This is a genomic window from Variovorax sp. 770b2, from assembly GCF_900115685.1.
Classification (GTDB): Bacteria; Pseudomonadota; Gammaproteobacteria; order Burkholderiales; family Burkholderiaceae_C; genus Variovorax.
The window spans coordinates 340,151-395,498 of record NZ_FOXJ01000001.1 but is presented as its reverse complement, the minus strand read 5'-3'; the positions used below and the strand labels follow the sequence as shown (position 1 = coordinate 395,498).

Here is a 55,348-nt window from a genome sequence, read left to right as displayed (position 1 = left end):
AGATGGTGAACACGTTGACGGCCTCGCCCACCGATTCGCCCAGCGAGATGTGCTTCTCGACCACCATGCCGTCGAAGGGCGCGCGCAGCTCGTAGCGGCCGAGCGCGGCGGAGCCCGGCGTGGCGCCCAGCGCCAGCAGCTTCTGGTTGGCATTGGCCACGGCGATCTGCGCCTCCTGCATGGCCTGCTGGGCCTGCAGGTAGTCCTGCTGGGGCGAGATCTTTTCTTCCCACAGCTTCTTCTCGCGCTCGTAGGTGGTGCGCGCCAGTTCGAGCCGCCGCTGCGCCGATTGCAGCGCGCTGCGCTGCTCCGAGAGCCCCGGGCTGGAGAGCACCGCGAGCACCTGCCCGCGCTTGACCTCCTGGCCCAGGTTGGCCGACACGCTGTCGACCACGCCCGCCACGCGCGGCACCACGTGGGCCGTGCGGTCTTCGTTGAACTTGATCTCGCCGGGCAACTGCAGCGAGGTCTTGATGCGTGCGGGGCCGGCGCTTTCGATGGCCATGCCGGCGGCCTTGACCTGCTCGTCGGTGAAGGCGATCTTTTCTTCGTCTTCCTTGTGCGCCTTCGATTCGGCCTTCGCCTTCGCTTCTCCGGGAGCGCCCTTCTCCCCGGCTTCCTTGGCTTCCTTGGACTCCTCTTCGTGGTGCTCCTTGTCGCCATGGCCCTTGGCCTCTTCATGACCGTGGTCATGGCCATGGTCCTTGCCTTCGGCCTTTCCTTCTTCGTGGTGCTCGCCGTCGGCATGCCCTTCGGCTTCCGAATGGCCGGCCGCCTCGGGCTTGGCCGGCGCGGTGCGCAGGATGAGTGCGCCCGCCGCGAGGCCCACGACCAGCACGGCCACGATGGCCGTCCACTGCTTCTTGCCGATGCGCTCGACGAAGGTCTTGCGTTCTTCTTGCGTGTTCATGATCTGTGGAGTCCTTGTCAGCGCACGACGGGCGTCGCGTGCAGGGTTTCTTCGCCATCGGTGCCGAGCAGGCGGTCGAGCTCGCCGGCCGCGCGGTGCGCATCGGCCAGCGCGACGAGGTAGTGGTTCCGCACCTGGAACAGCGTGCGCTGCGCATCGAGCGCTTCGAGAAAACTGAACTTGCCCAACTCGAAGCCCTTGGTCGCGGCCTTGTAGGCGGTCTCGGCGCCGGGGAGTGCATCGCGCTGCAGCGTCTCTGCGGTGGCGCGCGCCGAGCGCAGGCGCTCGGTGGCCTGCGCCACGTCGGCGCCCAGTTGCAGCTCGGCGGCGGCGAGGTCGTCGCGTGCTTTCTCCTCGCGGCTCAATGCCTCGGCGAGGTTGCCGCGGTTGGTGTCGAAGATCGGCAGCGGCACCGAGAAGCCGACGACGACCTGGTTGCGGCGGCTGCTCGCGCTTTCGGTGTCGGTGGACGCCGGCACGCGCTTGGCGCCGAGCGAGACGGTGATGTCGGGGATGCGCTTGGCCTGCTCCAGGCTGGAGAGCGCCTCGCGCCGCTCGACCTCGAGCCGCGCCTGCCGCAGCACGGGCGCCGCGAAGAGCCGGCCTTCCACGTCCTGCGCCGAGGCGAGCGTGGGCAACTGATCAACCGCGCCCTCCACCTGCGTGAAGCGCGGTGCCGGGTTGCCCCACAGCGCGGCGAGTTGCTGGCGAGCCGAGCGCAGCGTGCCCTCGGCCTGCAGCAGTTCGACGCGCACGCCCGCCTCGGCCACGCGCGCGCGGGTTTCCTCCAGCGGCGAGACCTTGCCGGCCGTGACGCGGTTCACGGCCGCCTTCGTCGCGACCTGCGCGAGGCCGACGGAATCCTGCGCGAGCCGCAGGCGCTCCTGTGCGGTCAGCACCTCGAAGAACAGCGTGACGGCCGAAGCCCGCAGTTCCGAGCGGCGTGCGACGAGCGCCGACGCGGCCTGGTCGCGCGCACGCTCTGCCGCCGTCACGCGGGCCGCGCGCTTGCCGCCCAGCTCGATGGGCTGGCTCAACTGCAGCGTGGTGGTGCGGTTGTCGCGGCGCAGGTCTTCCAGCTGCGCGCCGAGCACCGGGTTGGGCCAGGCGCCGGCCTGCACGACGGCGCCCTCGGTGGCCTCCTGCTCCCGCGACGCAGCGGACAGGCTGGGGTTGGACTGCAGCACCATCGCGACGGCGCCGCGAAGGGTCAGCGGGCCTGCGGGCTCCAGCGTCCTGGCGGCCGGTCGGGATGAGGATGACAGAGGGCTGGCAGCCGCCTGCGACTGCGGGGGCTGCTGCTGTGAATAGGCCGGGGGCACCGCCAAGGCCAATACGGCCAGCGGCACGAAGAGCGTGCGCATCGAATTCTCCTGGGTTGCAAAACAACGGACGGACGAATTCGGCGAGAGCTCAGCTGATGAAAAGGATCAGTGGTGGGTGGTGTTCTCTCGCCGAATCAGAGGGCGAGAGACCGTGCGGGGCGCACGGGGACTTCGGAGACATGAGAAACGAAACGCTCTTCCGATCGGGCGTGCAGCACCTGGGGCAACTGCGGTGCATCGGCCGCATCGCCGACCGCCACGTTCACATGCTGCGCGCAACCGCAGTGGCTCACGATGCAGTGGCCGACCGCGCCGTTGGGCTGCGTGGTGGAGTTCTTCTTGGCGCCGTCGCCGGTGTGCGTGCGATCGGTGCCGCGGGCATCCTCCTCGTGATGGCCCCAGTGCCCGGGCTGCGTATCGCGCTCGTGCTCGCAATACGCCGCCGACGCCGCCCAGCTGAGCTGGAACGGAAGCAGGAGCAGCAGAAAGATGAGGAGCCAGCGACGCATGGGCCAAAAAGTATATCGACGGGGGTGAAGTCCACATCCCGCAAAGGCCCTGCGGTTCGAGGGCCCGGCGCAATGTATGACGCGAGGCTGGGGCTTTGTCTGTCAATAGGATTACTAAATCGTAACCAGTGTTTTGAGAGGTATTGGGTACGATCCGACGATGCGAATTCTTGTCATCGAAGACGAGCCCAAACTGGGCGATTACCTGAAAAAAGGGCTGGAGGAAAACGGATATGTGGTCGACATAGCCCGCGACGGCATCGAAGGCCGTTACCTCGCCACCGAGGGAGACTACGCGCTGGTACTGCTCGACGTGATGCTGCCCGGCATCGACGGATTCGCCGTGCTGCAGGCCATACGCCGCACGAAGAACGTGCCCGTGCTGGTGCTCACCGCGCGCGACAAGGTCGAGGACCGCGTGCAGGGCCTGCAGCAGGGCGCGGACGACTACCTGGTCAAGCCCTTCTCTTTCTCCGAGCTGCTGGCGCGCGTGCAGGCGCTGCTGCGGCGTGGCAAGGCGCAAGACTCCACGGTGCTGCGCCTGGCCGACCTGGAGCTGGACATGGCCAGCCGCAAGGTGTTTCGCAACCGTGCGCGGCTGGACCTCACGGCCAAGGAGTTCACGCTGCTCGTGGTGCTGCTGCGCCGGCGCGGCCAGATCCTTTCCCGCACCACGCTCGCCGAGCAGGTGTGGGACATGAACTTCGACAGCGACACCAACGTGGTGGAAGTGGCCATCCGGCGCCTGCGCAGCAAGATCGACGATCCGTTCGAGGTGAAGCTGCTGCACACCGTGCGCGGCATGGGCTACGTGCTGGAAGACCGTTCCTGGGCATGAACCCGCCCCCAGGCTTGCCCGCTTCGTGGGGCCGCCCACGCCCTTGCGGAGGGCGATGCCCGCGGCACGGCAAAGCCGGTTCCGCGGCATTTTCGCGATGAGTCCGCCGAACTCGATCCAGCGCCGGCTCTCGCTCTGGTTCGCCGCGCAGACACTGTTCGGGCTCAGCGTGATCTGCCTGGCCATCTACCTCGTGACGGCCTGGAACTTCGGCCAGAAGCAGGAGGACGAACTCGCCCAGAAGGCGGTGCTGGTGCAGCACCTGCTCAAGGAGGCCGAGAAAGGCGGCGACCTCGTCTTCCTCAGGCACAAGCTGGACGACTTCTTCTCGATGCAGGACGACGTGAGCCTGTCGATCTCGCATGCGGGCCAGCCGCTGTTTCAGTCGCGGCCCACGGCGGGCGGGCGCTGGATGCGGCGCGATCTCACGGTGCCCTGGCAGCAAGGCGGACCCGCAACCCAGTTGCAGGTGCAGCTGGGCGTGAACGTGGCGCAGGAAGCGCGGCTGCTCGAGCGGCTCGCATGGACGCTGCTCGGTGCCGTGGTGCTGGGCACCGCGCTGGTGTCGCTCACGGGCATGTGGCTGGTGCGGCGCGGCCTGCGTCCGCTGAAGGCGCTGGCCGAACGGACCGCGGCCATGGCGCCCGACAAGGCCAACCAGCCGATCGATGCGCTGGCCTTCGCCGAAGAGCTGCGCCCGTGGATCACGCAGTTCAACGCACTGCTGCTGCGGGTGCAGCGCGCCTATGTGCAGCTCGAATCCTTCAACGCCGACGTGGCGCACGAGCTGCGCACGCCGCTCGCGAACCTGATCGGCTCTACCGAACTCGCGCTCACGCGGCAACGCTCGAACGAAGAGCTGCAGGGCGTGCTGACATCCAATCTCGAGGAGATCGGCCGCCTCTCGGGCATCGTCACCGACATGCTGTTTCTCTCGAAGGCCGACCGCGGCACCCCCACGCGCTCGCGTGCCGTCGTGAGCCTGGCGGCGCAGGCGCGCGACGTGATCGACTTCTACGATGCGATGCTCGACGAGGCGGGGCTGAAGGCCGAGGTCACCGGCGATGCGATGGCCGACGTGGACGCTTCGCTCGTTCGCCGCGCGCTCTCCAACCTGCTGGGCAACGCGATCCGCTTTGCCGCGCCGGCTTCGGCCATCGGGATCGAACTGAGGGAGGAGCGCGACGAGTTCATCCTCTCGGTCGTGAACCGCGGGGCGCCGATCGATCAGGCCGCGCTCCCTCGCCTCTTCGAGCGCTTCTACCGCGCCGCGCAGGCGCGCGACGGATCGACGCGGCACCACGGGCTGGGGCTTGCCATCGTCGAGGCCATCGCGCGCATGCACGGCGGGCGCGTGTTCGCGTCGAGCGAGGGCGGTGCAACGCGCATCGGCTTCACCGTGCGCCGCAACGGCTGAAGCAGCGCCTCGCGTTCAGGGCTTGGCGTGCACCTGGGCTTCGGCCGGTGCCGCCGCGTCGGTGGCGGGCTTCGTCTTGCGGCCGACGCACAGCGTCATCAGCGGCCCGGTCATCGCGGTGGTGGCGAGCGCCATCACCAGCAACATCGTGAAGAGCTCGGGGCCGATCAGGCCCACGTCGAAGCCGATCTTGATGACGATCAGCTCCATCAGCCCGCGCGCATTCATCAGCGAGCCGGTGGCCATGCTGTCGCGCCAGCTGTAGCCGGCCATGCGCGCACCGGCCGCGCCGCCGGCGATCTTGCCGACGGTGGCCACGCCGATGATCAGCAGCATCGCGCCCAGGCTCGTGCCGGTGAAGGCGCTGGCGGTGGTGCCCAGCCCGGCGAGCGCAAAGAAGAGCGGCATCAGCACCACGATGGAGAGGGGCTCGATGCGCTCGCTGAGAGAGCGCAGCAGGCGGTCGTCGCGCGGCAGGCAGGCGCCGAACAGGAAGGCGCCGAACACCGCATGCAGGTGCAGCCATTCGGTGAGCAGCGCGGTAAGCAGCAGGCCGATCATCAGCGAGGCCATCACCGTGGTCGAGGGCTCGCCGTCGGGCGCCTTCACGCGCAGCAGCCAGGCGAAGGCCGGCTTCAGGCCGAAGAACAGGAAGGCCAGCATCACCACCACGCCGACCGTGATCTTGACCAGGCCCGCATAGCCCTCGCCCGCGCCCACCAGGGCCACCACGAAGGCCAGCAGGATCCAGGCGAACACGTCGACCACGGCCGCGGCGCTGAGCGACAGCTGGCCGAAGGAGGTGCGCGTCATGCCGCGGTCCTTCAGGATGCGCGCCATGACGGGAAAGGCGGTGATGGACAGCGCCGCCGCCATGAAGAGCGCAAACGGCCAGAACGCCACGCCGGCCGGCGCGAGCGTGGGGTACAGCGTCGGCGAGATCGCCAGGCCCAGCGCCAGCGGCACGATCACGCTGAGCACGCCCACGGCGCCCGCCGCCTTGAGCTGGGAGCGCATGTTCTGCGAGGACCGCAGTTCCAGCCCGACGACGAACATGAACAGCACCAGGCCCACGGTCGAGAGCGAAGACAGGCCTTGCAGCAGATCCTTGGCGAACAGCTGCGCATGCAGCGAGGGAAAGAGCGCGCCCATCACCGCCGGCCCGAGCATCAGGCCCGCGGCCATTTCGCCCACCACGCTGGGCTGGCCCAGGTAGCGAAGCACCCAGCCGCAGACGCGCGCGGTGGTGAGGATGACGACGAGTTGCAGCAGCAGGGTGGTGACGGACATCGGAGATCGGGGCGCGAAAGCCAGGGGGAGCGTGGCCGCCGATGTTAGTGCCGCACGGGGCCCGGTTCAATCCGGCAGTCGGGCCGCCAGGATGCGCGCGAGGCACTCGGCCAGCTCCTGCAGCCCCAGCGGCTTGTGCAGCACCTCCGCCACGCCCGCATCGCGCGCGCGCTGTTCCAGCGCCACGTTGACGTTGCCGCTCACCAGCGCCACCGGCAGCGCCGGGCGCCTGGACCGCAGCAGCCGCGCCAGCTCGCTGCCAGGCATGCCGGGCAGCATCTCGTCGGTGAGCACCGCGTCGAAGCGCCGCGGATCGGCCTCGAACGCGGCCAGCGCACGCTCGCTGGTGCCGAAGCCCACCGGCTCGTAGCCCAGGCTGGCGAGCAGTTCCTCGGCCAGCTCGCGCAGCGGCTGCTCGTCGTCCACGATCATCACGACCTCGCCGTTGCCGCGCGGGCAGCCGGGCACGGTGTCCAGCGGCGCCTGTTCCGGCTCGCCTTGCGCCGCCTGCCCTTGCAGCACCGGGAGCCACACCGACACGACCGTGGGCTGGCCCTCCCCGGTCGCCACGTCGATCGCGCCGCCGATGTCGGCCACGATGCCATGCACCACCGAAAGGCCGAGCCCCGTGCCCTCGCCCACCTTCTTGGTGGTGAAGAAGGGGTCGAACATGCGCTGCAGCACCTCGGGCGGAATGCCGGGACCGGTGTCGCCCACGTCCAGGCGAACGTAGGAACCGGGCGCGATGTCGCCGTGCAGCAGCGCGCGCTTCTCGCCGATGTCCACGCGGTCGAGCCTGAGGCTCACCACGCCCACCACGCCCACCTCGCCCACCCCGCTCACATTGCTCACATCGCTCATGGCCTGCACGGCGTTCGTGCAGAGGTTCATCACCACCTGGTAGAGCTGCGTGCCGTCGCCCACCACGGCCGCGCTGCCGGACCGCAGCCGCGCGTCCACGCGCAGGCCCGGCGGCAGCGTGGGCACGAGCATCGAGATCACCTCTTCGACCAGCGCCTGCATGTTGACCGGCACGCGCTCGGCGATGCCGCTGCGGCTGAAATCGAGGATGCGCCGCACCAGGAGGCGCGCGCGGGCGCCGGCCTGCATCACGCGGTCGATGTGCCGGCGCATCGCGCTGCCGGCCTCGGCCTGCTGCTGCGCCATTTCGCCGAAGCCGAGGATGGCGCCCAGGATGTTGTTGAAGTCGTGCGCGATGCCGCCCGAGAGCGTGCCCAGCGCTTCGAGCCGTTGCGTCTGCTGCAGGCGCGCCTCGAGGCGGGCCTTGTCGGCCTCGGCGAGCTTGCGGTCGCTCACGTCGGTGGCGGCGCCGAAAAGGCGCAGCGCCGCGCCGGCCTCGTCGCGCACGCAGCGGCCGCGCGCGTGGATCCAGCGCCAGTCGCCGCCGGCGTGGCGCACGCGGTATTCGAGCTCGACCGCGTGCGTGCGTCCGGCCAGGTGGTCGTCGATGGCGGCCCTGGCGTGCGGGGCGTCGTCGGGGTGCAGGTGCACATGGCGCAGCACGTCGGCCGAGGTGCCCAGCGGCACCGACGCATCGACGCCGTGCAGCGCGCGCCACTTGTCGGAGACGAACACCGAGTCCTCCGCGAAGTTCCATTCGGCATGGCCTTCGTTCGCGGCCTCCATGGCCATGGCGTAGCGTTCTTCGCTCTGGCGCAGCGCCAGCTCGCCGCGCTCCTGCCGACGCAACTGGCGCAAGAGGCCGACGATGGTGAGCACCACCAGCAGGATCAGCAGCACCGTGCGGATGCCCGAGCTCCACATCTCGTCGTACCAGGGCCGCAGCGCCTCTTCCTCGTCGCGCATGATGGCCAGGATCAGCGGCCGTTTGCCCACGCCCACCGCGGCGACCAGCTTGGGCCGGCCGTCCATCGGGTTGATCGCGCGCGCCACCTTGCCGCCTTCTTTCAACGCAGCGAGCTCGGGAAAACTGAGCTTCTTCTCGGGGTCGGTGGGGCCCGGCTGGCGCACCACCAGCGTGCCGTCGCTCAGCGTGAGCAGCAGCGAGCTGCCCTTGCCCAGCTGGATGGCCGAGTACATGCCCTCCAGGTGCTGCAGCGTGACGATGGCGGTGACCACCCCTGCGAACGCGCCATTCGGCCCGTCGATGCGGCGCGACACCACCAGCCCCGGCATGCCTTCCGTGCGGGTGGTCATCGGTTCGCTGATGAAGAGCCCCGTGTCGCGCGAATCGCGCTGCGCGGTGAAGTACGGCCGGTCGGACACATCGGACAGCGGCCCGCCCGTGTCGCGCGAGCGGTGGCGCTGCATGCCATGGGTATCGACGATGGTGAGCACGCTCACCTGCGGCACGCCGACCGTGCGGGACGCGAGCCCGGGCGATACCTCGCCGGGGCCGAAGTCGCCGCTCTCGGCCGCATACCAATTCGCGGTGTCGCGCAGCACCACGTCCACCGCCTGCATGCTGCGCAGCGACTGCTCGGCCAGCGCCTTGGCGAGGTTGCCGAGCTCGCGCTCGTTGGCCAGCATGATCTGCTGGTGCAGCCGCCAGCCGTCGTAGCCCGCCGAGCCGATGCACGCGGCAATGAGCAGCACGCCGGCGGCAACGATGCGGCGGCGCAGGCGGTCGGCGGATTTCATGGAAGTCAGTGCGCCGCGCCGATGGTGTCGGCCACCGCTTCGAGCAGCTCGCCCCGCGCGCAGGGCTTGGCCACGAGGCGGCGCAGGCCGAGGGCGCGCGCGGGGTTCGAATCGCTGCGCAGGCTGCGGCCCAGGCGGGTCGACAGGCCGATCAGTGCCGCATGCGGATAGCTGGCCCGCACCGCGCGCACGGTGTCGGCGCCCCGCTCGTGGAAGTCGGGCACGTCGACGATCACCAGGTCGACGCCCGCCGCCTGCGAAGCGTCCCAGGTGGCCCGCAAGCTGCCCTGCGCGGGCAAGGCCTGCACGGCGTAGCCCTCGCCCAGCAGCCATTCGCAAATCAGTGTTCGCATGGCGCTATCTTCCTCGATCACTGCGACGGTCAACATGGTCTGTCCAACAAGGCTCTGTTCATTGCAGGCGGCACCGGTTGCCGCCAGGACTTCATTGGCGCTCCTGCGCGTGCCGCCATCATGTCGGCGGCAGCTTGGGAATTTCATCTGTAATCCGGCCGTACCCCGCACGCAGCGAAGTTGCATTACCCTCGCCTCCATGAGCGCCAGCCACCACATCCTTGTCGTCGACGACGACCCGGCCATCCGCGAACTGATGGCCGAATACCTCACCGAGAACGAGTTGCGCGTGACCACCGCGGTCTCGGGCGCCGAGATGAAGAAGGCGCTTGCGGAGTCGGTGATCGACCTGGTGGTGCTGGACCTGCGCCTGGGCGGCGAAGACGGCATGCACCTGGCGCGCCACCTGCGCGAGACCAGCGCCATCCCCGTCATCATCGTGACCGGCAAGCGCGACGAGGCCGACCGCGTGATGGGCCTGGAGATCGCGGCCGACGACTACATCACCAAGCCTTTCAGCAACCGCGAACTGCTCGCCCGCATCCGCGCGGTGCTGCGGCGCTACCAGGTGCAGCGCGACGCCACCGCGGCGGCGCCGGCCAAGGGCGGCACCGAGCGCCGGGCCTATCGCTTCGCGGGCTGGGAACTCAACGTGCTGGTGCGCCGCCTCACCTCGCCGGACGGCCGGCGGGTGGAGCTGAGCAATGGCGAATTCAACCTGCTGCTGGCGCTGTGCGAAGCGCCGCAGCGCGTGCTCTCGCGCGACCAGCTGCTCGAACTCTCGCGCCTGCACGGCGCCGAGGTGTACGACCGGTCGATCGACGTGCAGATCCTGCGCCTCAGGCGAAAGATCGAGGTCGATGCCTCGACGCCGCAGTTCATCCGCACCGAGCGTGGTGCGGGCTATGTGTTCGACACGCAGGTCGATGCGCTGAACTGAAGCCGAGGCTTCGGAGTTCAGAGGCCTTGCACCTGCACCGGCTTGCCGGGCTGGCCCGCGACCTGCGGTGCGATCACGAGGTAGCGGCGCGAGGCATCGGCGCTCGATTGCACGATCTGGCGGATCGGGCCGATCGCGTTCACGATGGCCGAGCCCGCCGGGTTGGTCATGAAGTTGGCCAGCGGTTGCAGCGCGCCGCCGCCATCGGGCTGCTCGGCGAGCGCCAGCACATAGGGAGACTTCGGCTCGAGCCCCGTCGCGGAGGCCTGCAGCACCTGCGTCAATCCCTGGTCGAACAGCGTCACGCTGGTGGGCGCACCCGCCTTGTCGCCCTGCACGGCCATGAGCGTGAGATGCGCGGCCTGCCCCGCCACGCCGAGCGGCTGCAGCCCCTGCAGGCCATCGCCTTCCGGCACCGCGTTCGGCACGTAGGCAATCGCCTGCGGCGCCTGCCCGATGGGAACTTCGCCCACGACCTTGTTCGTTGCGGTGTCGATGGCGGCGAGCGCATCGGCGTTCTCCAGCCCCACGTACATACGCGAACCGTCGCCCGAAGGCCACACGCCGTGCGGCAGCTTGCCGACCGGGATGGTCGCGACCTGCGAGAAATCGTCGGTGCGGAACACCTTCACCTGGTTGAGCCCGCCGATGGTCACGTAGGCGAAGGTGCCTTTCTTCGTGGCGGCGAAGTTGACGTGGTTGGTGATGGGCCCGGTGTCGAACGACTTGATGACCGCGAACGGCGGCTTCGCATCGAACACCATCGTGCGGCCCACGTCCTTGAGGGTGAACCACACCTGCTTGCCATCGGGCGTGGCGGCGATGTTGGGGCAGAAGGGGCTCTCCTGCTTCACGCGGCCGACGACCTGCTTGGTCGCGGTGTCGATCACCACGGTCTCGGGGTTGAACGACGAGCACACGTAGCCGTACTTGCCATCGGGCGAGAAGATCTGCATGCCGGGTCCGCCGGGCGTGACGATGCGGGTCTTCTCCTCGAAGGTGTTCGCATCGATCACCGAGACGTAGTTCTCGCCGCGCACCGTGACCCACACCTCCTTGCCGTCGGGCGTGAAGAAGGCCTCGTGCGGCGAGCGGCCGACGTAGGTGGTGTGCTTCACGGCATTGGTCGCGGTGTCGATGAAGGTCACCGAGTTCGAGCCGATCGACACGATGGCCAGCGTGCGGTGGTCGGGCGAGAAGCCCATGCCATGCACCAGCACCTGGCCCTTGTAGAGCGGGCTGAAGTTGCCGGGCGACGGATCGCCCAGGCGGATCACGCCCAACAGCTTGTTGTCGACCGGATCGGTGACGGAGACGGTGTTGGAGAACTGCTCGGCGGCATAGAGCCGGTCGCGGTGGCTCACCGGAATGTCGGCGGCCGCGGCGGCGCCGGGGGCCTGGCCTGCCTGCGCGAACGACGTGGCGAAGGCGAGCGATGCGCAGAGCAGCACGGCGGCATGGCGAAGAGGGGTCATGGGTGTCTCAGTGGTCCATGTGCATGCCGGGCATCGTGTGCTGATGCGGCATGGATGTTGTGGTGTGGGTGGCGGAAAGCCCCTGGGTCGGCGCTGCGGCGGAGGGCGGCAGCGGCTGGCCGAGCGCCAGGTGCATCGCCGCGATCTCCTGCTGCTGCTCGACGATGATTTCCTGCGCGATGCGGCGCAGCTGCTCGTTGCGGCCGTAGCGCAACTCGGCCTGCGCCATCTCGATGGCGCCCTGGTGGTGCGGGATCATCATCGCGGCGAAATCGCGGTCGATGTCGCCCGAGGGCTTGATCTCCATCGCGGCCATCATGCGGCTCATGGCCGCGTCGTTCTCGGCGGCAAAGGCGGCGGCGAGCGAGTCGGCCGCCGCAGGCAGCACGCCCGCGGCAGCGACCAGCGCTGCGCCCACTACAGCCGCCAGCGCGATGCCGCGCTGCCGGCGTGGTGACGTGGCGCTCACTGGCCTGCGTTCTGTGGCGTGGCCATCGCGACGGCGCTGTTCGTCGCCACCGCGTTGCCGCCGTGCGCGAGGAAGAACGAGCCGCTGTCTTCGCCATAGAGCGCGTCGAAGTGACCGCTCTTCTCGGCCGCGGCCAGCTCGGCCTTGACCTCGGCGCGCGGCTCGGTCGACTTGAAGTTGCGCGAGAGATACGCCGAGCCGCTGTCGCTGGCGACCAGCACGCCGAGCGTGCCGTCGGCCTTGGCCTGTGCCAGTTCGGCCTTCACTTCGGAGCGCGGTTCGCTGGCCTGGAAGTGGCGCGACAGGTAGGCCGAGCCGCTGTCCTCACCCGTCAGTGCAGCCAGTTGGCCGCTGGCCTGGGCCGCCTTCAGTTGCGCGACGACTTCGGCGCGGGTCAGGCTCTGGGCCGAGGCTGTGCCGGCGGCGGTGAGCATCACGGTGGCGGCAAGGGCAGCCATGGCGGCATTGAGTTTCTTCATGATCGTTTCCTTCTTGCGCATCTGAAAAAGTAGAAGGGGTGTGCCGGCAGATACGCGTCCGGCGAGCCCCAAGCCAACACTGGGTGATCCAGGCACCGGGGGCGGTGCCGGGATCGGTGTTGATTCGGGCTCTACTTTGCGAAGCGCGCGTTGCGCACGAATTGCGCGCGCGGCGCGGCCGATTCAGATGAAGCGGGAACGATTGCAGATGAAATACAGGGCCGTCTTCTCCGTTTTTCTTTGGGTCTTTCGGGTTATTCGAACCAGCGGTTGGCCCACTGGTTGAGCGGCGTCAGCCGCTTGACCAGTTCGCCGCCCGCCTGGGTGAGCACGTAGCCCGTGCCCGAGAGTTCGACGACGCCCGCCGCGCGCAGCTCCTTGAGGCGGTCGTTCAGCACCGAGGGGGACATGTCCTCCGTGCTCGTGCGCAACGCCCTGAAGCTCTGCGGCAGGCCGTCGCGCAGCTCCCACAGGATGCGCAGCGTGCCCTTGCGGCCCAGTTGCTCCAGGAGCCGCATGATGGGCCGCCGCGCCACGGCGGGCGCGGGCTGCGAGGCCGATGCTTCCTCGTCGTCCATGTCGTGCTTTCGGTGATCGAACAGGCGCCTATTGTGCTACGCATTTCGTAGCGATAGACTGCGCCAGATCGCTACGTTTTTCGTAGCGATTTCGATGCATTCCACAAAGGATTCCGACCATGACGACCGTTGCCCGGCAAAGCATTCGCGCTCCTCGCATTCCACCGCTCCAAGCGCCCTTCCCCGAACCGATCGCAGACCTGCTGGCGCGGATGAATCCGCCCGGCAGGCCCGAGATCCTCGCGCTCTTCCGCGTGCTGGCCATCCACCCTGACCTGGCCGAGCGAACGCTGGGGCTGGGCCGGTATCTGCTGGGCCGCAAGGCGGCCGTCAGCCTGCGCGAGCGCGAGGTGGTGATCACGCGCGCGTGTGCCCGCTGCGGCGCCGAGTACGAATGGGGCGTGCACGTTGCGGCCTTCGCCGATGCGGCGGGGTTCGACGCGGTCGAGCGGCGCGTGATGGCGTCCGTGGCCGAAGACGTGGACCTGCTCGCGCCGCGCGATCGGCTGTTGGTGTTGATGGTCGACCAGTTGCACGACCGCAGCGACATCGACGACGAACTCTGGCAATCGCTCAGCGAACACTGGAGTCACGCGCAACTCATCGAGCTGATGATGCTCGCGGGGTGGTACCACGCGGTGAGCTACGTGTGCAATGCGGCGCGTGTGCCGCTGGAGACGTGGGCGGCGCGCTGGTGAGCCTCAGCGCTTTTCCGCCCGCATCAACCGCAGCCCGTTCGCCACCACCAGCAGGCTCGCGCCCATATCGGCAAATACCGCCATCCACATCGTCGCGCTGCCGAACACCGCGAGCACGAAGAAAACGCCCTTGATGCCCAGCGCCAGCGTGATGTTCTGCCACAGCACCGCATGCGCGCGGCGCGAGAGGCGGATGGTCTCGGGGATGCGGCGCAGGTCGTCGTTCATGATGACCACGTCGGCTGCTTCCATGGCCGTGTCGGTGCCCGCGCCGCCCATGGCGAAGCCGATGTCGGCCTGTGCGAGCGCCGGTGCGTCGTTGATGCCGTCGCCGGTCATCGCAACGGCGCCGTAGCGCGTCTGCATCGCCTTGATGGCGCCGAGCTTTTCCTCGGGCAGCAGGTTGCCTCGCACGTCCTGGATGCCGGCGTGGGCGCCGATGGTCCTGGCCGTGGCGGCGTTGTCGCCGGTGAGCATGACGGGCACGACGCCCAGGGCGCGCAGCTCGGCCACCGCCGCCTGCGACGATTCCTTGATCGTGTCGGCCACGGCGAACAACGCGAGCACCGCCTGGCTCGATGCGAGCAGGGTCACCGTGCGGCCGGCTTCTTCATGGCGCTCGAGCTCGGCTTCCAGGGCCGGGGTGCACAGGCCCTTCTCCTCGATGAGGCGATGGTTGCCGAGCATGTAGGTCTGGCCCGCGAGCGTGGCCTGCACGCCGCGGCCCGGCAGCGCGGTGAAGTCGCCGACCTCTTCGCGATTTCCCTTCAAGCCCGCGGCGATGGCCTTGGACACCGGATGGTCCGAGCGTCCCGCGATGCTCGCGGCAATCGCGAACACCGCCGCTTCGTTGCCCGATGCATCGAGCAGCGTCGACTCGACCAGCTTGGGCTTGCCTTCGGTGATGGTGCCCGTCTTGTCCAGCGCCACGGCCTTGAGCTTGCGTGCCTCTTCGAGGTACGTGCCGCCCTTGATGAGGATGCCGCGCCGCGCGGCCGATGCGAGCGCGCTCACCACGGTGACGGGCGTCGAGATCACCAGCGCGCACGGGCACGCGATGACCAGCAACACGAGCGCCTTGTAGAGGGCCTGCAGCCACGTCCAGTCCATGAAGAGCGGCGTGAACAGCGCGATCGCCAGCGCCAGCACGAAGACCGTGGGCGTGTAGATGGCGGCGAATTTATCGACGAAGCGCTGCGTGGGCGCGCGCGTGCCCTGCGCTTCTTCGACCGCGTGAATGATGCGCGCGAGCGTGGTGTTGGCGGCCACGGCAGTGACGCGAAACTCCAATGCGGCAGTCTGGTTGATGGTGCCCGCGAAGACCGGGTCGCCCACCGTCTTGTCGACCGGAATGCTCTCGCCCGTGACCGGCGCCTGGTCGATGGCGCTGAGGCCGTCGGTCACCACGCCGTCCAGTGGCACGCGCTCGCCGGGGCGGATGCGCGCGATGGCGTCCAGCGGCACCGCATCGGCCCTCACGGTCTGCCAGCTGCCATCGGGCTGCTTGACTTCGGCCTGCTCGGGCGCGAGCGCGAGCAGGCTCTGGATCGCGTTGCGCGCGCGGTCCACGGCACGGGCTTCGATCAGTTCGGCAATCGCATAGAGCGCCATCACCATCGCGGCCTCGGGCCACTGGCCGATGACGAAGGCGCCCGTCACGGCGACGGCCATCAACGCATTGATGTTGAGGCGGCCGCGCACCAGCGCGCCGAAGCCCTTCTTGTAGGTGTCCAGGCCGGCCAGGCCGATGGCTGCGAGCGCGAGCACCATCTCTGCGGCCATGAAGCCCTTGCCGTCGAGGGCGAGGAAAGAGATCGACTCGGCCGCGATGGCCAGCACCAGCGCGGCGACCAGGCGCGCGAGGCCGGTGCTCATTCCCGCGATGCGTGCCGGCGCGGCAGGGACGGCTGCATCGCCGAGGGGCTCGGGCTTGAAGCCGGCCTTGCGGATCGCATCGAGCGCATGGGGCAAGGCAAGCGCGTCGGCCGTGATGGCCATCGTGCGTTCACCGAGGCGAAAGCGAAGGCCCGTGACGCCTTCGACCGGCTCGAGCGCCCGGCGGATCTCGGATTCCTCGACCGCGCAATCCATCGTGGGAATGCGAAAGAGCAAGGCGCCTTTGGGGATGTCGGCGGTGTCCACGGGGGGAGACGAACCGCAGACCGGGCTGCCGCAGCAGGCCGCCTCGGCGTGGGCATGGGCATGGGCATGTCCATGCGGGTGATCGTGACCATGATCGTGGTCATGATCGTGGTCATGAGGGAGGGCCGGCGTCACCGGCTTCAGCGCGTTCTGGTTCGTCATGAACGCAATTGGAAACCCTGAAGCAGGTGTAGAGTCAAACGCAAATCCCTTCACTTCCATTTGCCGCATCATGAAAATCGGTGAACTGGCCAAGGCCGCGAACACCCCGGTCGAAACCATCAGGTATTACGAGCGCGAGCAACTGCTGCCCGAGCCCGCGCGCACCGATGGCAACTACCGCATCTACGACGACGAGCATGCCCAGCGCCTGGGCTTCATCCGGCGGTGCCGCTCGCTGGACATGACGCTCGGCGAGATCCGCAGCCTGCTGAAATTCCGCGACGCGCCGCAGGACGATTGCGGCGAGGTCAACCAGCTGCTGGACGACCACATCGGCCACGTGGCCGCGCGAATCTCCGAACTCAAGACGCTTGAAAAACAGTTGAAGGCGCTGCGCCTGCAGTGCTGCGGGCCCGAGTCGGCGAACGCCTGCGGCATCCTGCAGGAGCTGGACGCGGCCACGCTCGCGTCCGAGACCTTCGGGCAGCATGCAGGCCACGTGCACGGCTCGTTGCACGGCACGTCCGCCAAGCGCGCCGCCTGAGGTTTTCCGGCCCATGATCTCTCCCGACCTGCTCAGGCGCATGTGCGATGCCCGCCAACGGCTCCAGTTCGAACTGGAGCCGCCGGCCAAGGTGGCGGGCCTGGCGAAAGAAGCGGGCCTCTCGACTTCGCACTTCATCACCCAGTTCAGCGCGCTCTTCGGCGAGACGCCCTTGCAATGCCGCACGCGTGCAAGGCTGGAGCGCGCGCGTGCGATGCTGCTGGCCACCGACGAGCCGGCCACGCAGATCGGCCTGGCGCTGGGCTTCGCCGACCTGGGGAGTTTCTCGCGGCTGTTCACCCGGCACTTCGGCGTGCCGCCCCGGGCCTACAGGCGCAGTGCCCAGCCGTGCGCCGCGCCGGCGGGGTGCATCGCGCTCATGAACCTTGCCCATGCGGGCGACCGCAATTTCGGCGAAGTCGCGAGCGGGCATGTTGGGCAGGATGGCGGCTTTCCACCTCACTGAACCCCTTCATCATCATGCGCATCAACCTCACCAGCATCTTCGTGGACGACCAGGACAAGGCCCTGGCCTTCTACACGCAAGTCCTCGGCTTCGTGAAGAGCCTGGAGATCCCGGCCGGGGAGTACCGATGGCTCACGGTGAAGTCGCCCGAAGGCGGCGACACGGAGCTGTCGCTGGAGCCCAACGCCAACCCCGCCGCCCGCGCGTACCAGCAGGCATTGATGAGCCAGGGCATCCCGGCGACAGCGTTCCAGAGCGACGACCTGGAGGCCGACGCCAAGCGCCTGCGCGGGCACGGCGTGCGCTTCACGATGGACCCCACCGACCAGGGGCCGATCAAGCTGGCGATCTTCGCGGACACCTGCGGCAACCTGATCCAGATCTACCAGCCGCTGGCCAATTGACCAGCCCTTGGGGGATTACTTCCCGATGAGCTGCGTGAGCTTCTCCGCCTCGAAGCATTCGTCGCGCGCCGCATCGCCGGGCACGCAGTCCCCGTTGCCCGGACGCGCCGACAGCTTCTCGATCGCCTGCCACAGCAGCGCGATCTGGTGCTCCTGGCTCGATGCGTTGTCGATCAGTCCGCGCATGGCCTGGCTCAGCGGATCGTCTTCCTGCGTGATGCCGTAGGCCGAGAACTTCTGCGGCGCGGACACATCGGCGCTTTCGCCGGCCTTGGAGGGGATGATGCGCGCGGGAATGCCCACCGCCGTCGCCCCGGCCGGCACCGGCTTGATGACCACTGCGTTGCTGCCGATCTTGGCGCCATCACCCACGAGGAAGCCGCCCAGCACCTTGGCCCCCGCGCTCACCACCACGTCGCGCCCGAGCGTCGGATGCCGCTTGGTGCCCTTGTAGAGCGAGGTGCCGCCCAGCGTCACGCCCTGGTAGATGGTGCAGCCGTCGCCGATCTCGGCCGTCTCGCCGACCACCACGCCCATGGCATGGTCGAAGAACACGCGCTCGCCGATCTTGGCGGCCGGATGGATCTCGATGCCGGTCATCCACCGCGCCCAGTGCGCGATGAAGCGGGCGGGCCACTTGAAGCCGTGCGTCCAACAGGCATGCGCCCAGCGATGCAGCACCACGGCGTGGAAGCCCGGGTAGACCGTCATCACTTCCCAGGCGCTGCGCGCGGCCGGGTCGCGTTCGAGGATGCACCGGATGTCGGCGCGCAGTCGAGAGAACATCGCTGCCTTTGTTGTCGTTATATCGATAGTGGGCGGGCAGTCTAAAGCCCGGTGTCTTCGCGTACTTTCGATGGGGTTTTAGCTCGTGGAGCCGCCCCTGGGGCCCTTGGCCGCATCGGTCATGGCCTTGGCGATGCCGCGCAGGATGTGGATCTCCTCGGGCGTGGGCTGGGCCCGGTTGAACAGCTGCTGCAGCCGCGGCATCAGCTTCTTGGGCGCGGCCGGGTCCAGGAAACCGATGTCCGCCAGCGAGCGCTCCCAGTGGTCGAGCATGCCCGCCACAGCCTTCGCATCGGCCGCCTCTGCGGGCGCCGTGGCGTCGCGCACCTCGTAGCCGCCGATGGCCAGCCGCCATTCGTAGGCCACCACCTGGATCGCCGCGCCCAGGTTCAGCGAGCCGAATTTCGGGTCGGTCGGAATGCTCAGCGCCACGTTGCAGCGGTAGACGTCTTCATTGCGCATGCCGAAACGCTCGGAGCCGAACAGGAAGGCGACGTGCTGGTCGCCCTGCTTTCCCAGCGGCTCCAGGTGCTCGCGCGGCGTGCGGGTGGGCGGGCCGAAGTCGCGCGGGATCATCGCGGTGGCGCACAGATGGGTCACCCCGTCGAGCGCCTCGTCCAGCGTTTCGACGATGCGGGCATTCGTCAGCACGTCCAGGGCGCCGCTCGCGCGCTGGATGGTTTCTTCCCGCCGCAGCACGTTGGCCCAGCGCGGCGCCACCAGCACGAGGTCGTCGAAACCCATGGTCTTCATGGCGCGGGCGGCGGCGCCCACATTGCCGGCGTGGCTGGTCTGGATCAGGATGAAACGGGTGCGCATGGCGGGGTTTGGAGACACTAACGGGCGGAGCCGGTAAAATGCCCGATTCTCGCCGCCCGCATCGCCGGGTCGCAGGGTCGCCAGGAGATCGCATCTCGGGGACCCCTCCCACCGTTCTTCTCACAATCCAGAATGTCGTCCCCCAACCTGCATCCCATGCTCAATGTGGCCGTCAAGGCCGCACGCGCCGCCGGCGCCATCATCAACCGCGCCGCGCTGGACGTCGAGTCCGTGCGCATCTCGCAAAAGCAGGTCAACGACTTCGTCACCGAAGTCGATCACGCCAGCGAGAAGGTCATCATCGAAACGCTGCTTGGCGCATACCCGGGGCACGGCATCCTGGCCGAAGAATCGGGCACCGAATACGGTGCGAAGGATTCCGACTACGTCTGGATCATCGATCCACTCGACGGCACCACCAATTTCATCCACGGCTTCCCGGTCTACTGCGTGTCCATCGCGCTCGCGGTGCGCGGCAAGATCGAGCAGGCGGTCATCTACGACCCGAGCCGCAACGACCTCTTCACCGCCACCAAGGGCCGCGGCGCCTACATGAACGACCGGCGCATCCGCGTCTCCAAGCGCACCAAGCTGAGCGAGTGCCTGGTGTCCACGGGCTTTCCGTTCCGCACCGGCGACAACTTCAAGCAGTACCTGGCCATCATGGCGGACATGATGCCCCGCATGGCGGGCCTGCGCCGCCCCGGCGCCGCGGCGCTCGACCTGGCCTACGTGGCCGCGGGCTTCACCGACGGCTTCTTCGAGACGGGCTTGAACCCCTGGGACGTGGCCGCGGGTTCTCTCCTGGTCACCGAGGCCGGCGGCCTCATTGGCAACTTCACCGGCGAGCCCGACTTCCTGGAGCAGCGCGAGTGCCTGGCCGGTGCGCCGCGCATCTACGGCCAGCTCGTGCCGCTGCTCGCGAAGTATTCGAAGTTCGCCAACGTGGACGACAAGCTGCGCGCCAGCGACCGCGTGCGCGCCGTGTCGGCCTCGACCAAGACGAATGCCGACGACGCCTCGGTCGACCTGTACGCCCGCAGCACCGTCGCCGATTTCGCCGACGAAGCCGCCGAGGGTGAAGCACCCGCCGTGGCAGCCAAGCCCGTGCAGCGCAAGCTCACGCGCATCCGCCGCGACGCCCCTGCAGCGCCTGGCACGGGCAGCCCCTCCGAGGGCGACGCTTCCGCCAAGTGATGACGGGGCCCAGCGCAGCCGTCCGGGTCCGAGCCGCGTTGCGCATTGCGCTCAGCCACTACGTGGCGAGCGGCCTGACGGTCGCGCTCGGCCTCCTGTTCATCTCGGGCGGCATCCACTTCTGGCTCGGCACCATCGCCGCGTCGGCCGCGGCCACGGGCGTGATCGTCACCGCGCCGCCCGACCTGCCCGGCCCGCGCCGCGGCAAGTTCTTCCAGATGCTGCCGGCGCCGCTCATCGGCCTGCCGCTGTTCTTCGCGGTGCAGATGCTGCACACCGCGCCGATCCGCCTGGGGCTCCTCCTGGTGCCCGCCACCTTCATGGCCTTTCTGGCCATGGCCTGGGGCAAGCGCGGCATTCCCATCGCCATCGCGGTGATGTTCTCGATGATCTTCTCGATGGCCACGCCCGCGCCGGTGGACCTGTCCGAGGCCATCCAGCGCACCTGGCACTTCGGTCTGGGCGCGGGCCTGTACGTGATCTGGGCCACGCTCGCCAACCTCGCGCTCAACGGGCGCTTTCGCACCCAGTCGGTGGCCGATGTGCTGTATTCGCTGGCCGCGCTGATGCGCACCGAGGCCGGCCAGTTCACCCCGCAGGACGAAACGCGCGACATCCGCGACACCCCCGCGCCGGTGCTGGGCCAGTTGCTGCGGGAGCAAGCCGCGCTCGCCGACCAGCTGCAGGCCACGCGCGACATCGTGCTCGAATCGCCCCGCACGCCGCGCCGCCAGCGCCTGGCCGCCATGCTGGTGATCGTGCTGGAGATGCGCGACCAGCTGCTGGCCAGCGAACTGGACCTGGACGCGCTGCGCGCCCACCCCGCGCACGCCGACGCGCTGATCGAGATGCGCCGCGTGCTCGAAGAGCTGTCCGACGAAACCGTCGCCCTCGCCGACGCGCTCATGATGCGCCGCCACCCCGAGGCCGTGACCGACCGCCGCCCGCGCCTGGCGGCCATCCACGTCTCGGCGGACGACGAGCACCATCACGGTCACCACGGCCACCCCGGCCCGACCGCCGCGATGCTCGCGCGCGGCCTTGCGAGCCGCATCGGCCACATCAACGACGAGGTGCTGCGCCTGTCGGCCGTGGCGCGCGGCGATGCCGAGCCCGACCTGGCCGTGGTGCGCGCCAACTGGCAGCTCTTCGTGAGCCCGACCGACTGGTCGTGGCGCCCCTTCTTCACGCTGTGGCGCTGGGACCAGCCGCCGCTGCGCCACGCGATCCGCGCGGCGCTCGCCATCGCGGCCGGCTACGGCATCGCGGTGTCGATGCCCTGGGGCTCGCACGACTACTGGATCCTCCTGACCATCGTGGTGGTGCTGCGCGGCAGCCTCTCGCAAACGCTGGAGCGGCGCAACGCCCGCGTGGCGGGCACGCTGCTGGGCTGCGTGCTCGCGGTGGGGCTGCTCTCGGCGCACCCTTCGGCGCTGTGGCTGCTGGTCATCGTGACCGTCGCGCAGGCCATTGCCCACAGCTTCGCGGTGCGGCGCTACCTCATCACCGCGGTGGCGGCCACCGTGCTGGGCCTGGTGCAGGCGCACATGCTGAACACCGGCACCGCGCCCATCTTCGCGCTGTTCGAGCGCATCGCCGACACGCTCATCGGCGCCGCGCTCGCCTGGGGCTTCTGCTACGTGCTGCCCTCCTGGGAGCGCTCGCAGATTCCGGCGCTGGTGGCGCGCGTGCTCACCGCGCAGGCGCGGCATGCGCGGCTCGCGCTGGGCCTCGGCCAACTGCAGGCCATCGACAGCAGCCCCGAGCTCGAATGGCGGCTCGCGCGGCGCGAGGCCTTCGACAGCCTCTCGGCCCTGGTGCAGGCCACGCAGCGCTCGCTCTCCGAGCCGCGCGCGGTGCAGCCGCCGCTGGAGCCGCTGGAACACCTGCAGGCCCACAGCTACCAGATGCTCGCGCAGCTGAGCGCCGTGAAATCGATGCTCGTGCTGCGGCGCGACCGCCTCACGCCGGGCGAGGTCGAAGGCCCGCTCGCGCGCACCGCGCAACGCATCGAGGCGGCCATCGGAACCACGCCGACCACCGGCCCCTCTCAACCCGAGAGCACGGGCGTGTCCACCGTGGGCGGCCCGATTCCCCTGCCCGACCCGTTCGAGAACGACATCAGCCCCTGGCTGCTGCGCCGGCTCGACCTGGCGACGGCGCTTTCCACGCAGCTGCGCGACGACGCGGCGCGCATCCTCCAACACCTGAACGAGACAACGGAAGCACCGCCCACCACCGCCCGATGACCCAAGAGATTCTTGCCCACCCCTGGTTCGGCACCTGGATTGCCGTCCTCATCGCCGTCCCGCTCGCCCTCCTGGTCCACCGTGTCGGCGGACTCGTGTTGCGGCGCATCACCCGTCCGGCGCCCGCGGTGCATGCGATGGTGGTCAACATCCAGCCGGCCGGGCGGCTGGTGCTGCCGCTGGTGGCGCTGCTGCTGGTGTTCCAGGCCGCGCCCGACGACCTGCGCTTCATCGGGAGCGTGCGGCACCTCAACGGCCTCTTGCTCATCGCCGCGGCCACCTGGCTCATCGTGCGGGCCATCAGCGGGTTTGCCGACGGCGTGCTCGCGCAGCACCCGTCCGACGTGGCCGACAACCTGCAGGCGCGCCGCGTGCTCACGCAAACCCGCGTGCTCGCGCGCACCGCCATGAGCGTGGTGCTGGTGGCGGGCGGCGCGATGATGCTCATGACCTTTCCCGGCGCGCGCCAGGTCGGCGCGAGCCTCCTGGCCTCGGCCGGCGTGATCGGCATCGTGGCCGGCCTTGCGGCCAAGCCCGTGTTCAGCAACCTCATCGCGGGCCTGCAGATCGCGCTGGCGCAGCCGATCCGCATCGACGACGTGCTGGTGGTCGAGGGCGAGTGGGGCCGCGTGGAAGAGATCACCGGCACCTTCGTGGTGTTGAAGATCTGGGACGAGCGGCGCCTCGTGCTGCCGCTCACCTACTTCATCGAAAAGCCCTTCCAGAACTGGACGCGCCATTCGGCGCAACTGCTCGGCTCGGTCTTCATCTACCTGGACTACGGCATGCCGCTCGCGCCGCTGCGCGCGGAGGTGGAACGCATCGTGAAGGCCGCGCCCGAATGGGACGGCCGCTTCTTCAACCTGCGCGTGACCGACGCCACCGAGCGCACCATGCAGGTCCGCGTGCTGTGCACCGCGGCCACCTCGGGCCTGGCCTTCGACCTGCGCTGCAGCGTGCGCGAGGGCCTCATCGAATTCATGCAGCGCGAGTATCCGCAGCACCTGCCGAAGATGCGCGTGGAGGCCGATCCGGCGATGGCCGCGCCGGCGCCTGCGCAGGGCCACCAGGGTCCGGCCGCGGCCTGACAACGACAACCCCCGCGCACCGCGGGGCGCAGCTCGAGCACGCCGCGGGGCGCAGCTCGAGCACGCCGCGGGGCGCAGCTCGAGCACGCCGCGGGGCGCGGCTTGAGCACACCGGTGCGACGTGGCACGATCCCACCGATGACCACCAAGCCCACCGCCGCACAGCACCTGCGCGACCTTGCGCGCCTTCGCCGCGTGCGCGACCGCATCGACCGGGACTACGCGCAGCCGCTGGACGTGGAGACGCTGGCGCGCGATGCGGGCATGTCGGCCGGCCACCTGAGCCGCCAGTTCCGCATCGCCTACGGCGAACCGCCCTACGCCTACCTCATGACGCGGCGCATCGAGCGCGCGATGGCGCTGCTGCGCCGCGGCGACCTGAGCGTGACCGAGGTGTGCTTTTCGGTCGGCTGCGGCTCGCTGGGCACCTTCACCACCCGCTTCACCGAGCTGGTGGGCGTGCCGCCCGGCGTGTACCGGCGCCAGGACGCGAACACGACCGAGGGCATTCCGTCGTGCGTGGCCCGGCAAGTGACGCGACCGATCAGGAATCGAGAAGCGCCGACCGCGCCTGCCGAAATAGCATCGGCGCCCGAACCCACCTAGAAGCACATTGCCATGGACATCACCATCCACTCCACCTTCCTTCCGCACACCGACGCCGAGGTCTCGCTGGCCTTCTACCGCGACACCCTGGGCTTCGAGATCCGCAAGGACGTCGGCTACGGCGGCATGCGCTGGATCACCGTCGGCCCCGTGGGGCAGCCGGGCGTCTCCATCGTGCTGTACCCGCCGGCGGCCACGCCCGGCATCACCGACGACGAGCGCCGCACCATCGCCGAGATGATGGCCAAGGGCACCTACGCCACGATGCTGCTGGCCACCAAGGACCTGGACGGCGCCTTCGCCAAGCTGCAGGCCGGCAAGGCCGAGATCGTCGAGGAGCCGACCGACCAGCCCTACGGCGTGCGCGACTGCGCGGTGCGCGATCCGGCGGGCAACATGATCCGCATCCAGCAACTGCGCTGAGCCGCACGACAAGAAAACGACGGAGACCCGATGAGCAAAGCCCCGAAGAAGGACACCACCAAGGAAGCCCCCAAGGACACGCCGAAGACCGAGCCCTACGCCGCCGACCATCACGACATGATCCGCGTGCAGGGCGCGCGCGTGAACAACCTGAAGGACATCAGCGTCGAGCTGCCCAAGCGCCGGCTCACCGTGTTCACCGGCGTCTCCGGCTCGGGCAAGAGCTCTCTCGTCTTCGGCACCATCGCCGCGGAATCGCAGCGGCTCATCAACGAGACCTACAGCGCCTTCGTGCAGGGCTTCATGCCCACGCTCGCGCGGCCCGAGGTCGATGTGCTCGATGGCCTCACGACCGCGATCATCGTGGACCAGGAGCGCATGGGCGGCGACCCGCGCTCCACGGTCGGCACCGCGACCGATGCCAACGCGATGCTGCGCATTCTCTTCAGCCGCCTGGGCAAGCCGCACATCGGCTCGCCGAGCGCCTTCGCGTTCAACGTGCCCTCGGTGAAGGCGACCGGCGCCATCACCGTGGAGCGCGGCGCGAGCAAGACCGTCAAGCAGACCTTCAATCGCACCGGCGGCATGTGCCCGCGCTGCGAAGGCCGGGGCGCAGTCACCGATTTCGACCTGACCGCCTTCTACGACGACAGCAAATCGCTCAACGAGGGCGCGCTCACCATTCCGGGCTTCAGCATGGAGGGCTGGTACGGCCGCATCTTCAACGGCTGCGGCTTCTTCGACCCCGACAAGGCGATCCGCAAGTTCACCAAGAAGGAGCTCGACGCCCTGCTGCACAAAGAGCCGACCAGGATCAAGGTCGATGGCATCAACCTCACCTACCAGGGCCTGATCCCGCAGGTGCAGAAGTCCTTTCTCGCGAAGGACGTCGATGCGATGCAGCCGCACATCCGCGCCTTCGTGGAACGCGCGGTCACCTTCAGCACCTGCCCCGAGTGCGATGGCACGCGGCTGAGCGAAGGCGCGCGCTCTTCGAAGATCAAGAAGATCAACATCGCCGATGCCTGCGCGATGCAGATCAGCGACCTGGCCGCATGGGTGCGAGGCCTCAGCGAACCCTCGGTCGCGCCGCTACTGGAGAAGCTCGCGCACACGCTCGACTCGTTCGTGGAAATCGGCCTCGGGTACCTGAGCCTGGACCGCCCCTCGGGCACGCTCTCGGGCGGCGAGGCGCAGCGCACGAAGATGATCCGCCACCTCGGCTCCTCGCTCACCGACGTGACCTACGTCTTCGACGAGCCCACCATCGGCCTGCACCCGCACGACATCCAGCGCATGAACGGCCTCCTGCTGCGGCTGCGCGACAAGGGCAACACCGTGCTCGTGGTGGAGCACAAGCCAGAGGCCATCGCCATCGCGGACCACGTGGTGGACCTGGGCCCCGGCGCGGGCTCGGCGGGCGGCAGCATCTGCTTCGAAGGCACGGTCGATGAATTGCGTGCCAGCACCACCCTCACCGGCCGGCACCTGGACGACCGCGCCGCGCTCAAGAAGAAGGTGCGCACGCCCGCCGGCGCGCTGCCGATCCGTGGTGCCAAGACGCACAACCTGCGCAACGTGAACGTCGATGTGCCGCTGGGCGTGCTCGTCGTCGTCACCGGCGTGGCGGGCTCGGGAAAGAGCTCCCTGGTGCACGGCTCGATTCCCGCAGGCGCGGGCGTGGTGTCCGTCGACCAAGGCTCGATCCGCGGCTCGCGGCGCAGCAATCCCGCGACCTACACCGGGCTGCTCGATCCGATCCGCAACGCCTTCGCCAAAGCCAACGGCGTGAAGCCCGCGCTCTTCAGCGCCAACTCCGAAGGCGCGTGCCCTGCGTGCAACGGAGCAGGCGTCATCTACACCGACCTCGCGATGATGGCCGGCGTGGCCACGGTCTGCGAGGAGTGCGAAGGCAAGCGCTTCCACGCCTCGGTGCTCGAACACAAGCTCGGCAAACGCGACATCAGCGAAGTGCTCGCGATGTCCGTCACCGAGGCCACCGAATTCTTCGGCAAGGGCGATGCGCGCACCCCCGCCGCGCACGCCATCCTCGCGCGGCTCGCCGACGTCGGCCTCGGGTATCTCAGCCTCGGCCAGCCGCTCACCACGCTCTCGGGCGGCGAGCGGCAGCGCCTGAAGCTGGCCACGCACATGGCCGAGAAAGGCGGCGTCTACGTGCTCGACGAGCCGACCGCCGGCCTGCACCTGGCCGACGTCGAGCAACTGCTCAGCCTGCTCGACCGGCTGGTCGATGCGGGCAAATCGGTCATCGTGGTGGAGCACCACCAGGCGGTGATGGCGCATGCGGACTGGATCATCGACCTGGGCCCCGGCGCGGGCCACGACGGCGGGAAGGTCGTGTTCGAAGGCACGCCGGCCGAGCTCGTCAAGGCGCGCGCCACGCTCACGGGCAAGCACCTCGCGGCGTACGTCGGCGGCTGAATCGGTTCAGGCGACGGCCTTGCGCCCCGGGTCCGTCACCGGAAAACCGCCATGCACTTCGAGCAGGCGCACCAGCGCTTCGGAGCTGTGCGCCTTGGCCCAGTCCTTCTCGGAATCGGTGATGCCGACCACGTGCAGAAAGTCGAACCTGCCCGATGCCAGCTGCGCCGTGGCGGGATAGTGCTTCGGCTCGGCCAGCACCACGTTGCGCAGGCCCACGGCGCCCTTCTCGCGGACCACATCGCCCATCGGGATGCGGTCGCCGTAGTCCAGCAGCGGCTTGTCTTCGCCGAAGCGCCCGTGGGCGAGCAGCACGTTGAAGGCCAGCAGCCGGCGCAGGAGCTTGATCGCCCACTGGTCCTTCGGCTGCTCCGCCACCTCGATGACCAGTTCGGAGCCGAGCCATGAATAGGCTTCGGGGTCGTACTCGGCCGGCTCCGTTTCCCAGGGTGTCGATCCGCCCGAGGTGACATAGAGCCACGAGTTGCGCGCGGGCGTCGGCTCGAACTCGAACACGCCCAGGTGCAGCCAGGCCGGGTCGATGTCCTCGGCACCGAGCGACGAGAAGACATCGAAGTCCAGCACGTAGATGCCGCTGTGCTTTTCGCCGAACAGCTGTGGGTAGAGCGTTTCCTCGCGGTACGCCCAGACTTCTTCCATGGAACTCATCGGCCTCTCCTTCGCGTGCGCCGGTGTCGCTGCGCCGGCGAGAGCATAAGCGTGAGACCCGACAGACGCCACCCGCCTAAAGGACTAGAGTGGTCCGACGCGGGAGTCCTCCTGCGCATCCGTCCAAAGGAACCTCCTTGACACACACGAAGCCACGCCATGGCTGACGCCCCCTTCTTTCACGATGCATCGGGCACGGTCAGGTTCTCGGTGACGGTGGAGGGCCAGGACGTGGACGCGAGCATCGGACGCGAAGTCCTGCGCTACCACTACCGCACCGCCGAAAACGCCGACCCGCTCAACACCTACGGCCTGCACACCGAGGAGCTCGATGCGGCCGTGCGGCGCCGGTTGGCAGCGGGCTCCACGGCGCCCATCATGCTGCGCGAGAACGACCTTCGCGCACCGGCCTGAAAGGCTCAGGCCGTTGCCTCAGGCCGTCACCGGCGACGCGGCGACCAGGTGCTCGGTAAGGAACCACACCTGCAGTTCGTTGGTGCGCAGCACGTTGCTCACGAACACGTCGTTGCTGCCTGCATCGCCTGATTTATCGACCTTCTCGGCCGCCTCGCGCGCGCCCACGATGATGTGTTCGTGCGCCTCGGCCAGCCGGCGCAATTGCACCGCGGCGGGTTCGCGGCCGCGCGGCGGGCGGGCGATTTTGGTGGTCTCGGCGATGTCCGCCGCCATCGCGAGTGCGATGCCCCCCAGCAACTGGATGCGCTCGGCCAGGATGTCCACCAGCAGCACCTGCCCTTCGTAGTGCTGGTCGTACATCAGGTGCAACTGGTTGAAGGTCGGGCCGACCACCTGCCAGTGGTGCTTCTTGTACATGTCGCGCAGGGTGATCGTGTCGGCCAGGCACTGGTTGAGCAGCGCCACGCTTTCCTTGCAGACCTTTTCCGACAACCCGTTAGGGAGCTTGACGATCTCGCCGTAGCGCTGCGTCTCGTGGCTCTTCTGGTCGAGATCGGGTTTGACCTCTTCGGTCTTCGCGCGGGCGGCCGACGTGCGCGCGGCGGGCTGGGTGTTCTTCGAGGCTGCCATGGGGGGATGCTCCTGAGTGGGTGATGATGGAATCGATCAACAACTTCTAGCACCCGTCAATCGGGCTGTGCGTAGGCCAGTCGGCAGTGTTCGTGCGGGGCGCTTGTCTTGGCCGGACTCAGGCCTTGGCGCTGCGCCGGCCCCGGTCCGCCTTCGGCAGCACCGCCTCTTCGACCATCCGCTCGGCCTTCGCCTGCAACAGATTCAGCGAAGCATCGAAGCGCACCGCATCGCCCGCATCCAGCGCCTTCATCAGATCGCCATTGATCTTCGTCACCAGCGGAAAGAGCTCGTCGTACAGCGCCTGCCCCGCCTCGGTGAGGCCCAGTTGCACCTGCCGCCGGTCGCCCGCCTTGGCCACCCGCGAGACCAGTTGCTTTGCGACCAGCGAGCCCACCGCCTTCGAGGTGCGTGCCCGGTCCAGCTGCGCGTGCTCGGCCAGTTGCGATGAGCCCAGCTCGCCCTTGCTCGCCAGCACAGCGATCAACCGCCACTCGCGCCGCGTGATGCCAAAGCGCCCCTCGCACAGCCGGATCACCATGCTCCCCGCCACGGCGAGCAGCCGCGAGAGCCGGTACAGCAGCAGGTCGTCCAGCGGGCGGCGGGGCGCGGCGGTGGCAACAGCGGCTGAGGCAGGGGCAGGCATGTGGGGGTTAGTCCGGGGGATGGTTGATTAGATCAATCGAATGTAGCGTCTCTAAAGTCGTTCGCCACCGACCGAGAACCCGGAGAACCGCCCATGCCCAGCCCCCTTGCCTTCGACCGCCGCCATGCACTTGCAGCCCTGGGCAGCCTGGGAACCCTGGCCCTGTCGCCGCTGGCTCGCGCGCAGCAGGCCTTCGTGCCCGGCCAGCCCATCAAGGTGCTGATCGGCGTGCCGGCCGGCGGCACGCAGGATGTGCTCACGCGTGCCATCGCGCAGCAGGTGCGCGATTCGCTCGGGCCGCTCATCATCGACAACCGCTCGGGCGCGGCCGGCCGCATCGCCGTCGATGCCGTGAAGACCGCGCCACCCGACGGCCACACCCTGCTGCTCGGCACGGCCAGCATGATGACGATGTTCCCGAGCGCGTACCGCAACCTCTCCTACGACCCGGTGAAGGACTTCGTTCCCCTGCTGAACGCGGCCCGCTTCGAGCTGGCGCTCGCCGTGCACAAGGACGTGCCCGCCAGCACCCTCCCCGAATTCATCACCTGGGCCAAGGCGCAGGGCGACAGGCTGAGCTTCGGCTCCTACGGCTCGGGCACGCCCTCGCACTTTCTGGGCGAAATGCTCAACCGCGCGGCAGGCCTCCAGATGGTGCACGTGCCCTACCGCGGCTCCACGCCCGCGCGGCAGGACCTGATGGGCGGCACCGTGCCCGTGTACTTCGACACCATCGGCGGCGCGCAGCAGATGCTGCCCTCGGGCCGCGTGAAGGTGCTGGCCACCAGCGGCGAGAAGCGCTCGCCCCTCATGCCCAACCTGCCGTGCTTCGTGGAGGCCGGCTACAAGGACGTGGTCGCGACCGCGTGGTTCGCCTACTACGCGCCGTTGAAGACGCCGCAGCCTGTCGTCGACAAGCTGCGCGCCGAGCTCACCCGCGCCGTCAACGCGCGCGAGGTGCGGCAGCTTCTGCTGCAGAACGGCATGTACCCCATCGCCGATGGCAGCGAGGCCCTTTTGAAGACCATGCGCGAAGACACGGCACGCTGGGCCGGCATCATGAAGGCCGTGAATTTCCAGGCGAACGACTGAACGATCGAACAACCGAATGACTGAACGAGGAGGACCCATCACCATGCACACGAACCCACCCACCCCCCATCGAATGACCCGCCGCGCGGCTGCGTTGCTGGCCGCAGCCGGCCTCATGGCGTCCATCGCCGCCGCACCCACGGCCGCGAGCGCGCAGACGCTCGACAGCCCCCTGCACATCGTCGTCGGCTACGCCCCCGGCGGCGCCACCGACCGCGTGGCGCGCATCGTGGGCGAGAAGCTCGGCGCCAAGCTGGGCGTGCCCGTCATCGTCGACAACAAGCCCGGCGCGGGCGGACGCCTGGCGGCCCAGCAAGTGAAGCTCACGCCCGCCAACCAGAACGTGCTGATGCTCGCCAACCCGGCCGTGATGGTGGTCGCGCCCCTGGTCTTCAAGGACAACAACTACGACGCCGAGCGCGACTTCGTGCCCGTGTCGCACGTCAATGCCTACGACTTCGCGCTGGCCGTGTCGCCCACCCTGCCCGTGCGCGAACTGCCGCACCTGCTCGCGTGGATGCGCGCCAATCCGCAGCAGGCCAACGTGGGCGTGCCCGCGACCGGCAGCCTGCCGCACTTCTTCGGCCTCATGGTCGGCGAGAAGGCCAAGGTGCAGACGCAGGTGATCGGCTACCGCGGCTCCGCGCCGCTGTTGAACGACCTGATCGGCGGCCAGGTGCCCATTGCCGTGGACACCGAAGACGTGGTGCTGCCGCAGCACAACGCGGGCAAGCTGCGCATCCTGGCGCTCTCGGGCGACAAGCGCTCGCCCTTCGCGCCGAACATTCCGACCTTCAAGGAAGCGGGCCTGGACCTCTCGGCCACCGGCTGGAACACCTTCTTCGCGCCCGCCACCATGCCCAAGGACAAGATCGAGCGACTCGCCGCGACCATCCGCGAAGTGATGCAGGACCCGGACACGCAGCGCAAGTTCAAGGACTCGGGCATGACGCCCGTGGTGAGCACGCAGGCGCAGACGATCGCGATGCTGAAGGCCTACAAGACGCAATGGGCGCCCGTCGTTCAAAAGTCCGGCTACCAGCCCTGAACCTCCAAAAAAAAAGAGACATGACCCGACCCAACATCATCTTCATCGTCGCCGACGACCTCGGCTATGCAGACCTCGGCTGCTACGGCGGCCGCGATGCCGCGTTCGGCCCCGTGTCGCCCGTGCTCGACGGGCTGGCCGCGAATGGTTTGAAGCTCACGCAGGGCTACGCGAACTCGCCCGTGTGCTCGCCCACGCGCTTCGCGATGATCACCGCGCGGTACCAATACCGCCTGCGCGGCGCGGCCGAAGAGCCCATTCGCAGCAGCAGCCGCGGCAGCACCACGCTGGGCCTGCCGACCGACCACCCCACGCTGCCCTCGCTCCTGAAGGCCAGCGGCTACCAGACCGCGCTCATCGGCAAGTGGCACCTGGGCTACCCGCCGCACTTCGGGCCGCTGCGCTCGGGATACGACGAATTCTTCGGGCCCATGTCGGGCGGTGTCGACTACTTCACCCACTGCGATTCCACCGGCCAGCACGACCTGTGGTTCGGCGAAGAGGACAAGAAGGAAGACGGCTACCTCACCGACATTCTTTCGAAGCGCGCCGTGGACTACGTGGAGCGCATGGCGCAACAGAAAGAGCCCTTCTTCCTCAGCCTGCACTACACCGCCCCGCACTGGCCGTGGGAGACGCGCGACGACGCCGAGAAGGCGCCCACCGTGAAGGACAACCTCTTCGACCTGGCCGGCGGCAACATCCACGTGTACCGCCGCATGATCCATCACATGGACGAAGGCATCGGCTGGATCATGGCCGCGCTGCAAAAGCACGGCATGGCCGACAACACGCTCGTGGTGTTCACCAGCGACAACGGCGGCGAGCGCTTCTCGGACAACTGGCCACTGGTGGGCGGCAAGATGGACCTGACCGAAGGCGGCATCCGCGTGCCATGGATCGCGCACTGGCCCGCGGTGATCGCCAAGGGCGGCCAGAGCACGCAGCTGTGCATGACGATGGACTGGTCCGCAACGATGCTCGATGCGGCCGGCGTGAAGGCCGATGCGGCGTATCCGCTGGATGGCGTGTCGCTCATGCCCGTGCTCAAGGATGCGACGCAGGGCTTTGCCCGCCCGCTGCACTGGCGCATGAACCACCGCGGCCAGCAGGCGATGCGCGACGGCGACTGGAAGTACCTGAAGGTCGATGGCAACGAGTACCTGTTCAACATTCCGGCCGATGAGCGCGAGCGCGCGAACCTCGGCAAGAAAGAGCCCGAGCGACTGGCCGCGATGCGGGCGAACTGGGATGCGTGGAACGCGACGATGCCTGCGATTCCCGAAGATGCGACGGTGAGCCTGGGGTACTCGGTGAAGGACATGCCGCAGCGTTGAGGACCGTGCTGCGCCTGCGGTGGCTTGACCTCTCCCGAGCCTGAATTTGCTCGGCCGATTTCGATTTGTTCGCGTTGTCGCAGTCGAACTGCGACAACTCAAATAAAACGAAATCGCCGAAGCGCTCGGGAGTGAACAAAGCAGCGGCGACCACATACGTCAGACAACGCAGGGATTTGGCAGAAAACGCCATCCCACGGCAGTAACGGCCCCAGCCGATGCGCTTCAGACTGGCGCGCATGACAAATTCCGCTACCTCCGCCACCTCCACCCTCAGCGCGATGGACACCCGCCCTGCCGCGGGCGCCTCCATCAAGAACCTCCCCGTCAACCTGTTCGCCGCCGTCATGGGCCTCTCGGGCCTTTCGATGGGCTGGCGCTTTGCGCACACCGAGTTCGGCGTGCCGCGCGTCGTGTCGGATGCGATCGGCCTCTTCGCCACCTTCGTGTTCGTCGTGCTGCTCGTGGGCTATGGCGCCAAGCTGCTGCGGCACCCGGCGGCCGTGAAGGCGGAGTTCAACCATCCGATTGCCGGCAACTTCTTCGGCACCATCGCCATTGCGCTGCTGCTGCAATCGGCCGTGCTGGGCACCTACGACAGCGCGCTGGGCCACGCGGTGTGGGTCGTGGGCACCGTCGCCACGCTGCTGCTGGCCGCGCACGTGGTCTCGCGCCTTTTGGGCGGCAACTGCCACCCCGCGCATGCGGTGCCGGCGTGGATCATTCCGGGCGTCGCCGCGCTGGACATTCCCGTCACCGGCAGCCACATGCCCATGGCCTGGGCCGGCGAGGTGCTGCTGCTGTCGGCGGCCGTGGGCTCGGTGCTGGCGCTCGTGCTGTTCACGATGATCGTCACGCGGTTGATCCAGCACGAGCCACTCGCGCCGGCGATGACGCCCTCGCTGCTGATTCTTGTCGCGCCGTTCGAGGTGGGGTTCACGGCGTATGTGAACCTCACGGGGCGGGTGGATCTGTTCGCCGGGCTGTTGTTTTACTTCGGGCTGTTTTTGTTTTTGGTGCTGGCGCCGAAGGTGTTCAGGCGGAGCGTGCCGTTTGGGGCGGGGTGGTGGGCGATTAGTTTTCCGCTGGCTGCGATGGTGAATGCGGGGTTGAAGTACGCGAGTGTGCGGGGGGCGGTGCCGTTGAAGGTGGTGGCGGGGGGGATGTTGGTGGTGCTGACTGCGGTGATGTTTGTGTTGGCGGTTCGGACGGTGCGGGTTCTTTTCAATGGGCGGTTGCTGGCGAGTTAAGGAGACGGTCGGTGCAAATTCACATCAGAACCCGTGATTTGGCCTCGTGCGGATTCAAGGCGCAAGTTGAGTGCCTTGGTGAAAAATCCTAGCCGATTCGCAGCAGCTCATGTAAATTGCAAAATTTAAGCAACCCAGAGGTCATTCATGGTTCGAATAGGTCCGAGAGATATAAATGGATATTCCGACCAAGGGGCCAAGAATAATCCGGAAAATTACTTTGAATACGTCAAAGACCGATTTCCTGATGCTGTTGTCGAACCTATCATCGGGAAAGGCGGGCTTGTCGATAATGCAAAAAAACTTGTTCCACGTGCGGTCAGGGTCCTCCCAGAAATTCTTGACATCTACACGCGCCAGCCAGAGTATCGCTACGAAAATTTTCTGGAAAATCGGACTGCACGAAAAACCTCTGAGAATTGCGTTTTTATCTACGCATACAACGAAGATGGAAAACTGATTCGCCCATGGACACCAAAGCCCAAGGAAGATCTCCCACCACCAACAGTTCGAGTTCCCACTTACGAAATTGAAACTTTTTCTCAAGGGTGGAATGTCCGTCGAAATGGAAACTCGAAGAATGGCTATCCTTCATCAATCCCCATATTGACGGCCAACGATTTTGATGCAATAGGAGAATATGAAGTTGGCGGGCTCCTTAATCCGCCACATGCTTGCATGGTCAAGGCGATTTCAGCCGGAGAATTTTCAGTTTCGGTTCACCTCCGACTCAACCCCAGCATCATAAAAAATGAAGAAGCGAAGCTGCAAACCGGAGATGTTATTGGCGCTTTCAAAGTCAATGTTATTGAGGGGACCGAGTTCGTTAATGCAATGGGGTTGACCGCTTCCAAAGAAAGCAAGATCTTCTACTCCGATGCAAAAAAGCGGTTTTATATTGCACTGACTGCGGGCGAAACAGTTGAATTTCGGGCAGTAGGGATTTTGGATACATGGGAATGGGATGATCAAAAGAGGGAATACTTCGCGGGATCTCCAACCATCATTCCATTCAACAAACTCGAGTGGTCGCTTGCGCCTAAAAATTTAGCGTCCGTAGAAGCTGTTGAGCTGGTTTTGCCGAGCGGCAGCGGATCTACATTGCAAATCAAAGCTGGCACCGCCTCTGGGCAGGTCGGCCTTTTGAATGCCCACGGCCTTGGTAAAACATGGGGCATCGATCTGTTGATTAAATAACCTAGTCACGCGCACGCCGCAAAGCGACCATTAGCCATTGTGGAATTTTTAAAATTACACGCCGACGCCGATGCTGGTGCCGGTCTAAAATTTCTGTGGCGCCTATTTCGCTTTCGTCCATATAGATTTTGCTGCAGCATGCTTATACATTGCGCTTCTCCGTCAAAACACTTGGGCGGTCATCGATCTAGGGAGTTGATAAGCCGGGTGAAATAAAAATCGCGGGCAAGCCCGTTTTTTTTCAGATTCACCACTCTTACCTTGTCGTGCGTATTTCCGAATTTGCTACAGAAGCGGAAGCGGAAGATTTCTTGCCCTGCATTCAAGCGGGTTTATGGAACATTGCGCTCGTCCAGCACATCGCGTTTATCCCGGACTTCGGGCGCCGCAGCATCACTTTCGCCCCGGACCCCGCTACGGCGGGGTCGAGTCTCACCGTCACTCCAAATGTGCTGACTTCGAGAGGTGCCTTGAGCTTGGACTGATGGTTCTATTCAAAGGAGCACCGGCGATAACCGACGCCTCCGCCGGGTAGGCGGCGCGGCGGCTCATTTGTAATCCCTACCCCCTCACACTCCCCTGCACCAATTCCTCCACCTCCAACGCCAGATCCGCAGCAATCCAGACGATGTTCGATCGGTGTTCTTCTCCTGCTTCCTCGAACCATCCATTGCCGCCGTAGGCGCACCACAGCAGTGATCTGAGTTGTGCGGCTTTGTTTTCGAGGAGGTCGAACGCGTCCTGACCTGTTGGGGGCATGGGCGGCAAGCCGGTGGGACCGGTGGGACCGGTGGTGCTGGTGGTAGTCGTGGGACGGGAAGACTTGGGCGTAGAACGCCCGGCGATAATTTGCTTAGCCATAGCTGGTGTGCTTTCTGTAAAAAACTGCACGTCATGTGGTTAGACGGCCGAGGTGTTCACGCACCTTGGCCGTCGCCTTTTGCGCCTCACATTCGCATCGATTGCACGAGGCCATCGACACCCGCCGTGAGACAAAGCGGTTCATTCATTCAGTCGTTCACGCAGCCGGTTGGCAGTGGTTGTTCTTTCACGCTGCGCGTCGCCCACTCAGTGCGGCGTCTTGTCGCCAGGGCATTCACTGTAGAGAAGCAAAGCCGCGCAAGAGAAAAGATTTCGTCTAGGAATTCTCGAATCGGCGAGGTATCTGCCGGGCAATTGCCAGGAGACTGCCGAGGGACACAAAGCTCTGACAGTTGCAGGCGTGTCGCTCGCCAACGCAGCGCAAATTCGGCTGCATCGGCGAAAAAAAACAAAGCAGAGGCGGTGGCGCTACGCGGTCGCGTTGCGGTTGGCATCGGCCATCGCGGGCATGCCGTCGCGCAGCACCTCGATGACGCCGATCACGTCTTCATCCACCTGCCCGCGCCGCATGGTTTCGCCGAACACGGTGCGGTGGGTGCATGGGCCGCGCCTCAGCCGCCGCCCATGCGCTCCACGTTCGCATTCACCCGCTGAAGCAGCGCGAACAACTGCGCGACCTCCGCCCTGGAGAGGCCGGCCAGCGCTTGCTGCGAGTGCGCCTCCATCAGCGCCCTGGCCTTCGGCAGGCGCCGCGCGGCCAGCGGCGTGAGCGAGATGAGGCGGCTGCGCTTGTCGGCGGGGTCGTCCACGCGCTCGACCAGGCCGTCGCGCTCCATGCGGGTGAGCAGTTGCGCCATGCTGGGCTGCTCGACCTGCGCGATGCGCGCGAGCTCGGCCTGCGAGAGCGCCTTGCTTTTCTTGAGCGACACGAGCACTGGCAACTGGCCGGCGGCAAGGCCGACCTCGCGCAGGTCGGCGTCCGCGATGCGGGTGAATCCGCGGGCCACGCGGCCAAGGAGCTTGAGGGGGTTGGTGTCGGGGGCGTCGAGGGTTTCGGTCATGCGGGTCATTTTATACATAGGCTCCTATGCTAATATGGATAGGAGCCTATCCTTTTCAGCGGAGTCATCCGGATGCATCCCTCTTCTCCCACATCCATTCCTTTCACGTCCATTCCCTCTACGCCCACGCCCATGTCCACTCCCCGCATCGCCATCGTCGGCGCCGGTCCTGGCGGCCTCATGCTGGCGCGCCTGCTTCACCTGTCGGGCATGCAGTCCACCGTTTTCGAGCGCGAAGAAGGCCCGCTCGTGCGCTCGCAGGGCGGCACGCTCGACCTGCACGAAGACTCGGGCCTGATGGCCGTGCGGCGCGCCGGGCTCGAGGTCGAGTTCCTGCGCATCGCGCGCTACGACGACCAGGGCTCGCGGCTGCTCGACAAGTCGGGGCGCGTTCTTTTCGAGGAGCCCGATGCCTCTGCGGGCGATCGGCCCGAGGTCGATCGCACCGCGCTGCGCGCCATGCTGCTCGCCTCGCTGCCTGCCGATGGCGTGCAGTGGGGTTGCGCGCTGCGCGAAGTGCGGCCGCTGGACGATGGGCGGTGGAACCTTGTCTTCGTCAACGGCGAGGCCGGGCCTTTCGATCTCGTGGTGGGTGCGGACGGCGCGTGGTCGCGCGTGCGGCCGCTGCTGTCGCCGTACAAGCCGCAGTACAGCGGGCTGACGTTCATCGAGTTCGGCATCGACGATGTGGACTGCCGCCACCCCGCCGTCGCGCAGCTGGTCGGGCGGGGCAAGCTCGATGTGCAGGGCGATGGCAAGCTGGTCATTGCGCAGCGCAACGGCCATGCGCACATCCGCGGCTACGCGATCTTCCGGGTGCCGGCGGACTGGGCGGCCAAGCGCTTCGACTTCGCCTCGCCCGCCGCGGTGCGCAGCGCGCTGCTTGCGGAGTTCGCGGGGTATGGCGATGCGATCACCGATCTCTTTCGCGCGAGCAACGACCAGTTCGTGGCGCGGCCCATCTATGCGCTGCCGGTGGGCCACTGCTGGGCCGGCCGGCGCGGGCTGACGCTGCTGGGCGATGCGGCGCACGTGATGTCGCCCTTCGGCGGCGAAGGCGTGAACGCCGCGATGCGCGATGCCGCCGAACTGGCGGCGCTGCTGGCCGAGAAAGAAAAAGACTGGGGCGGCGCCGTGGCGCTCTACGAGATGCAGATGTTCGAGCGGGTCGCCGGCATCGCGGAGGGCTCGGCCGAGGCGGCAGCCGTTCAGATGTCGCACATCGGCGAGGCGCTGACGCTGGAACACCTTCGCCAGCACAGGGCCGCCGCCGCATAGCGCGGCGTAGCGGGCCTGGCGCGCCCCCTGCCGGGCGGCCGGATGCCTGTCTGTTTGACTTTTATTTCGATATATCTAAAATACTTTCGATACCAGTCAAGAAGGACATCGACATGAGACACCCCCACTTCGGCCACCACCATCACAACCACCACTGCCACGCCCCCCGCGGCGAGCACGGAGACGGCCTCTCGGGTGGCCGCGACGGCGAGCGCGGCGATCACGGCGAAGGCCGCATGCACGGAGGCCGCGGCGGACGCGGCGGCGGGCGCGTGTTCGGCCATGGCGGGCTGCGCTTCGTGCTGCTGCAGCTCATCGCCGACAAGCCGGCCCACGGCTACGAGCTCATCAAGGCCATCGAAGACCGCCTGGGCGGCAGCTACGCGCCGAGCCCGGGCGTGGTCTACCCCACCCTCACCCTGCTCGAAGAGCTGGGCTACCTGAGCGTGGAAGTGGCCGACAACGGCGGCCGCAAGCGCTACAGCATCACCGCGAGCGGCCAGGAATTCCTGGCCGCCAACCGCGAAACGGCCGACGCCATGATGGCCCGCATGTCGGGCGGCGTGGACGGCGCGGGCCCGCGCGGCGGACGCCCACCGCAGGTCACGCGCGCCATCGAGAACCTGAAGCTCGCCATGCGCATGCGCCTGTCGGGCACGCCCCTCACAGAACAACAAGCCCACGATTTCGCCGCGGTGCTCGACAGCGCCGCTCAACAGCTAGAGCGCATCTGAACTTTCAATTTTGAAATGACCGACTTCACAACCACTTCCGCTTCTTCCCACACCCCCGACCGCACGCCGCGCCGCGTGCGCCACGAGCTTCGCTTTCGCCAACTGACGGTGAAGACGGTGCAGCGCGTGACGCCGCACCTCGTGCGCATCGTGCTCACGGGCGACGACCTCGTGGGCTTCACCAGCCTGGGGTTCGACGATCACTCGAAGATCTTTTTCCCCGACGCCGCAACGGGCAAGCTCACGCTGCCCACGGCCGGGCCCGATGGCCCGGTGTGGCCCGCGAGCGGCCGCCCGACCATGCGCGACTACACGCCGCGCCGCTTCGACGCCAAGGCGAACACGCTGGAAATCGACTTCGCGCTGCACGACGCCGGCCCCGCCACGCAATGGGCCGAGCAAGCCAAGCCCGGCGACACGCTGGGCGTGGGCGGGCCGCGCGGCTCGTTCATCGTGCCAACCGAATTCGACTGGCACTTGCTTGTCGGTGACGACACCGCATTGCCTGCCATTGCACGGCGATTGGCCGAGCTGCCCGCCGGTGCGCGGGTGGTGGTGCTGGCAGAGGTCGACAGCGAAGCCGACGAGATCCCGTTCGAGACGCAGGCCGAGCTCACGCTGCAGTGGGTGTACCGGCGCGGCGCCGAGGCGGGTGTGAGCACGGTGCTGGTCGATGCGCTGAAGGCTGCGACGCTGCCGGCTGGCGACTTCCACGCGTGGGTGGGTTGCGAATCGGCGATTGCGAAGGCACTGCGCGTGCACCTCGTGGGCGAGCGCGGCGCGAACCCGAAGTGGACCCGCGCATCGGGCTACTGGCGGCGCGGCGCTGCGGCTACGCACGACTCGCACGACGAGTGATCCGCTTTGCTCCTTCCCCCTTTGGGGGAAGGTTGGGATGGGGGCACGCGGCCTCTGAAAAGCCGCCGGCGATTGATGCGCCGCTTGCCCCCACCCCTGCCCTCCCCCAGCGGGGGAGGGAGAAAAACCAGAACTCAGTGCGGCACTTCGGCCGGGCCTGACGCGGCCGCATTGCGCCGCGGGCTTCGTATCAACAGCAGCAGCGGAATCGCCAGCAGCGTGATCACCATCATGATCGCGAAGTCGTCCAGATAGCCGATGAGCGCGCCCTGCCGCGTCACCTCGGCATTGAGCATCGCGAGACCCGTCATGGTGTCTGGCGACATCATCGGCGGCAGGTTGACCAGGCCCGGATTGCCGGGTGTCACGGTCGCCGCAATCTGCGCATGCGCCTTGCTCGAGCCCTCGGTCAGCAGTGCCTGCACGATCGAGATGCCCACGCTGCTGCCGATGTTGCGCAGCAGGCTGAAGATGGGCGTGCCCTGGTTGCGCAATCGAGGCGCGAGCGTGGCGAAGGTCGCGGTGGACAGCGGCACGAAGGTGAAGCCGATGCCCAGCCCCTGGATGAAGCCCGAGAGAATGATGAGGCTGCTGTCCATCTGCAGCGTGAGGCGCGTCATCTGGTAGAGCGAAAACGCCGTGAGGCCGAAGCCCACGGCCATGATGGCGCGCACGTCGATGCGCTGCACCAGACGCCCCACGATGATCATCGCGATCATGGTGCCCACGCCGCGCGGCGCGGTCACCTCACCCGTGTAGACGACCGGATAGCCCATGAGGCCCTGCAGGAAGTTGGGCAGGAGCGCCATCGTCGCGAACAGGATCATGCCCACGATGAAGGCGAACAGAAGGCCGGTGACGAAGTTGCGGTCTTTCAGCAGGTCGCGGTCGAAGAACGACACGCCCTGCACCGTCCAGGTGTGGACCACGAAGAAGCCGAAGGCCACGAGCGCGGCGGCGGCTTCGAGCTTGATCTCCCACGAGTCGAACCAGTCGAGCTGCTCGCCGCGGTCCAGAAAAAGCTGCAGCATGCCGATGGCCAGGCTGAGCGTGACGAAGCCGAAGATGTCGAGCTTCTCGCCCTGCGGCCGGCTCTCGGGCAGGTAGCGCGCAATGCCCCAGAACGCGAAGATGCCCACGGGCAGGTTGATGAAGAAGACCCAGCGCCAGTCGAAGTTCTCGGTGAGCCAGCCGCCCAGGAGCGGCCCGAGGATGGGCCCGACCATGATGCCCGCGCCCCAGATGGCCATGGCCTGGCCGACCTTCTCGCGCGGGTTGATGTCCAGCAGCACCGCCTGCGACAACGGCACCAGCGCCGCGCCGAACACGCCCTGCAGCAGGCGCGCGGCCACGATGCCGACGAGCGATGTCGCAAGGCCGCACAGCGCCGAGGCGACCGTGAAGCCGATCACCGAGATGATGAACACGCGCCGCCGGCCCCAGTGGCCGCAGAGCCACCCGGTGAGCGGCAGCGCGATGGCCGAGGCCACGATGTAGGAGGTGAGCACCCAGGTGATCTGGTCCTGCGACGCCTGCAGGCTGCCCTGCATGTGGGGCAAGGCGACGTTGGCGATGGTGGTGTCCAGCGCCTGCATGATGGTCGCCAGCATGATCGAGATGGTGATCATGCCGCGGTGCGGCACGTGGGTTCCGGGGGCGACGCTCATGGCTTTTGCGCGTCGCCGGAGGTGATGTCGATGAGGCTGCCCCGCACCTTGTTGAGCAGGACCAGCAACTGCGCGCGCTCGGGCTGCGAGAGCACCGACATCACGCGGGCGTTGAGGCCGTCGCTGATGCTCAGCGCCGCATCGAGCGCCTTCTCGGCGCTGGGCTGCAGTTGGATCTTGTTGACGCGGCGGTCGGTGGCGCTGGGCTCGCGGCGGATCCATCCCGCGGCGGCCATGCGGTCGCAGAGGCCCGCGACGGCCATGGGGGTGAGGTCCAGGCGCTGCGCGAGTTCGGCTTGCGAGAGCAGCTCGTCGTCGCCGTGCATGGCGAGAGCGCCGAGCAGCCGGCATTGCGCGCTGGTGAGGCCGATGCGTTCGCGCGCGAGGCGGTCGAACTCTTCGACGTAGAGCTTGCCGACCTCCTTGACGAGGAAGCCGAAGCGCTGTGTGAAGTCCCTTTTCATAAGGGACTGGATTATCTACATGTTTATTAGTTTGGAATTAGCAAGCCGGTCTTCAGAGCCAGCCGGCACGCCTGAACCGGTAGTAGAGATAGCCGCAGGTGCTGACGATGAGGCCCAGCGCGATCGCGTACCCGTACTTGAATTTCAGCTCGGGCATGTGCTCGAAGTTCATGCCCCAGATGCCGGCGAACGCGGTGCACACCGCGAAGATGCTGGCCCAGGCGGCCAGGCGCTTGGTGACTTCGCTTTCCTCGATGGTGACCATCGAGAGGTTCACCGAGATGGCGGTGCCGATGGTGTCGCGCATCGCGTCGATGGAGCCGTTGATGCGGCCCAGGTGATCGCCCACGTCGCGAAAGTATTCCTGCGAGCCCATGCAGATCTGCGGCACGCGCCCGCCGTGCAGCTTGCCCGCGGCCTCGACCAGCGGGGCCACCGCGCGCTTCAGGATCATGCTGCGGCGCTTCAGGTCGTAGAGCTGCTTGATCTTGTCGCGCGCCGCGCCGCCCTGCGTGAAGATCTGCTGCTCGATGGATTCGAGCTCCACTTCGAGCGCGTCGATGACGGGGAAATAACGGTCGACCACCGCGTCCATGAGCGCATAGAGCACGAAGCCCGCGCCGTTGCGCAGCAACTCGGGCTCGCGCTCGCAGCGCTCGCGCACGCCCAGAAAGCCCTGCTGGCTGCGGTTGCGCACCGACAGCACGTAGTTGCGGCCCACGAACACGTCGACCTCGCCGACGTTCACGCAGTGCTCGCCTTCGGGCGAGGGCTCCACCAGGTGCATGACCACGAAGAGCGAATCGCCGTACTCCTCGACCTTGGGGCGCTGGTGGCCGTGCTGGGCGTCTTCGACGGCCAGGGGGTGGAGGTTGAACTCCTTCTGCATCTCCAGAAGGTCTTCGGCCGAGGGATCGCTCAGCGCGACCCAGACGAAGCAGCCGGGCCGGGTGATGTAGTCGCTGATGTCCTCGACCGGAATGTCGGCGAGCTTGGCGCCGTTTTCGTAGGCCACGCAGTTGATCAGCATCGGGACGGGTCCAGGTTCGGTCTTGATGAGAAGAGATCAGGCCGCGGCATCGGGATTGGCGGTCGCGGTCGCAGTCACGGTCGCGGCCAGCAGCGCGGTCTCGGCGAGCGATGCCTCGATGGCCTGCGTCTCGGCCCTGAGCAGTGCGAGGCCCTTTTCGGCGAACGCGCTGTGGCTCGCCACGTCGGCCCACAAGCTCACCGCGGCTTCGGCGCATGTGAGCGATGTGAAGCGGATGCGGCCCTTCGCCAGGTCGATGAAACGCTTCTCGCGCAGGGGGTCCGCGCGGTCCCAGGCGCCGCCGATGAGCACGCGCTTGCCGCGCTTGATGCGCGGCTCGCGCTCGGCGAAGAAGGGCAGCTTGGCCGAGACCCACGCCAGCATGCCGGGGTTCAAGGCGGTGTCGAAGGCGGAAGGGGCGGTGTGCGCCTTTGCATATTCGCGCAGGGTGCCCAACTGGTAGAGCACCGGGTCCTTGGGGCCGGCCGGGCCGCCTTCGACGGGCTTGATGATGGAGGGGCCGTTGCCCGCGCCGCGCTCGGGGCGCTTGGACTTGCGCAGGTCCGCAAGCTGGGCCGGCGATATGCACAGATACAGCGCGGCCAGGTCGGCCGGCAAGGTGGCGGTGTCCGGCAGCGCGTTCGCTTCAGGGCCTTTGAGTGGATCCAGCTGGGCCATGGGCGCCTTGTTGTTCTTCACGCGGGGTTTGCGCCGGGGGATTTTAGAGCGGGGGATGGAGAGCGCCGCCCGCCCGTCCCCGATAATCGCCCCAGTGAAAACGACGACGACTGCCCACCCCACCCCCTCGACCAGCGACCTCTCCGGGCACACGCCCATGATGGCGCAGTACCTGGGCCTCAAAGCGGACCACCCGGACACCCTGCTGTTCTACCGGATGGGCGACTTCTACGAACTGTTCTGGGCCGATGCCGAAAAGGCCGCGCGCCTGCTCGACATCACCCTCACCCAACGCGGCCAGTCGGCCGGCCAGCCTGTGGTGATGTGCGGCGTGCCCTTCCATGCGGTCGATACCTACCTCGCGCGGCTCATCAAGCTGGGCGAATCGGTGGCCATCTGCGAACAGGTGGGCGAGGTCGGCGCGAGCAAGGGGCCGGTCGAGCGCAAGGTGATGCGGGTGGTCACGCCCGGCACGCTGACCGATTCGGAACTGCTCAGCGACAAGAGCGAATCGCTGTTGCTCGCCGTGCATGCGGGCACGCGCAATTTCTGCGGGCTCGCGTGGCTGAGCGTAACGGGCGCCGAACTGCGGCTGGCCGAGTGCCCGGCCGATGCGCTGGAGACCTGGATCGCGCGCATCGCGCCCAGCGAGCTGCTCTACAGCGCCGAGGTGACGCCGGCTTTCGAGCAGCGACTGAAAGCTGCTCGCGCATCGACCCCTTTCACCCTCTCGATCCGCCCCGCGTGGCAGTTCGACGGCGGGCTGGGCGAGCGCAAGCTCAGCGAGCAGATGGGCAGCAACAGCCTGGCGGCCTGGAACGCCGAATCGCTCACCAACGCGCATGCCGCAGCCGCCGCGCTGCTGGGCTACGCCGAGCACACGCAGGGCCGCGCGCTCTCGCATGTGCAGCGGCTTTCTGTCGAACGTGATGGCGACCTGATCGAGCTGCCGCCGACCACGCGCCGCAACCTCGAACTCGTGCAGACGCTGCGCGGCGAAGATTCGCCCACGATGTTCTCGCTGCTGGACACCTGCATGACGGGCATGGGCAGCCGCCTCGTGAAGCGCTGGCTGCTCTCGCCCCGACGCGACCGCAGCGAAGCGCAGGCCCGGCTCGAAGCCATCGGCGCGTTGCAATCGACGGTGCTCGGCGGCACGGCCGCGCCCTGGCGCACGCTGCGGGAACAACTGAAGAACACGAGCGACGTGGAACGCATCGCGGCACGCATCGCGCTGAGGCAAGTGCGCCCGCGCGAGCTGCTGGCGCTGCAACTGGCGCTCGCGAAGGCAGAGCATCTGGCGCCGATCCTTCCGGCGTCCGCCGCGCTCCTGGCCCGCATCGCCGAGCGGCTCGCGCCGCCGCCGGGCTGCGCCGACCTGCTGGTGAGCGCGATCAAGCCCGACCCGTCGGCGCTGGTGCGCGACGGCGGCGTGATCGCCACCGGCCACGATGCCGAACTCGACGAGCTGCGCGCCATCAGCGACAACTGCGACGACTTCCTGCTCAAGCTGGAAGTGAGCGAGCGAGAGCGCACCGGCATCAGCAACCTCAGGGTGCAGTTCAACCGGGTGCACGGCTTCTACATCGAGGTGACGCAAAGCGCGCTCTCCAAGGTGCCCGACAACTACCGCCGCCGCCAGACGCTGAAGAACGCCGAGCGCTTCATCACGCCCGAGCTGAAGGCCTTCGAAGACAAGGCCCTGAGCGCGCAAGACCGCGCGCTGGCGCGCGAGAAGTGGCTCTACGAACAGCTGCTCGATGCGCTGCAGCCCTCGGTGCACGCGCTCACGCAACTGGCCGGCGGCATCGCGACGCTCGATGCGCTGTGCGCACTGGCCGAGCGCTCGCACACGCTGCACTGGCGCGCACCGACCTTCGTGGCGCACCCTTGCATCGAGATCCAGCAGGGCCGCCATCCGGTGGTGGAGGCGCGGCTCGCCGAGAAATCGTCGGGCGGCTTCATCGCCAACGACACGCAACTCGGGCCGCAGCAGCGCATGCAGGTCATCACCGGGCCGAACATGGGCGGCAAGTCGACGTACATGCGGCAGGTGGCGATCATCGTGCTGCTGGCCTCCATCGGCTCGCACGTGCCGGCGGCGGCCTGCCGGCTCGGGCCGATCGACGCGATCCACACGCGCATCGGCGCGGCGGACGACCTGGCCAATGCGCAGTCGACCTTCATGCTGGAGATGACCGAGGCGGCGCAGATCCTGCACAGCGCCACGGCGCAGTCGCTGGTGCTGATGGACGAAATCGGCCGCGGCACCAGCACCTTCGACGGGCTGGCGCTGGCCGCGGGTATCGCAGCGCAGTTGCATGACCGCAGCAAGGCCTTCACGCTTTTTGCGACCCACTACTTCGAGTTGACCGAGTTCCCGGCCACGCACCACGGCGCGGTGAACATGCACGTGAGCGCGACCGAAGCGGGCCGCGACATCGTGTTCCTGCACGAAATGCAGCCCGGCCCGGCCAGCAAGAGCTACGGCATCCAGGTGGCGCGCCTTGCGGGCATGCCGGCGGCGGTGGTCAACCATGCGCGGCAGGCGCTGGAGGCACTTGAATCGCAGCATGCGCAAACCCGTGCACAGGTGGACCTGTTCGCGCCCCCGCCCGTGGCCCAGACGCCGCTGAGCAGCGCCGTAGAATCCGCCCTGGCTGCGCTAGACCCCGACACCATGAGCCCGCGCGAAGCACTCGACGCGCTCTATGCCCTCCAGAAACTGAACACGCGTGAACGCAGTGCCGCCTGAGCGGGCCTGATTCATGCGAGAAGAACTCATGACTTATTGCGTAGGCATCAAACTCAACGCCGGACTGGTGTTTCTCTCCGACTCGCGCACGAACGCGGGCGTGGACCACATCAGCACCTTCCGCAAGATGATCGTCTACGAGCAGCCGGGCGACCGCGTCATGGTGCTGCTCTCTTCGGGCAACCTGAGCATCTCGCAGTCGGTGCGCGAAATCCTCCAGATCGAAGAGCTGCGTGAAACGCGCGAAGACGGCACGCAGGGCGAGCCGATCACCATCTGGAACGCCAGGAGCATGTTCGATGCGGCCCGCGTGCTGGGCTCGGCGGTGCGCCATGTGTACGACCGCGATGCCGAGGCGCTCAAGCACGCGGGGCTCGATTTCAACGTGTCCTTCATCTTCGGCGGGCAGGTCAAGGGCGAAGGCATGCGCCTTTTCCTGGTCTACGCCGCGGGCAACTTCATCGAGGCGACCACCGAGACGCCTTACTTCCAGGTGGGCGAATCCAAGTACGGCAAGCCGGTGCTCGACCGCGTGCTCACGCCCGAGACGCCGCTGGACGAAGCGGCCAAGTGCGCGCTGGTGTCGATGGACTCGACGATGAAGTCGAACCTCTCGGTGGGCCTGCCGCTGGACCTGGTGGTCTACGAGGCCAACAAGTACGAGACCGACCGCGTGATCTGCATCGACGCCGACAACCCCTACTACCGCATGATGCACAACAGCTGGGGCCAGAAGCTGCGCGAGGTGTTCGACAGCATCGAGGACCCGGTGTGGGACGACAGCCATACCGAGCATCCGCTGAAGATGCCCGCCACGCGGCACGGCGCGCTGCGCAAGATCTCGACGCCCGACGAAAAGCTCATCTGAAAAGATGAGGCGCCCCAGCTTGCCACTTCGTGTGCTGCGCCACCTCCCGAGGGGGAGGCTTGGCCGCCTTGGGGCGGCCCGGCGGCGGCCATGATGCCGCCCGTCGTTTTCTCGCACGGCAACAGCTTTCCGGCGAGCACCTACCGCGTCGTTCTCGACAGCCTTCGCAACCGGGGCTTCGAGGTCGATGCCATCGAGAAATTCGGGCACGACCCGAAGTACCCCGTCACCGACAACTGGCCGCACCTGGTGCAGCAGCTGGCCGATTTCGCAGAGGCGCGCGCCGATCGTGCGGGCGGGCCGGTGTTCCTGGTCGGCCATTCGCTGGGCGGCTTCCTGAGCCTGATGTGCGCCGCGCTGCACCCGGCGCTCGCGCGCGGCGTGGTGCTGATCGATTCGCCCATCCTGGGCGGCTGGCGTGCGAACACGCTCAATGTGGTCAAGCGCACGCCGCTCATGAAGAGCATTTCGCCCGGCGCGATCAGCCGGAAGCGCAAGAACACCTGGGCGCACCGCGAGGCGGTGTTCGAGCATTTCCGCAGCAAGAAGGCGTTTGCGAAGTGGGACGAGCAGGTGCTGCACGACTACATCGACCACGGCACCTTCGACGGCATCACCGCGGGTGAAGACAGCCGCGAGCTGAGCTTCGACCGCGACGTGGAAACCGCGATCTACAACACCCTGCCCCACAACCTGGGCGCGCTGCTCAGGAGCCATCCGCTCAAGTGCAAGGCGGCGTTCATCGGCGCACGGCAGTCGGCCGAGATGAAGCGCGTGGGCATGGCGATGACCGAGCAGGTCACCAAGGGGCGCATCACGATGCTCGATGGCACGCACCTGTTTCCGATGGAAAAGCCGCTGGCCACGGCGGCGGCGGTCGAGGCGGCGCTACGCAACCTGCTGTGAGGCAGGGCCGGGGCGGCAATCGATGCCGTCGCCAACCCGCAGCACGCCGCCTCGGATGACCCGCGCCGTCACTCCGCCATGGCCGCGCATGGCGTTGTAGCCGCCGGGGCCGAGGAGCTCTTCCATCCGTGAACAGGGCTCGCAGGGGCCGCTGATTTCGAGCAGCACCTCTGCGCCGATGGCCAGCACCAGCGGCTGGTCGCGAAACAGCGAGCGCGCCGCCAGCAGGTTCAGGCCCGAGACGACGAGGTTGCGGCGCAGCCCTTCGGCCCGGACCTGCGCATGCCCCGTGAGCGCGGCGATCACGGGCAGGTGCTCCTGCTGGATCAGCGAGACCTGCCGCTTGCCGCCCGGGCGCGCGGCGCCGATGCGGTCGCCCTCCAGGCCCCGGCCTTCCGCCGCGATCGCCTCCCTCACCGACAGCACCGGCACCCGCCGCGCGGGGCGCAGCAGAATGGCATCGAGGCGGCCGGGTCGCGCGAATTGGCGGGTCAGTTCGTGAAGGTCGGGCATGCGGGGGATTGTCCACACGTCTTTTTTGCGCTCCGCCACCGGCCGGATCGGCGAGTACGGCGGTATTCGTGGCATCGGCGCATGCCAGCGCCATGACGGGCGCGGTGGTTACCCTGGGCGGCGGCGTGGCACTGGATTGACCACCGGCCGCGCGACGGCGCATGGCCCCCGCATGAGCTAACTTGCCGCACATTTCCCGAGCGAAACATTCCAAATAGAGCGATAGTTCCCGCCGGTCGCGGGTCTGCTTTCTTGTGGATATGTGACTTGAAGATACAGTCAGAAATACTCTGCAACAATCTCCGGTATAAGTAAAAACGTCCTACCGAATCAGAGAGCGTTCAGAATTCCGCCCACATGTCCAATTTGCAGCTGGAAGACATCGAAGCCGTTTCATTGAGTCCCGCGCTGGTGGTCGAAGACGATCCGGCGATGCGCGAGCGGCTTGCCTATGTGCTGTCCACGCTCGGTTGCGACGAGCCGCAGATCGCCTGGGCCGACAGCGTGACCACGGCCAAGGAATTGCTCGACGCGCGCAGTTTCGGCGTGGCGCTGGTCGATATCGGCCTGCCCGACGGCAGCGGCGTCGAGCTGATCGGCTGGATGCGGGCCCTGCACCCCAAGGTGCCCGCGGTGGTGGTCTCGGCCTGGCGGACCGAGGAAGTCATCTTTGCGGCGCTGCGTGCCGGCGCCATCGGCTATCTGCTCAAGGAGCGCGACGACCTCGAACTGAGCATCGCGCTGCGCAGCATCGAGCAGGGCGGCGCGCCCATCGATCCGGCCATTGCGCGCCGCATCCTCGGCTGGCTTGCGGCGCAGCAGCCGTCGCTGTCGGCGGTGCTGGCGGCCGATGCGCCTCCCCCGCTGCCGCTGCCCGTGGCGCTGACGCCGCGCGAGCGAAAGATCCTGGAGCTCGTGGCGCAGGGGCTGAGCAACCGCGACATGGCCGAGTCGCTGTCGATCTCCCGGCTCACGGTGGAATGCCACACCAAGAACATCTACCGCAAGCTGGCCGTCACCTCGCGCACCGAGGCTGTCTTCCAGGGGCGCAGGCACGGCCTGCTGCGCTGACCGGCCGGCTTTCACTTCACCAGGCGTAGCCCGCCTGCACGCGTGCGGCGATGCGGTTGTTGCTGCCGCTGCTGGTCGCCGTGGAAACGCCCACCCCCAGGTTCAGGTTGTCGTTGAGCTGGTAGCCGAAGGCGACGCCGACGGCCGATGCGCCGGCGTAGTTGCCCACCGCCGCGCCCATCCACTTCTTGCCCACCGGCAGCGTCGGCATCGACGGCATGGCCAGCGCAGCCGCGACGCCCTGTGCGGCAAAGGCGTTCGCCTGGCTGGTCGCGTTGCTCACCGCCTGCTGCAGCTGGTTGACGTTGACGGCGTCGGTGCCCAGCACGCCGGGCGCCACATTCGCAATGCCGCGCAACTGGTTGGTTGCCGCGTTGCCGACCGACACGGTGTTGTCGCGATCGGCCACGGAGCCCTGCCCCAGCGCCACCGAATTGCTGCCCGTGGCCAGCGTGTTGGCACCCAGCGCCACGGCGTTGTTGCCGGCGGCCACGGCGTTGTTGCCCACGGCGGTGGTCGGATCGGCCAGCGCCCTGGCGCCCGCGCCGATGGCGACCGAGCCCGCATGATCGGCCTTCGCGCCGTTGCCCACGGCGACGGTGTTTTCGCCGGTGGCCTGCGCGTTGGTGCCCATGGACGTGCTGCCGGCCCCGCCGGCGCTGGCACCGGGACCGCAGGCCACGGCACCGCCCGCGCCCACCGCGCACACGCCGCTGGACAGGGCCTGGTTCATCAAGCCCTGCAGCGCCGTCACTTGCTGGAGGGTGAAGTTGTTGGCCGTGGCGACGGCCGTCTGCTGCGCCTGCTGCACCTGGCCGACATTGGCGCCGTCCGTGGCGGCCTGGCCCGCGCCGACGTTGCTGATGACGGTGCCGGCGCCGCCGTTGGCGTTCAGCTGCAGCGAGGTGCCGCCCGCGCCGTACTGCGCCGAGTTCTGCGCCACGCCGAGCGCCGAATCGGCGGTCTGCTTCACGGTGTTCAACTGGCTGCCGTTGACGGCATCGGTGCTCGTGGCGTTCACCGCGCCGGCGCTCACGTTGACCAGGGCGCGTGTCTGGCCGGCAGACCCGAAGGACACCGTGTTGGCCGCCGTGGCGACGGAGTTCGCACCGATGGCCACGCTGCCGTTCGCACCGCTTGCCACCTGGCTGCCCGACCCGATGGCCACGCTGCCTGTGGCCAGGGCCGCCGCGCCCGATCGGCCACCGTTCGCGCCGCCGATGGCCGTGCTGCCGTCGCCGGACGCCACGGCACCCCGATTGGCGCCCGAGGCACTGCCGATCGCGATGGCGGAAGCGCCGGAGGCCTGCGCACCGCTGCCGCCGGTCGGGGCGGGATTGCCGCAACAACCCGGCACACCGGCGCCCCCCGCACCCACGGCGATGGCGCCGGAAGCCGAGGCCTGGGCGCCAGCGCCCCCGGTGCCGCCCGTGCCGCCCGCCTCGCCCAATCCACCCGTGCCACCACCGCCTATCGCCGTCGCACCGCTGGCGCTTGCCGCAGCGCCGCTGCCGCCCGTGCCACCGGTTCCCCCGGAAGCGCCGGTGCCGCCATCGCCGCCCGCGCCCAACGAGGTGGCACCGTCGCCCGAGACGATGGCCGCCCCGCCGCCCGTGCCTCCCGCGCCCCCGGACTGCCCCGGGCCGCCCCCCCCCACAGAGCCACCGGCAAATCCCGCGGCATGGGCGCTGCCCGCAATCAGCAGCGCCATCGCTGGCAGATGCGCGAGCGCCCGGACGAGCCGCCGTGGATCTGTCGGCCTCTTGCGCAACGCTTGATGGGCGCCGACTGGGTGGATCTGGACGGGCATGGATGCTTCCTCTTTGAAAACGGACAAGACAAAAATGCGACGAAGTGTGTCTTTCTGTTATCAACGGAGCTATCCCCGAGAACTGGTAAATGCATGCCGCACCACGAACGCCCATTGCCGGCTGGCCCCTTGTCTGCGCGCCGCCGCCTGGCAGAAGCACAGGCGTGGCTTGTTGCGGCCGTGGGGGCTTTTCTTTTCGTCCTCCTTCTCGCCAGCCCGCCGATGGCGCTGGCGCAGCAGCCCGCGCCGCCTGAACTCCACGTGCAAGCGGTGCGCGGCACCGGCTGGAACGAGACCACCCCGCCCACCGACGGCTGGACATCCGTCACCCTGCCCGACAGCTGGGCCGAACGCTGGCCCGGCTTCGACGGCGTCGTCTGGTACCGGCTGACCTGGAACCAGCCTGCAGAAACCGGTGAAGCGGGCCTGCTGCTGCACTACCTCAACATGGCCGGCGAGGTGTCGCTCAACGGCACGGCGATCTCGCGCGACGCGAGCCTGGTCGAGCCGTTGACCCGCGCCTGGAACGTGCCGCGCTACTGGCTGCTGGCGCCGCCGCTCCTGAAGCCGGGCGCCACCAACACGCTGCTGGTGCGCGTCTCGGGCCTCTTCGCCTACCAGGCCGGGCTGGGCCCGGTCAGCCTGGGCACGCCCGCGGCCATGCAGGCCGATTACGGGCAGGAGCGCCTCATGCGCCGCGACCTGCAGGTGCTGGGCCTTGCGGTGAGCGCGGCCGTATCGGCCTTCTTCGCGGCGTTGTGGGTGCTGCGCCGGCGCGAGACGGCCTACGGCTGGTTCGCGGTGATGTCGGTGCTGTGGCTGCTGTTCGGCTACAACCAGATCGCGACCAGCCCCTGGCCCTTTGCCGGCAACCACGGCTGGCAGGCGCTCAACACCTCGCTCTTCCTGGCGTTCTGTGTGTCCTACATCGTCTTTGCGCTGCGCTTTTGCGCGGTGCGCATGCCGCGCCTGGAAGCCGCGGCGCTGCTGGTCGCGCTGGCCGGCGTGCTCGACCTCTGGCTCGCGAGCGGCATGGACCGCCCGGTGCACCGCGCCATCTGGACCCTGGTGGGCGGCCTCACGATCATTGCGGTGAACAGCGCTTCGATCGTGCATGCCCTGCGCCACCGCGCGAGCCCGATGCGCTCGCTCGCGCCCTTCATGGCGGTGTCGGCGGCAACGGCCGCGCACGACCTGCTGGTGTTCACCCAGGTGATCGACAGCAACATCTACTACACGACCATGTCGTCCTATGTGCTGCTGCTCGGCATGGCGCTGACCCAGGCGGGGCGCTTCGTGAGCAACCTGAAGCGCATCGAGAACTTCAACACCGAGCTGATCGACGAAGTGAACGCCGCCAAGGCCGAGTTGGCCGCCACGCTCGCGCAGCAGCATGCGCTGGCGCTCGTGCATGCGCGCATCGGCGAGCGCGTGAACCTGGCGAGCGATCTGCACGACGGCCTGGGCGGCATGCTGATCGGCAGCATCGCCACGCTGGAGCGCGCGCCCGAAAACCTCTCGGCCCCCGAACTGCTCGCGATGCTCAAGAGCCTGCGCGACGACCTGCGGCTGATCATCGAAGCCACCGGCCGCCACGACGGCGCACGTGCGTTCGGCGAACTGCTCGCGCCGCTGCGGCACCGCATCTCGCAGTTGCTCGATGCGAACGGCATCGATTGCCGCTGGCAGGTGTCCAACCTGGAGACGCTCGAGCTGCCGCCCTCGCAGAGCCTGGACCTGCTGCGCTTTCTGCAGGAGGCGCTGACCAATGTGCTCAAGCACAGCGCGAGCCAGCGTGTGGAAGTGGCGGTGATGCGCGAGGGCGCCGAACTGAAGCTCAGCGTGCGCGACGACGGCCGCGGCTTCGTGGTCGATGGGGCCGACAAGGCGGCGGGCTCCGGCTTGCGCAGCCTGCGCACTCGCGCACGCCGGCTCGGGGCCGAGCTTCAGTTGCAGTCGCGGCCCGGCGAAACGCAACTGGCGCTGCGGATGCCGCTGGCGCCCGCAGCCTGAACGCCGCGCGGGATCAGTCCGCCCAGACCACCGTGCCGGTCCACGCCGTCACCAGCACCACGATGCCGAAGGCGATGCGGTACCAGGCGAAGGGAATGAAGTTGTGCGTGCTGATGAACTTCAGCAGCCAGCGCACGCACAGCCACGCGCTGATGAACGAGAACACCAGGCCCACGGCGAACAGCGGGATGTCGGCCACCGACAGCAGCGCGCGCTCTTTGTAGACGCTGTAGGCGCCGGCGCCGATCAGCGTGGGGATCGCGAGGAAGAAAGAGAAATCGGTTGCCGCCTGGCGCGAGAGCCCCAGCAGCATGCCGCCGATGATGGTCGATCCGCTGCGGCTGGTGCCCGGGATCATCGCGAAGCACTGCACCAGGCCGACCTTGAGCGCGTCCCATGGCGTGAGGTCGTCCACGTGCTCCACGCGCACCGAGCCTGGCGGGCGCTTCTCGGCCCACAGGATGATGAAGCCACCGATGATGAAGGTGCTGGCCACCACGGTCGGGATGAACAGGTGCGCCTTGATGACCTTGCCGAACAGGAGGCCCAGCACCACCGCGGGCAGGAATCCGATGAGGATGTTCAGCGCCAGACGCTGCGCCTTGGGTTGCCGCGGCAGTGCCACGACGGTCGACTTGATCTTCTGCCAGTAGACCAGGATCACCGCGAAGATCGCGCCGGTCTGGATGGCGATTTCGAACACCTTGCCCCGGTTGTCGCCGAAGCCGCCGAGCAGCGACCCCGCAAGAATCAGGTGCCCTGTCGACGAGATCGGCAGGAACTCGGTCAGCCCTTCGACGATGCCCATGATGGCGGCCTTGACCAACAAAACAATATCCACGCGTACTCCTTCAAAGAGCACCAATTATGGCGAGGGCATCGGTCAGCTTTTGTTCAGGTGGCATGCGAGTACCGAATACCTAGTTCGGGGGATGTTCACCGGATACGCATCGACACATATTCATGGACCGACCATTCATGTGCCCAAGGAGTCCTCATGCGAACGTTCACCCCCGCGGAGGAGCACGCATCGACCGCCGACGACCACGGGCAGGAGCGCCTGAAGCCCCCGCTGGCGATCGAACGGGAGCAGTGCGAATCGATGCGGCGCGTGGCCGGCGCGACCGGCGCATCGGCCCACGAGCTCAAGCTGCTGATGCAGCGGCTGGTCGACATCGACCGCTCGGGCAGAAGCGCGGGCATCGTCGCGCAGGGCAACATCGCCGCCGACCGGATGGAAGCCGAGGTGCAGTTGCCCGACCTGGGCGACGGCTGCATCGCCGGGCAGCAGGCCCAGGCCTGC

The 55,348-nt window shown here is 67.7% G+C and carries 53 protein-coding genes (2 of these 53 cut by a window edge); 28 read left to right on the top strand and 25 right to left on the bottom strand.

Translation table 11 applies throughout. The annotated features are described in order from the left end of the window. The 3 genes from BM133_RS01680 to BM133_RS01670 form a co-directional block, all read right to left on the bottom strand. Positions 1–910 carry the 5' portion of an efflux RND transporter periplasmic adaptor subunit gene (locus BM133_RS01680; RefSeq protein WP_093431196.1) on the bottom strand. The gene continues 479 nt to the left of window position 1, outside the view, so the window shows 910 of its 1,389 coding nt (coding positions 1–910); it begins with the start codon at positions 908–910; the stop codon falls past the left edge of the window. Between the two features lie 17 nt (positions 911–927). After that, positions 928–2,274 (bottom strand): TolC family protein, encoded by a 1,347-nt coding sequence (locus BM133_RS01675; protein WP_093431195.1) that lies wholly within the window; start codon positions 2,272–2,274, stop codon positions 928–930. 95 nt (positions 2,275–2,369) lie between these two features. Next, positions 2,370–2,744, bottom strand: a complete 375-nt coding sequence (locus BM133_RS01670) for a hypothetical protein (protein WP_093431193.1) — start codon at positions 2,742–2,744, stop codon at positions 2,370–2,372. Positions 2,745–2,904: 160 nt separating this feature from the next. On the opposite strand from BM133_RS01670, the gene BM133_RS01665 reads away from it, so the two are divergent. Both BM133_RS01665 and BM133_RS01660 read left to right on the top strand, forming a co-directional pair. Further along, the gene (locus tag BM133_RS01665) at positions 2,905–3,582 is read left to right on the top strand and encodes a heavy metal response regulator transcription factor (protein ID WP_093431192.1); all 678 of its coding nucleotides are present in this window, start codon (positions 2,905–2,907) and stop codon (positions 3,580–3,582) included. Between the two features lie 97 nt (positions 3,583–3,679). Then, complete coding sequence (locus BM133_RS01660) at positions 3,680–4,999, top strand: heavy metal sensor histidine kinase (RefSeq protein ID WP_093434959.1); 1,320 nt, start codon at positions 3,680–3,682, stop codon at positions 4,997–4,999. A 15-nt stretch (positions 5,000–5,014) separates the two neighbouring features. Here the strand turns inward: BM133_RS01660 and BM133_RS01655 are convergent, their stop codons facing one another. The 3 genes from BM133_RS01655 to BM133_RS35070 form a co-directional block, all read right to left on the bottom strand. Continuing rightward, positions 5,015–6,289, bottom strand: a complete 1,275-nt coding sequence (locus BM133_RS01655; protein WP_093431190.1) for a cation:proton antiporter — start codon at positions 6,287–6,289, stop codon at positions 5,015–5,017. A 66-nt stretch (positions 6,290–6,355) separates the two neighbouring features. Beyond that, positions 6,356–8,911: an ATP-binding protein gene (locus tag BM133_RS01650; protein WP_093431189.1), complete on the bottom strand. Its 2,556-nt coding sequence runs from the start codon at positions 8,909–8,911 to the stop codon at positions 6,356–6,358. A 5-nt stretch (positions 8,912–8,916) separates the two neighbouring features. After that, positions 8,917–9,264 carry a response regulator gene (locus tag BM133_RS35070; RefSeq protein ID WP_177224686.1) on the bottom strand — a complete coding sequence of 116 codons (348 nt, stop codon included), beginning with the start codon at positions 9,262–9,264 and terminating at the stop codon, positions 8,917–8,919. Between the two features lie 199 nt (positions 9,265–9,463). Between BM133_RS35070 and BM133_RS01640 the strand changes: the two genes are divergently transcribed. Beyond that, entirely contained in the window at positions 9,464–10,204 is a 741-nt protein-coding gene (locus BM133_RS01640) for a response regulator (RefSeq protein WP_093431186.1), read from the top strand. Between the two features lie 17 nt (positions 10,205–10,221). On the opposite strand, the gene BM133_RS01635 is transcribed toward BM133_RS01640, so the two are convergent. The 4 genes from BM133_RS01635 to BM133_RS01620 form a co-directional block, all read right to left on the bottom strand. Next, a complete protein-coding gene (locus tag BM133_RS01635; protein WP_093431185.1) occupies positions 10,222–11,679 on the bottom strand; it encodes a YncE family protein in 1,458 nt (485 codons plus the stop codon). 7 nt (positions 11,680–11,686) lie between these two features. After that, a complete protein-coding gene (locus tag BM133_RS01630; protein WP_093431183.1) occupies positions 11,687–12,148 on the bottom strand; it encodes a DUF305 domain-containing protein in 462 nt (153 codons plus the stop codon). After that, on the bottom strand, positions 12,145–12,627 hold the full coding sequence (locus BM133_RS01625) for a DUF4148 domain-containing protein (RefSeq protein WP_177224685.1): 483 nt from the start codon (positions 12,625–12,627) through the stop codon (positions 12,145–12,147). The genes BM133_RS01630 and BM133_RS01625 overlap by 4 nt, the downstream gene beginning before the upstream one ends. A gap of 254 nt (positions 12,628–12,881) precedes the next feature. Then, positions 12,882–13,205 carry a winged helix-turn-helix transcriptional regulator gene (locus tag BM133_RS01620; protein ID WP_093431181.1) on the bottom strand — a complete coding sequence of 108 codons (324 nt, stop codon included), beginning with the start codon at positions 13,203–13,205 and terminating at the stop codon, positions 12,882–12,884. Between the two features lie 119 nt (positions 13,206–13,324). Between BM133_RS01620 and BM133_RS01615 the strand changes: the two genes are divergently transcribed. Next, positions 13,325–13,903, top strand: a complete 579-nt coding sequence (locus tag BM133_RS01615; protein ID WP_093431180.1) for a carboxymuconolactone decarboxylase family protein — start codon at positions 13,325–13,327, stop codon at positions 13,901–13,903. Positions 13,904–13,906: 3 nt separating this feature from the next. On the opposite strand, the gene BM133_RS01610 is transcribed toward BM133_RS01615, so the two are convergent. Further along, on the bottom strand, positions 13,907–16,207 hold the full coding sequence (locus tag BM133_RS01610; protein ID WP_093431179.1) for a heavy metal translocating P-type ATPase: 2,301 nt from the start codon (positions 16,205–16,207) through the stop codon (positions 13,907–13,909). A 70-nt stretch (positions 16,208–16,277) separates the two neighbouring features. Between BM133_RS01610 and cadR the strand changes: the two genes are divergently transcribed. From cadR to BM133_RS01595, 3 genes are read left to right on the top strand one after another with little or no spacing between them, the layout of a single operon-like run. Beyond that, entirely contained in the window at positions 16,278–16,751 is a 474-nt protein-coding gene (cadR, locus tag BM133_RS01605; protein WP_093431178.1) for a Cd(II)/Pb(II)-responsive transcriptional regulator, read from the top strand. Positions 16,752–16,764: 13 nt separating this feature from the next. Then, positions 16,765–17,217 carry a helix-turn-helix transcriptional regulator gene (locus tag BM133_RS01600; RefSeq protein ID WP_177224684.1) on the top strand — a complete coding sequence of 151 codons (453 nt, stop codon included), beginning with the start codon at positions 16,765–16,767 and terminating at the stop codon, positions 17,215–17,217. A gap of 14 nt (positions 17,218–17,231) precedes the next feature. Continuing rightward, on the top strand, positions 17,232–17,621 hold the full coding sequence (locus BM133_RS01595; RefSeq protein WP_093431175.1) for a VOC family protein: 390 nt from the start codon (positions 17,232–17,234) through the stop codon (positions 17,619–17,621). A 15-nt stretch (positions 17,622–17,636) separates the two neighbouring features. Here the strand turns inward: BM133_RS01595 and cysE are convergent, their stop codons facing one another. Then, on the bottom strand, positions 17,637–18,428 hold the full coding sequence (gene cysE, locus BM133_RS01590; protein WP_256219186.1) for a serine O-acetyltransferase: 792 nt from the start codon (positions 18,426–18,428) through the stop codon (positions 17,637–17,639). Positions 18,429–18,485: 57 nt separating this feature from the next. Further along, positions 18,486–19,226: an RNA methyltransferase gene (locus BM133_RS01585; RefSeq protein ID WP_093431172.1), complete on the bottom strand. Its 741-nt coding sequence runs from the start codon at positions 19,224–19,226 to the stop codon at positions 18,486–18,488. Between the two features lie 132 nt (positions 19,227–19,358). On the opposite strand from BM133_RS01585, the gene BM133_RS01580 reads away from it, so the two are divergent. The 6 genes from BM133_RS01580 (at position 19,359) to BM133_RS01555 (ending at position 27,231) form a co-directional block, all read left to right on the top strand. After that, positions 19,359–20,423: an inositol monophosphatase family protein gene (locus BM133_RS01580; protein ID WP_093431170.1), complete on the top strand. Its 1,065-nt coding sequence runs from the start codon at positions 19,359–19,361 to the stop codon at positions 20,421–20,423. Continuing rightward, positions 20,423–22,672: an FUSC family protein gene (locus BM133_RS01575; RefSeq protein WP_093431169.1), complete on the top strand. Its 2,250-nt coding sequence runs from the start codon at positions 20,423–20,425 to the stop codon at positions 22,670–22,672. Before BM133_RS01580 ends, BM133_RS01575 begins: the two co-directional genes overlap by 1 nt. Next, the gene (locus BM133_RS01570) at positions 22,669–23,760 is read left to right on the top strand and encodes a mechanosensitive ion channel family protein (RefSeq protein ID WP_093431167.1); all 1,092 of its coding nucleotides are present in this window, start codon (positions 22,669–22,671) and stop codon (positions 23,758–23,760) included. The genes BM133_RS01575 and BM133_RS01570 overlap by 4 nt, the downstream gene beginning before the upstream one ends. A gap of 138 nt (positions 23,761–23,898) precedes the next feature. Next, a complete protein-coding gene (locus BM133_RS01565; RefSeq protein WP_093431166.1) occupies positions 23,899–24,366 on the top strand; it encodes a helix-turn-helix transcriptional regulator in 468 nt (155 codons plus the stop codon). A 12-nt stretch (positions 24,367–24,378) separates the two neighbouring features. Next, complete coding sequence (locus tag BM133_RS01560; protein ID WP_093431164.1) at positions 24,379–24,789, top strand: VOC family protein; 411 nt, start codon at positions 24,379–24,381, stop codon at positions 24,787–24,789. Between the two features lie 30 nt (positions 24,790–24,819). Further along, a complete protein-coding gene (locus BM133_RS01555; protein ID WP_093431163.1) occupies positions 24,820–27,231 on the top strand; it encodes an ATP-binding cassette domain-containing protein in 2,412 nt (803 codons plus the stop codon). A 6-nt stretch (positions 27,232–27,237) separates the two neighbouring features. Here BM133_RS01555 and BM133_RS01550 read toward each other — a convergent pair whose 3' ends face one another. Then, positions 27,238–27,900 (bottom strand): suppressor of fused domain protein, encoded by a 663-nt coding sequence (locus tag BM133_RS01550; protein ID WP_093431161.1) that lies wholly within the window; start codon positions 27,898–27,900, stop codon positions 27,238–27,240. A 159-nt stretch (positions 27,901–28,059) separates the two neighbouring features. On the opposite strand from BM133_RS01550, the gene BM133_RS01545 reads away from it, so the two are divergent. Beyond that, on the top strand, positions 28,060–28,314 hold the full coding sequence (locus BM133_RS01545; RefSeq protein ID WP_093431159.1) for a DUF1488 family protein: 255 nt from the start codon (positions 28,060–28,062) through the stop codon (positions 28,312–28,314). An 18-nt stretch (positions 28,315–28,332) separates the two neighbouring features. Here BM133_RS01545 and BM133_RS01540 read toward each other — a convergent pair whose 3' ends face one another. After that, the gene (locus BM133_RS01540) at positions 28,333–28,947 is read right to left on the bottom strand and encodes a Dps family protein (protein ID WP_093431158.1); all 615 of its coding nucleotides are present in this window, start codon (positions 28,945–28,947) and stop codon (positions 28,333–28,335) included. A 118-nt stretch (positions 28,948–29,065) separates the two neighbouring features. Then, positions 29,066–29,593 (bottom strand): MarR family winged helix-turn-helix transcriptional regulator, encoded by a 528-nt coding sequence (locus BM133_RS01535; RefSeq protein ID WP_093431156.1) that lies wholly within the window; start codon positions 29,591–29,593, stop codon positions 29,066–29,068. Between the two features lie 93 nt (positions 29,594–29,686). Between BM133_RS01535 and BM133_RS01530 the strand changes: the two genes are divergently transcribed. From BM133_RS01530 to BM133_RS34415, 5 genes are all read left to right on the top strand, one after another. Then, complete coding sequence (locus BM133_RS01530; RefSeq protein ID WP_093431154.1) at positions 29,687–30,685, top strand: Bug family tripartite tricarboxylate transporter substrate binding protein; 999 nt, start codon at positions 29,687–29,689, stop codon at positions 30,683–30,685. 43 nt (positions 30,686–30,728) lie between these two features. Next, a complete protein-coding gene (locus BM133_RS01525) occupies positions 30,729–31,733 on the top strand; it encodes a Bug family tripartite tricarboxylate transporter substrate binding protein (RefSeq protein ID WP_371286301.1) in 1,005 nt (334 codons plus the stop codon). 20 nt (positions 31,734–31,753) lie between these two features. After that, positions 31,754–33,070 carry a sulfatase family protein gene (locus BM133_RS01520; protein WP_093431151.1) on the top strand — a complete coding sequence of 439 codons (1,317 nt, stop codon included), beginning with the start codon at positions 31,754–31,756 and terminating at the stop codon, positions 33,068–33,070. Between the two features lie 239 nt (positions 33,071–33,309). Beyond that, positions 33,310–34,320: an SLAC1 anion channel family protein gene (locus BM133_RS01515; RefSeq protein WP_093434957.1), complete on the top strand. Its 1,011-nt coding sequence runs from the start codon at positions 33,310–33,312 to the stop codon at positions 34,318–34,320. Positions 34,321–34,467: 147 nt separating this feature from the next. After that, a complete protein-coding gene (locus tag BM133_RS34415; RefSeq protein WP_143100050.1) occupies positions 34,468–35,517 on the top strand; it encodes a hypothetical protein in 1,050 nt (349 codons plus the stop codon). Between the two features lie 561 nt (positions 35,518–36,078). Here the strand turns inward: BM133_RS34415 and BM133_RS01510 are convergent. Further along, the gene (locus BM133_RS01510) at positions 36,079–36,378 is read right to left on the bottom strand and encodes a hypothetical protein (RefSeq protein ID WP_093431150.1); all 300 of its coding nucleotides are present in this window, start codon (positions 36,376–36,378) and stop codon (positions 36,079–36,081) included. 572 nt (positions 36,379–36,950) lie between these two features. Beyond that, entirely contained in the window at positions 36,951–37,400 is a 450-nt protein-coding gene (locus tag BM133_RS01505; protein WP_093434955.1) for a MarR family winged helix-turn-helix transcriptional regulator, read from the bottom strand. A 132-nt stretch (positions 37,401–37,532) separates the two neighbouring features. Between BM133_RS01505 and BM133_RS01500 the strand changes: the two genes are divergently transcribed. From BM133_RS01500 to BM133_RS01490, 3 genes are all read left to right on the top strand, one after another. Next, entirely contained in the window at positions 37,533–38,678 is a 1,146-nt protein-coding gene (locus BM133_RS01500) for an FAD-dependent oxidoreductase (RefSeq protein WP_093431148.1), read from the top strand. 113 nt (positions 38,679–38,791) lie between these two features. Then, positions 38,792–39,412, top strand: coding sequence for a PadR family transcriptional regulator (locus tag BM133_RS01495; protein ID WP_093431147.1), 621 nt, complete (start codon positions 38,792–38,794; stop codon positions 39,410–39,412). 15 nt (positions 39,413–39,427) lie between these two features. Further along, positions 39,428–40,270: a siderophore-interacting protein gene (locus BM133_RS01490; RefSeq protein ID WP_093431145.1), complete on the top strand. Its 843-nt coding sequence runs from the start codon at positions 39,428–39,430 to the stop codon at positions 40,268–40,270. Between the two features lie 134 nt (positions 40,271–40,404). On the opposite strand, the gene BM133_RS01485 is transcribed toward BM133_RS01490, so the two are convergent. From BM133_RS01485 to BM133_RS01470, 4 genes are read right to left on the bottom strand one after another with little or no spacing between them, the layout of a single operon-like run. Continuing rightward, entirely contained in the window at positions 40,405–41,937 is a 1,533-nt protein-coding gene (locus BM133_RS01485) for a DHA2 family efflux MFS transporter permease subunit (protein WP_093431144.1), read from the bottom strand. After that, entirely contained in the window at positions 41,934–42,401 is a 468-nt protein-coding gene (locus tag BM133_RS01480; protein WP_093431142.1) for a MarR family winged helix-turn-helix transcriptional regulator, read from the bottom strand. The genes BM133_RS01485 and BM133_RS01480 overlap by 4 nt, the downstream gene beginning before the upstream one ends. 52 nt (positions 42,402–42,453) lie before the next feature. Then, positions 42,454–43,431: a magnesium and cobalt transport protein CorA gene (locus tag BM133_RS01475; RefSeq protein WP_093431141.1), complete on the bottom strand. Its 978-nt coding sequence runs from the start codon at positions 43,429–43,431 to the stop codon at positions 42,454–42,456. 36 nt (positions 43,432–43,467) lie between these two features. Then, a complete protein-coding gene (locus BM133_RS01470) occupies positions 43,468–44,109 on the bottom strand; it encodes a hypothetical protein (protein WP_093434954.1) in 642 nt (213 codons plus the stop codon). 157 nt (positions 44,110–44,266) lie between these two features. Between BM133_RS01470 and mutS the strand changes: the two genes are divergently transcribed. The 3 genes from mutS to BM133_RS01455 all read left to right on the top strand — a co-directional run bounded on the left by mutS (position 44,267) and on the right by BM133_RS01455 (position 48,638). Continuing rightward, positions 44,267–46,864, top strand: coding sequence for a DNA mismatch repair protein MutS (mutS, locus tag BM133_RS01465; RefSeq protein WP_177224811.1), 2,598 nt, complete (start codon positions 44,267–44,269; stop codon positions 46,862–46,864). 28 nt (positions 46,865–46,892) lie between these two features. Further along, positions 46,893–47,732 carry a proteasome-type protease gene (locus tag BM133_RS01460; protein WP_093431138.1) on the top strand — a complete coding sequence of 280 codons (840 nt, stop codon included), beginning with the start codon at positions 46,893–46,895 and terminating at the stop codon, positions 47,730–47,732. Positions 47,733–47,825: 93 nt separating this feature from the next. Then, positions 47,826–48,638: an alpha/beta fold hydrolase gene (locus BM133_RS01455; protein ID WP_093434952.1), complete on the top strand. Its 813-nt coding sequence runs from the start codon at positions 47,826–47,828 to the stop codon at positions 48,636–48,638. Here BM133_RS01455 and BM133_RS01450 read toward each other — a convergent pair. Beyond that, positions 48,621–49,169 carry an MOSC domain-containing protein gene (locus BM133_RS01450; RefSeq protein ID WP_371286300.1) on the bottom strand — a complete coding sequence of 183 codons (549 nt, stop codon included), beginning with the start codon at positions 49,167–49,169 and terminating at the stop codon, positions 48,621–48,623. The two genes, BM133_RS01455 and BM133_RS01450, sit on opposite strands and share 18 nt — an antisense overlap. 339 nt (positions 49,170–49,508) lie before the next feature. On the opposite strand from BM133_RS01450, the gene BM133_RS01445 reads away from it, so the two are divergent. Continuing rightward, positions 49,509–50,222: a response regulator transcription factor gene (locus BM133_RS01445; protein ID WP_093431135.1), complete on the top strand. Its 714-nt coding sequence runs from the start codon at positions 49,509–49,511 to the stop codon at positions 50,220–50,222. A 16-nt stretch (positions 50,223–50,238) separates the two neighbouring features. Here BM133_RS01445 and BM133_RS01440 read toward each other — a convergent pair whose 3' ends face one another. Next, entirely contained in the window at positions 50,239–51,933 is a 1,695-nt protein-coding gene (locus tag BM133_RS01440; protein WP_256219032.1) for a YadA family autotransporter adhesin, read from the bottom strand. A 228-nt stretch (positions 51,934–52,161) separates the two neighbouring features. On the opposite strand from BM133_RS01440, the gene BM133_RS01435 reads away from it, so the two are divergent. Beyond that, complete coding sequence (locus tag BM133_RS01435) at positions 52,162–54,045, top strand: sensor histidine kinase (RefSeq protein WP_093431133.1); 1,884 nt, start codon at positions 52,162–52,164, stop codon at positions 54,043–54,045. Positions 54,046–54,058: 13 nt separating this feature from the next. On the opposite strand, the gene BM133_RS01430 is transcribed toward BM133_RS01435, so the two are convergent. Then, complete coding sequence (locus BM133_RS01430; protein WP_093431132.1) at positions 54,059–54,886, bottom strand: undecaprenyl-diphosphate phosphatase; 828 nt, start codon at positions 54,884–54,886, stop codon at positions 54,059–54,061. A gap of 156 nt (positions 54,887–55,042) precedes the next feature. On the opposite strand from BM133_RS01430, the gene BM133_RS01425 reads away from it, so the two are divergent. After that, positions 55,043–55,348: the 5' portion of a hypothetical protein gene (locus tag BM133_RS01425; RefSeq protein ID WP_093431130.1), read on the top strand. The gene runs 567 nt beyond the window's last position; only the first 306 of its 873 coding nucleotides appear in the window; the start codon lies at positions 55,043–55,045; its stop codon lies off the right edge, out of view.

What these genes read in the sequence shown, in the direction of transcription:
- BM133_RS01675 (WP_093431195.1), bottom strand. Translation starts at nt 2,274, where the DNA reads ATGCGCACGCTCTTCGTGCCGCTGGCCGTATTGGCCTTGGCGGTGCCC.
- BM133_RS01670 (WP_093431193.1), bottom strand. Translation starts at nt 2,744, where the DNA reads ATGCGTCGCTGGCTCCTCATCTTTCTGCTGCTCCTGCTTCCGTTCCAG.
- BM133_RS01665 (WP_093431192.1), top strand. Translation starts at nt 2,905, where the DNA reads ATGCGAATTCTTGTCATCGAAGACGAGCCCAAACTGGGCGATTACCTG.
- BM133_RS01660 (WP_093434959.1), top strand. Translation starts at nt 3,680, where the DNA reads ATGAGTCCGCCGAACTCGATCCAGCGCCGGCTCTCGCTCTGGTTCGCC.
- BM133_RS01655 (WP_093431190.1), bottom strand. Translation starts at nt 6,289, where the DNA reads ATGTCCGTCACCACCCTGCTGCTGCAACTCGTCGTCATCCTCACCACC.
- BM133_RS01650 (WP_093431189.1), bottom strand. Translation starts at nt 8,911, where the DNA reads ATGAAATCCGCCGACCGCCTGCGCCGCCGCATCGTTGCCGCCGGCGTG.
- BM133_RS35070 (WP_177224686.1), bottom strand. Translation starts at nt 9,264, where the DNA reads ATGCGAACACTGATTTGCGAATGGCTGCTGGGCGAGGGCTACGCCGTG.
- BM133_RS01640 (WP_093431186.1), top strand. Translation starts at nt 9,464, where the DNA reads ATGAGCGCCAGCCACCACATCCTTGTCGTCGACGACGACCCGGCCATC.
- BM133_RS01635 (WP_093431185.1), bottom strand. Translation starts at nt 11,679, where the DNA reads ATGACCCCTCTTCGCCATGCCGCCGTGCTGCTCTGCGCATCGCTCGCC.
- BM133_RS01625 (WP_177224685.1), bottom strand. Translation starts at nt 12,627, where the DNA reads ATGAAGAAACTCAATGCCGCCATGGCTGCCCTTGCCGCCACCGTGATG.
- BM133_RS01620 (WP_093431181.1), bottom strand. Translation starts at nt 13,205, where the DNA reads ATGGACGACGAGGAAGCATCGGCCTCGCAGCCCGCGCCCGCCGTGGCG.
- BM133_RS01615 (WP_093431180.1), top strand. Translation starts at nt 13,325, where the DNA reads ATGACGACCGTTGCCCGGCAAAGCATTCGCGCTCCTCGCATTCCACCG.
- BM133_RS01610 (WP_093431179.1), bottom strand. Translation starts at nt 16,207, where the DNA reads ATGACGAACCAGAACGCGCTGAAGCCGGTGACGCCGGCCCTCCCTCAT.
- cadR (WP_093431178.1), top strand. Translation starts at nt 16,278, where the DNA reads ATGAAAATCGGTGAACTGGCCAAGGCCGCGAACACCCCGGTCGAAACC.
- BM133_RS01600 (WP_177224684.1), top strand. Translation starts at nt 16,765, where the DNA reads ATGATCTCTCCCGACCTGCTCAGGCGCATGTGCGATGCCCGCCAACGG.
- BM133_RS01595 (WP_093431175.1), top strand. Translation starts at nt 17,232, where the DNA reads ATGCGCATCAACCTCACCAGCATCTTCGTGGACGACCAGGACAAGGCC.
- BM133_RS01585 (WP_093431172.1), bottom strand. Translation starts at nt 19,226, where the DNA reads ATGCGCACCCGTTTCATCCTGATCCAGACCAGCCACGCCGGCAATGTG.
- BM133_RS01580 (WP_093431170.1), top strand. Translation starts at nt 19,359, where the DNA reads ATGTCGTCCCCCAACCTGCATCCCATGCTCAATGTGGCCGTCAAGGCC.
- BM133_RS01575 (WP_093431169.1), top strand. Translation starts at nt 20,423, where the DNA reads ATGACGGGGCCCAGCGCAGCCGTCCGGGTCCGAGCCGCGTTGCGCATT.
- BM133_RS01570 (WP_093431167.1), top strand. Translation starts at nt 22,669, where the DNA reads ATGACCCAAGAGATTCTTGCCCACCCCTGGTTCGGCACCTGGATTGCC.
- BM133_RS01565 (WP_093431166.1), top strand. Translation starts at nt 23,899, where the DNA reads ATGACCACCAAGCCCACCGCCGCACAGCACCTGCGCGACCTTGCGCGC.
- BM133_RS01560 (WP_093431164.1), top strand. Translation starts at nt 24,379, where the DNA reads ATGGACATCACCATCCACTCCACCTTCCTTCCGCACACCGACGCCGAG.
- BM133_RS01555 (WP_093431163.1), top strand. Translation starts at nt 24,820, where the DNA reads ATGAGCAAAGCCCCGAAGAAGGACACCACCAAGGAAGCCCCCAAGGAC.
- BM133_RS01550 (WP_093431161.1), bottom strand. Translation starts at nt 27,900, where the DNA reads ATGAGTTCCATGGAAGAAGTCTGGGCGTACCGCGAGGAAACGCTCTAC.
- BM133_RS01545 (WP_093431159.1), top strand. Translation starts at nt 28,060, where the DNA reads ATGGCTGACGCCCCCTTCTTTCACGATGCATCGGGCACGGTCAGGTTC.
- BM133_RS01540 (WP_093431158.1), bottom strand. Translation starts at nt 28,947, where the DNA reads ATGGCAGCCTCGAAGAACACCCAGCCCGCCGCGCGCACGTCGGCCGCC.
- BM133_RS01535 (WP_093431156.1), bottom strand. Translation starts at nt 29,593, where the DNA reads ATGCCTGCCCCTGCCTCAGCCGCTGTTGCCACCGCCGCGCCCCGCCGC.
- BM133_RS01530 (WP_093431154.1), top strand. Translation starts at nt 29,687, where the DNA reads ATGCCCAGCCCCCTTGCCTTCGACCGCCGCCATGCACTTGCAGCCCTG.
- BM133_RS01525 (WP_371286301.1), top strand. Translation starts at nt 30,729, where the DNA reads ATGCACACGAACCCACCCACCCCCCATCGAATGACCCGCCGCGCGGCT.
- BM133_RS01520 (WP_093431151.1), top strand. Translation starts at nt 31,754, where the DNA reads ATGACCCGACCCAACATCATCTTCATCGTCGCCGACGACCTCGGCTAT.
- BM133_RS01515 (WP_093434957.1), top strand. Translation starts at nt 33,310, where the DNA reads ATGACAAATTCCGCTACCTCCGCCACCTCCACCCTCAGCGCGATGGAC.
- BM133_RS34415 (WP_143100050.1), top strand. Translation starts at nt 34,468, where the DNA reads ATGGTTCGAATAGGTCCGAGAGATATAAATGGATATTCCGACCAAGGG.
- BM133_RS01510 (WP_093431150.1), bottom strand. Translation starts at nt 36,378, where the DNA reads ATGGCTAAGCAAATTATCGCCGGGCGTTCTACGCCCAAGTCTTCCCGT.
- BM133_RS01505 (WP_093434955.1), bottom strand. Translation starts at nt 37,400, where the DNA reads ATGACCGAAACCCTCGACGCCCCCGACACCAACCCCCTCAAGCTCCTT.
- BM133_RS01500 (WP_093431148.1), top strand. Translation starts at nt 37,533, where the DNA reads ATGTCCACTCCCCGCATCGCCATCGTCGGCGCCGGTCCTGGCGGCCTC.
- BM133_RS01495 (WP_093431147.1), top strand. Translation starts at nt 38,792, where the DNA reads ATGAGACACCCCCACTTCGGCCACCACCATCACAACCACCACTGCCAC.
- BM133_RS01490 (WP_093431145.1), top strand. Translation starts at nt 39,428, where the DNA reads ATGACCGACTTCACAACCACTTCCGCTTCTTCCCACACCCCCGACCGC.
- BM133_RS01485 (WP_093431144.1), bottom strand. Translation starts at nt 41,937, where the DNA reads ATGAGCGTCGCCCCCGGAACCCACGTGCCGCACCGCGGCATGATCACC.
- BM133_RS01480 (WP_093431142.1), bottom strand. Translation starts at nt 42,401, where the DNA reads ATGAAAAGGGACTTCACACAGCGCTTCGGCTTCCTCGTCAAGGAGGTC.
- BM133_RS01475 (WP_093431141.1), bottom strand. Translation starts at nt 43,431, where the DNA reads ATGCTGATCAACTGCGTGGCCTACGAAAACGGCGCCAAGCTCGCCGAC.
- BM133_RS01470 (WP_093434954.1), bottom strand. Translation starts at nt 44,109, where the DNA reads ATGGCCCAGCTGGATCCACTCAAAGGCCCTGAAGCGAACGCGCTGCCG.
- mutS (WP_177224811.1), top strand. Translation starts at nt 44,267, where the DNA reads ATGATGGCGCAGTACCTGGGCCTCAAAGCGGACCACCCGGACACCCTG.
- BM133_RS01460 (WP_093431138.1), top strand. Translation starts at nt 46,893, where the DNA reads ATGACTTATTGCGTAGGCATCAAACTCAACGCCGGACTGGTGTTTCTC.
- BM133_RS01455 (WP_093434952.1), top strand. Translation starts at nt 47,826, where the DNA reads ATGCCGCCCGTCGTTTTCTCGCACGGCAACAGCTTTCCGGCGAGCACC.
- BM133_RS01445 (WP_093431135.1), top strand. Translation starts at nt 49,509, where the DNA reads ATGTCCAATTTGCAGCTGGAAGACATCGAAGCCGTTTCATTGAGTCCC.
- BM133_RS01440 (WP_256219032.1), bottom strand. Translation starts at nt 51,933, where the DNA reads ATGGCGCTGCTGATTGCGGGCAGCGCCCATGCCGCGGGATTTGCCGGT.